The sequence below is a fragment of the Clostridium sp. 1001271st1 H5 genome, from assembly GCF_005845215.1.
GTDB lineage: Bacteria > Bacillota > Clostridia > Lachnospirales > Lachnospiraceae > Enterocloster.
Map to the genome: position 1 here is coordinate 1 of NZ_SPHO01000033.1, position 43,765 is coordinate 43,765.

Annotated in this window: 39 protein-coding genes and 1 pseudogene; 5 read left to right on the top strand and 35 right to left on the bottom strand. The window is 50.1% G+C overall.

What is annotated here, in order from left to right; translation table 11 throughout:
* Positions 1-261 precede the first annotated feature (261 nt).
* A complete protein-coding gene (locus FGS84_RS28390; RefSeq protein WP_138311552.1) occupies positions 262-1,272 on the top strand; it encodes a LacI family DNA-binding transcriptional regulator in 1,011 nt (336 codons plus the stop codon).
* Positions 1,273-1,291: 19 nt separating this feature from the next.
* Here the strand turns inward: FGS84_RS28390 and FGS84_RS28395 are convergent, their stop codons facing one another.
* The 15 genes from FGS84_RS28395 to iolN form a co-directional block, all read right to left on the bottom strand.
* The gene (locus tag FGS84_RS28395; protein WP_138311553.1) at positions 1,292-2,380 is read right to left on the bottom strand and encodes a type I phosphomannose isomerase catalytic subunit; all 1,089 of its coding nucleotides are present in this window, start codon (positions 2,378-2,380) and stop codon (positions 1,292-1,294) included.
* Between the two features lie 85 nt (positions 2,381-2,465).
* The gene (locus FGS84_RS28400; protein WP_138311554.1) at positions 2,466-3,485 is read right to left on the bottom strand and encodes a TRAP transporter substrate-binding protein; all 1,020 of its coding nucleotides are present in this window, start codon (positions 3,483-3,485) and stop codon (positions 2,466-2,468) included.
* Positions 3,486-3,523: 38 nt separating this feature from the next.
* Positions 3,524-4,753, bottom strand: a complete 1,230-nt coding sequence (locus tag FGS84_RS28405; protein ID WP_138311555.1) for a response regulator — start codon at positions 4,751-4,753, stop codon at positions 3,524-3,526.
* Between the two features lie 12 nt (positions 4,754-4,765).
* Positions 4,766-6,220 (bottom strand): histidine kinase, encoded by a 1,455-nt coding sequence (locus FGS84_RS28410; RefSeq protein ID WP_243130103.1) that lies wholly within the window; start codon positions 6,218-6,220, stop codon positions 4,766-4,768.
* A 183-nt stretch (positions 6,221-6,403) separates the two neighbouring features.
* Positions 6,404-6,679 (bottom strand): hypothetical protein, encoded by a 276-nt coding sequence (locus tag FGS84_RS28415; RefSeq protein WP_243130104.1) that lies wholly within the window; start codon positions 6,677-6,679, stop codon positions 6,404-6,406.
* Positions 6,680-6,948: 269 nt separating this feature from the next.
* Positions 6,949-7,773, bottom strand: coding sequence for a class II fructose-bisphosphate aldolase (locus FGS84_RS28420; protein ID WP_138311557.1), 825 nt, complete (start codon positions 7,771-7,773; stop codon positions 6,949-6,951).
* Positions 7,767-8,804 carry a 5-dehydro-2-deoxygluconokinase gene (iolC, locus tag FGS84_RS28425; protein WP_138311558.1) on the bottom strand — a complete coding sequence of 346 codons (1,038 nt, stop codon included), beginning with the start codon at positions 8,802-8,804 and terminating at the stop codon, positions 7,767-7,769. Before iolC ends, FGS84_RS28420 begins: the two co-directional genes overlap by 7 nt.
* A 30-nt stretch (positions 8,805-8,834) precedes the next feature.
* Positions 8,835-10,613: an adenine deaminase C-terminal domain-containing protein gene (locus tag FGS84_RS28430; RefSeq protein WP_138311559.1), complete on the bottom strand. Its 1,779-nt coding sequence runs from the start codon at positions 10,611-10,613 to the stop codon at positions 8,835-8,837.
* Entirely contained in the window at positions 10,610-12,142 is a 1,533-nt protein-coding gene (locus tag FGS84_RS28435; protein WP_138311560.1) for a sugar ABC transporter ATP-binding protein, read from the bottom strand. Before FGS84_RS28435 ends, FGS84_RS28430 begins: the two co-directional genes overlap by 4 nt.
* A gap of 162 nt (positions 12,143-12,304) precedes the next feature.
* Positions 12,305-13,372 (bottom strand): sugar ABC transporter substrate-binding protein, encoded by a 1,068-nt coding sequence (locus FGS84_RS28440; protein WP_138311561.1) that lies wholly within the window; start codon positions 13,370-13,372, stop codon positions 12,305-12,307.
* 21 nt (positions 13,373-13,393) lie between these two features.
* Positions 13,394-14,401, bottom strand: a complete 1,008-nt coding sequence (locus FGS84_RS28445; RefSeq protein WP_138311562.1) for an ABC transporter permease — start codon at positions 14,399-14,401, stop codon at positions 13,394-13,396.
* Positions 14,398-15,387 (bottom strand): ABC transporter permease, encoded by a 990-nt coding sequence (locus tag FGS84_RS28450; RefSeq protein WP_171042732.1) that lies wholly within the window; start codon positions 15,385-15,387, stop codon positions 14,398-14,400. The genes FGS84_RS28445 and FGS84_RS28450 overlap by 4 nt, the downstream gene beginning before the upstream one ends.
* 30 nt (positions 15,388-15,417) lie before the next feature.
* Positions 15,418-16,257, bottom strand: a complete 840-nt coding sequence (locus FGS84_RS28455) for a sugar phosphate isomerase/epimerase family protein (RefSeq protein ID WP_138311564.1) — start codon at positions 16,255-16,257, stop codon at positions 15,418-15,420.
* A complete protein-coding gene (locus FGS84_RS28460) occupies positions 16,244-17,101 on the bottom strand; it encodes a sugar phosphate isomerase/epimerase family protein (RefSeq protein ID WP_138311565.1) in 858 nt (285 codons plus the stop codon). Before FGS84_RS28460 ends, FGS84_RS28455 begins: the two co-directional genes overlap by 14 nt.
* 13 nt (positions 17,102-17,114) lie before the next feature.
* Positions 17,115-18,233, bottom strand: a complete 1,119-nt coding sequence (iolN, locus tag FGS84_RS28465) for a 3-dehydro-scyllo-inosose hydrolase (protein WP_138311566.1) — start codon at positions 18,231-18,233, stop codon at positions 17,115-17,117.
* 278 nt (positions 18,234-18,511) lie between these two features.
* On the opposite strand from iolN, the gene FGS84_RS28470 reads away from it, so the two are divergent.
* Complete coding sequence (locus tag FGS84_RS28470) at positions 18,512-20,062, top strand: PucR family transcriptional regulator (RefSeq protein ID WP_138311567.1); 1,551 nt, start codon at positions 18,512-18,514, stop codon at positions 20,060-20,062.
* Between the two features lie 78 nt (positions 20,063-20,140).
* Here the strand turns inward: FGS84_RS28470 and FGS84_RS28475 are convergent, their stop codons facing one another.
* The 16 genes from FGS84_RS28475 to FGS84_RS28550 all read right to left on the bottom strand — a co-directional run bounded on the left by FGS84_RS28475 (position 20,141) and on the right by FGS84_RS28550 (position 39,005).
* Positions 20,141-21,736 (bottom strand): hypothetical protein, encoded by a 1,596-nt coding sequence (locus tag FGS84_RS28475; protein WP_138311568.1) that lies wholly within the window; start codon positions 21,734-21,736, stop codon positions 20,141-20,143.
* A 252-nt stretch (positions 21,737-21,988) separates the two neighbouring features.
* A complete protein-coding gene (locus FGS84_RS28480; protein ID WP_138311569.1) occupies positions 21,989-23,641 on the bottom strand; it encodes a D-alanyl-D-alanine carboxypeptidase family protein in 1,653 nt (550 codons plus the stop codon).
* 291 nt (positions 23,642-23,932) lie between these two features.
* Complete coding sequence (locus FGS84_RS28485) at positions 23,933-24,967, bottom strand: NUDIX domain-containing protein (RefSeq protein ID WP_138311570.1); 1,035 nt, start codon at positions 24,965-24,967, stop codon at positions 23,933-23,935.
* Between the two features lie 103 nt (positions 24,968-25,070).
* Positions 25,071-26,525: an IMP dehydrogenase gene (guaB, locus tag FGS84_RS28490; RefSeq protein WP_027643718.1), complete on the bottom strand. Its 1,455-nt coding sequence runs from the start codon at positions 26,523-26,525 to the stop codon at positions 25,071-25,073.
* 280 nt (positions 26,526-26,805) lie between these two features.
* A complete protein-coding gene (locus FGS84_RS28495) occupies positions 26,806-27,723 on the bottom strand; it encodes an AEC family transporter (RefSeq protein ID WP_138311571.1) in 918 nt (305 codons plus the stop codon).
* A 1-nt stretch (position 27,724) separates the two neighbouring features.
* A complete protein-coding gene (locus FGS84_RS28500; protein WP_138311588.1) occupies positions 27,725-29,119 on the bottom strand; it encodes an FAD-binding oxidoreductase in 1,395 nt (464 codons plus the stop codon).
* Positions 29,119-30,309: an electron transfer flavoprotein subunit alpha gene (locus FGS84_RS28505; RefSeq protein ID WP_138311572.1), complete on the bottom strand. Its 1,191-nt coding sequence runs from the start codon at positions 30,307-30,309 to the stop codon at positions 29,119-29,121. Before FGS84_RS28505 ends, FGS84_RS28500 begins: the two co-directional genes overlap by 1 nt.
* 26 nt (positions 30,310-30,335) lie before the next feature.
* Entirely contained in the window at positions 30,336-31,124 is a 789-nt protein-coding gene (locus FGS84_RS28510; RefSeq protein WP_138311573.1) for an electron transfer flavoprotein subunit beta/FixA family protein, read from the bottom strand.
* Between the two features lie 95 nt (positions 31,125-31,219).
* Positions 31,220-32,131, bottom strand: a complete 912-nt coding sequence (locus tag FGS84_RS28515) for a dihydrodipicolinate synthase family protein (protein WP_138311574.1) — start codon at positions 32,129-32,131, stop codon at positions 31,220-31,222.
* Positions 32,132-32,348: 217 nt separating this feature from the next.
* Positions 32,349-33,059, bottom strand: coding sequence for an ABC transporter ATP-binding protein (locus FGS84_RS28520; protein ID WP_138311575.1), 711 nt, complete (start codon positions 33,057-33,059; stop codon positions 32,349-32,351).
* A gap of 14 nt (positions 33,060-33,073) precedes the next feature.
* Positions 33,074-33,856, bottom strand: coding sequence for an ABC transporter ATP-binding protein (locus tag FGS84_RS28525; protein ID WP_330640788.1), 783 nt, complete (start codon positions 33,854-33,856; stop codon positions 33,074-33,076).
* A 4-nt stretch (positions 33,857-33,860) separates the two neighbouring features.
* Complete coding sequence (locus FGS84_RS28530) at positions 33,861-34,847, bottom strand: branched-chain amino acid ABC transporter permease (RefSeq protein ID WP_138311577.1); 987 nt, start codon at positions 34,845-34,847, stop codon at positions 33,861-33,863.
* A 15-nt stretch (positions 34,848-34,862) separates the two neighbouring features.
* A complete protein-coding gene (locus FGS84_RS28535) occupies positions 34,863-35,732 on the bottom strand; it encodes a branched-chain amino acid ABC transporter permease (RefSeq protein ID WP_330640787.1) in 870 nt (289 codons plus the stop codon).
* A 77-nt stretch (positions 35,733-35,809) separates the two neighbouring features.
* On the bottom strand, positions 35,810-37,015 hold the full coding sequence (locus FGS84_RS28540; RefSeq protein ID WP_138311578.1) for an ABC transporter substrate-binding protein: 1,206 nt from the start codon (positions 37,013-37,015) through the stop codon (positions 35,810-35,812).
* A 39-nt stretch (positions 37,016-37,054) separates the two neighbouring features.
* Positions 37,055-38,134, bottom strand: a complete 1,080-nt coding sequence (locus FGS84_RS28545; RefSeq protein ID WP_138311579.1) for an iron-containing alcohol dehydrogenase — start codon at positions 38,132-38,134, stop codon at positions 37,055-37,057.
* Between the two features lie 220 nt (positions 38,135-38,354).
* The gene (locus FGS84_RS28550) at positions 38,355-39,005 is read right to left on the bottom strand and encodes a GntR family transcriptional regulator (RefSeq protein WP_138311580.1); all 651 of its coding nucleotides are present in this window, start codon (positions 39,003-39,005) and stop codon (positions 38,355-38,357) included.
* Positions 39,006-39,242: 237 nt separating this feature from the next.
* Here FGS84_RS28550 and FGS84_RS28555 point away from each other — a divergent pair, with 237 nt between their 5' ends.
* Complete coding sequence (locus FGS84_RS28555; protein ID WP_138311581.1) at positions 39,243-39,488, top strand: polya polymerase; 246 nt, start codon at positions 39,243-39,245, stop codon at positions 39,486-39,488.
* Positions 39,489-39,592: 104 nt separating this feature from the next.
* On the opposite strand, the gene FGS84_RS28560 is transcribed toward FGS84_RS28555, so the two are convergent.
* On the bottom strand, positions 39,593-40,090 hold the full coding sequence (locus FGS84_RS28560; protein ID WP_138311582.1) for a DUF6106 family protein: 498 nt from the start codon (positions 40,088-40,090) through the stop codon (positions 39,593-39,595).
* A 47-nt stretch (positions 40,091-40,137) separates the two neighbouring features.
* Complete coding sequence (locus FGS84_RS28565) at positions 40,138-40,590, bottom strand: iron dependent repressor, metal binding and dimerization domain protein (RefSeq protein WP_138311583.1); 453 nt, start codon at positions 40,588-40,590, stop codon at positions 40,138-40,140.
* A 74-nt stretch (positions 40,591-40,664) separates the two neighbouring features.
* On the opposite strand from FGS84_RS28565, the gene FGS84_RS28570 reads away from it, so the two are divergent.
* Both FGS84_RS28570 and FGS84_RS28575 read left to right on the top strand, forming a co-directional pair.
* Positions 40,665-40,952: a FeoA family protein gene (locus tag FGS84_RS28570; RefSeq protein ID WP_138311584.1), complete on the top strand. Its 288-nt coding sequence runs from the start codon at positions 40,665-40,667 to the stop codon at positions 40,950-40,952.
* Positions 40,953-41,046: 94 nt separating this feature from the next.
* A pseudogene (locus FGS84_RS28575) lies at positions 41,047-42,468 on the top strand (ferrous iron transporter B); the annotation flags it as partial.
* Between the two features lie 239 nt (positions 42,469-42,707).
* Here FGS84_RS28575 and FGS84_RS28580 read toward each other — a convergent pair.
* On the bottom strand, positions 42,708-42,917 hold the full coding sequence (locus tag FGS84_RS28580; protein WP_138311586.1) for a hypothetical protein: 210 nt from the start codon (positions 42,915-42,917) through the stop codon (positions 42,708-42,710).
* 218 nt (positions 42,918-43,135) lie between these two features.
* A complete protein-coding gene (locus FGS84_RS28585; protein WP_138311587.1) occupies positions 43,136-43,531 on the bottom strand; it encodes a type II toxin-antitoxin system PemK/MazF family toxin in 396 nt (131 codons plus the stop codon).
* Between the last annotated feature and the right edge of the window lie 234 nt (positions 43,532-43,765).

The following is a 43,765-nucleotide window of genomic DNA, read 5'->3' on the forward strand; positions in this document are numbered from 1 at the left end:
GGTTCTAACCCATGGCTTAGCACCATTTTTTTAGTTCAACTCCGAAAGACAGGTAGTATAAACGTTTACATATTTTCCATCAAGCATTTTTTGCAAAAAAGTTTAACAGATTTTTAACGCCATTTTTATGCAATCTTCACAATTTAAGAATTTTCAAAAAAGTTTATGGTTTTTTCCGCTTTCATTTTGACATTGTTTCAAGAAACCTTTACAATATCTGTGTATGCATTTATAGAGAATCACAGGGAGGTGGACCGGAATATGGTAACAATCAAGGACGTGGCAAAAAAAAGCGGCTATTCCGTCTGCACGGTATCCCGCGCCCTTTCCGGCAAAGGATATTTAAAAGAAGAGACCAAACAGAAAATACTGGAGACAGTTGCAGAACTGGGATACCGCCCCAATACCCTGGCTGTCAACTTAAAAACAGGACGCCGCCAGACCCTGGCCCTGGTCCTCCCGTCCCTGACCAATATCTACTACACAAAACTGGAACAGTACCTGGAGTCCTGCGCAGCAGAAAAGGGCTATATCATTTACCTGAACAATACGGAATACAGTCTGGAAAAAGAAAAACAGATTCTGGAAAATCTAATCGGGATGGACATTGCCGGCGTCATCATTACTCCTGTCACCAGCCAGCATGACCACATCATGAAACTGGCTGAATACAACATCCCTTATGTATATTTAAACCGTTCCTTTGAGGACGACCTGGAACACTGTCTCCGCCTGGACAATAAAAAAGCCGCCTATGAGGCGGTCTCCTATATGATTAAGCTGGGGCATAAAAGCATCGGCGGTATCTTCCAGAGCTTTGACAACCGTACCTACCAGGACCGGTATGACGGCATGGCCCTTGCCCTTAAGGAACACGGCCTGGACTGCAGCCCGGGCCGCATGCTCTTTGACATCAATCCGGAAGACATGGGCACCACCCCCGGCCGAATCCTGCAGCTGCTCCAAAAGCCGGACCGCCCCGGGGCGATTTTTGCCTGCAACGACATGACCGCCTTCAATATCTACCGGGCCTGTTATATCCTTGGGCTGCGGATTCCCGACCACCTGTCTGTATTTGGCTATGACGACTGTATCATGGCCAACTTTGTAACGCCGCCCCTGTCAACGGTCAGCGTCCCGGTCCGCAGGCTGGCCGGAATTGCCATTGATTTTATCCATGGTTATCTGCAATCCGGTGTCCTGGCAGAGCTTCCGGTGCTGAAAGCCTCCCTGGTCATCCGGAATTCCGTGCGGAACCTGAACCTGGATTAAACCATATTTGAAACACCCTTTAGAGTGCATCCATATCCTTTCCCGGATACACCATCACCAGCTGTACACTGCCCTTTGGCAGGATTTGGTACGCCTCTGTCCCGGCAGCTATCAGGAAGCTGTCCCCTGCCTTCAGGCTGAGCACCTGGCCGTCCTGTTCCATGGTGCAGCTTCCGCCGCATACCACCCCCAGGGTAAATTTATGGTTATGCCCCACAACAGCAGGCCCGGTCACCTCCAGCTTCTCCACAAAGAAGCAGGAGGTCAGCTTTTCATCCACCAGCCCCACCCGCCGATAGGCATCTGTTTCCTCCAATATCCGAGGCTCTATCCTGCACTTTTTCATGATTTCTTCTTTGGAATACTCTGTATAATCAAAAATATCCAGACAAAAGTCCAGCCCCCGTCCCATGAACCTGCCTTCCTCCGGCACAACGATTCCCTCACGCTCAAACTCGCACCGGACCACCAAATCAGACGGCTCCATGATTTCCAGCATGGTGATTCCCTCGCCTATGGCATGGGGCATTCCGCCCGGAATATACCAGACCTCCCCCACCTGCACCGGAATCTTCTCAAAACAGCCGTCCATCCGGGCCTTATCCTGCTGCTCCACGATTTCCCTCCAGGCATCCCTTCCCGGTGTGTGCTGGAATCCCAGGCGGATATAGGGGCTGACGCCGTCCCTTACGTGGAGAATGTAATAGCATTCAAGCTTCCCATAGGGCATTCCCATCACTTCATTGGCAAACCGTGTGGTGGGATGGGCCTGTACGTGAAGCCGCATGGCTGAGTCCAGAATCTTGAGAAGGAAGCTGAGACGCCAGCTCCCGTCCCTGCCAACGCCCGAACCCAGATAGAATTCCCGGTTCTCATCTATCAGGTCCCGCAGGAACCTGGGCCCATCTTCCGTCTGCACCGCAGCCAGCCCCTCATGTGCAATGGGCTCCATTCCCGGATTGGAGGCTTCCACCATGGAACCCACCCATTCCTCGGGCATATTGTTATCCGCCCACTGGTCCTTACCATGGAGGCGGTCAATTCCCGCTCCCCCTGTATAATTTCTTCGCACCCGGTTTTCGGGCAGTTTCATAAGTCCTGCTGTCATTGCGCCTTCCTCCTGTCATGATATATGTGTCTTGATTTGCCTGCATTACTGCATCTGCCGGATTTTTTGTCTTACCGCATCTGTCTCACTGCATCTGCCGGATTTTTTCAATCAGGTCCAGATATTCTCCGCCGTATTTCCGGTATACCGGCTCCATGGCCCGGCTCCAGGCGTCCGGGTCCTGGGGTTCCAGAATCGTAACGCCCTCCTTCTCCAGAGCCTCATATGCCTTCCGGTCCGCTTCCTCTATGGCTGTCCGGTTATATTCCTGGGTTTCTTCTGCCGCCTGTACCAGAGCGTCCTGATATTCCTTCTTCAGGTTTTTCCAGGTGATTTTGCTTACCAGTATCACCCCCGGCGTATAGGTATGGCTGTCCTTTACATAATAAGGGGCAACTTTATAAAATTTATTATAATAATAGCTTACCGGCGGGTTCTCGGCTCCGTCAATGGTCCCTGACTCCAGGGCCGTATAGAGCTCTGCATAGGCTATGGGCACTGCCACGGCCCCCAGTGCTTCCACGGTATCGCCCATCATGGACGCCACCTGCACCCGGATTTTCAGTCCCTTCATATCCTCCAGCCTACGCACCGGCCGTTCTGTGGTAAAGAAGTTTCTGGCCCCTTCGTCCATGTAGGCCAGCCCAATCATACCGGTACAGTCCTGGATATTATTAAGTATTTCCCTTCCCAAATCACTGCTGCATACATTCCAGAAATGCTCCCTGTCCCGGAAAACATAGGGCAGCACCAGGGCAGACATCATGGGATTTCCGCAATCCACCAGGGACATGCTGTTGCCGCGGTACAAATCCAATGCCCCCATTTCCATGGACTGGTAACAGCGGGCATCGTCCCCCAGCTGGCCGGAAGGATAGATTTCAACCATCACCTTGCCGCCGGTCAGTTCATTGACCCTGTCAGCAAAAAACTGGGCCGACTCTGTCAGCACATGGCCTTCCGGGTTCACCTCTCCGTAACAGAGCACTATCTCCGGTTCATTGTCCGCTCCCGCTGCCCCCCTGTTTCTTAAAACTCCATAACCACCTGCCAGACCTGCAATCAGCACTGCGGCCGCGGCACCTATTATTAACTGTCTTTTCAACCTATTCCTCCTGACCCGGACCCATGGCTTCCTCAGTGTCATTCCTTCTGAATCCTCATCTCAGAAAAGTACTCCACATGATATTTTAAATTATCCCCGTTAAAATTAAGCTGTCCCAGCTTTTCAAAACGCATGGCTGCCTCTGAGGTCTTAACCCTTATTCCCGGCATCCGGTTGATTCCCCGGATGATAGTCATCAGGCTGCGGCCGAAATTCAGCTTCACCGACACATCCTGATATCCTAAAAGAGTTTCCAGCTCCTCTATCATCTCCGTAAAAAGGACACTGCTCTGGTCCTGGTCCTCCCCGGACAGGGACTGGATAATCCGGTCCTCCAGACCGCAGATTCGTTTCATGCCTTCCGTCATATTGTCAAAGGCAAGCCCGGCCTCCTCCGCAGAATATTCCCTGATAAAAGATGCAGCCTCCTCATATGCCCCGGCCAGTTGTTCCATTCCCTCATAGGCTCCGCTGACACCGCAGGCAACCGGAATCTTCCGCTCCTCTGCCAGGTAATCCCTGGCCCTGGTAATGCAGCCGGTCAGCTCCGTGAATGCATCCTGCTGCGGTGAATAAAGGCAGATAATCATCTGGTCCATCCAGATACTGTTAAGTACAGTCACCCCTGCCATGTGGAAATAGTTTTTAAGCACCTCCTGTGAAAACCCTCCCATGCTGACCAGGGCCGGACTGGAAATCAGCACCACCTTAAACCACCCGGGTCCCACTCCCCACATGGCAAATTCCTTTTCCAGCTTTTCCCTGTCCCTGCGTCCAAAAAACAAATTCCACAGCAAGTCCTTCTCCAAATCCCTGTAAAAATCAAAGGCAGCCTTTCCATCATCCACCAGATAATTGGAATAGGACAGCATGGACAGGGTATCCTCCCGTTCCCTAACCCGGGCAATGACCTTATCCAGTGTCTCCCGCAGCTCCGAATCCAGGTAGGGCTTAAGGAGATAATCCGTCACCCCCAGTTTGATTGCCTGTTTGGCAAAGGAGAAATCACTGTAAGCGGAAATCAGCACAATCTGGATATCCGGATGCCTTTTGCGCACCTCCTCCGCTGTCTTAAGTCCGTTCATTCTGGGCATCTTGATGTCCAAAAGCACAATCTGGGGCTTGCACTCCTCCAGTTTTTCCATTAAATCCATACCGTCTACTGCCTTGTAGACAATCTCCAGCAGACCGGGATAGCTCTCCTTTATGACCTTCTCCAGATAATTCCGCTCGTACTGCTCGTCATCTGCCAATATTACACGCAACATAACTGTATCCTCCTAATGCCTGTCTGATTTATAAAGCTTCAGCGTAATCCTCGTAACGCCCTCTGTCCGCCCAATGTGCAGCACATCATCTTTCCGATAAAACAATTTTAACCGTTCCCTCACATTTTTCAGGCCAATGGAGGTTTTGGGAATGGGCGTTTCCCGGCAGGCGGGACGATTGCTTTCCCGGGTCCGGCCTCCGGCTTCCGGCTGGTCCAGGTTCATAAGCAGTCCTCCGGTTTCCGGCTGTTCCCGGTCCTCCGGAAATCCCACGCCGTTGTCCGCCACCACCACCTCAATATAATCCGGCTTCTCAGTAATCAGTATATCCACCCTGCCCCCGCTGACCCTGTCCTTCAGCCCGTGCTGGATACTGTTCTCCACCAGAGGCTGGATTGTCAGCGGCGGAATCATTACATCCTCGCCCATAAATGACTTGCGCACATCCAGACAGAAGGTCACTCTCCCCTTTAAATGCAGCTTCTGTATATACAGGTATGACTGAAGCAGTTCAATCTCAGCATCCAGCGGAATGGAAACCGTATTGATTTCAATGCTGCTGCGCAGGATTTTGGAAATGGCTTTGACCAGCTGGATGGATGTGTCCCTCTCTCCCAGCTGGATACTCCGGATTACCAGACTCAGTGTATTAAACAGGAAATGGGGATTCATCTGCATCTGCAGCTCCCGGATTTTTGCCTCGGCCAGCCGTTCCTTCATCTGGTGCGTCTCCTGTAATTCCGTAATCATGGTCCTGATTTGCCGTTTCATCTGGTCAAATGTGGCGGAAACCTGGTTCAGCTCCATAAAAGGCGTTTCCTCAATATCCGCTGCCTCCAGGTTGTTGTTCATGATTTCCCTTGCAGCATCCGTCAGCCGTTTGATGGAATTCAGGATACTGGTGCTCATCTGATGGTTCAGCACCATTCCAAAGAGGCTGGCTGTCATGAAAAACACAATCAGAATACTGTTAGTGATTCTCAGCGTCCTGCTGTGGCTGGCAAATGCAGTATTTAAATACTCCAGGTACTGGCTCATCAACTGGTTGAGACACCGCTCAATCTCCAAATCCACTTCGTCCAAATCAGCCATCAGACTGGGATAGTAATCCCCGTCAGGCCGGATGTAGGACTCCGCCATCTCCCGCCTGTACTCAGCCACCTGTCCCACAATCCGGTACATCATCTTACATTTCCGGTCATTCTGCATCTTTTCATCCAGGCCCCGCAGCTGGCTGTCAAACAGCTGGCATTCGTCATAATACTGCTTCAGCGTCCCCTCGTCATGGCTTTTGCTGTACAGCTTAAAATAGGTCTGCCTCCGGTTATTGACAGCCAGCAGCCCGTTCACCTGCTGGTAATCCTGTAAAAGCCCGTTGTACCGGCGGGATGACCCCACGTTCACCAGGGCATTGGATGCTATGAAGATAAAGGCCACCAGCAGCAGAATCAGGTGGTTTCTTGTCATTTCTTTTCGTATGGATTTCATAAATCTCTTCTCACTTTTCTGCGGGGATGTTTACTTGGGGGATTTTTCTTCTGAGGTTATTCTACAACGGCAGGGGAAGAAAAACAAGTCAGACTGAGTCTGACTTGTTGGCTGAAAGTAACGTTGGCTAACTTGTTGGCGGGTAAGATATCCTGCTTCATACTATTTTATCTTAGCAAGCTCCTTATACTCATGTACTGCCGCCACATCAATGTATACCGCCGGCCGTTCTGTCACTTTAACATTGCCCTGTCCATCCTGGCTTTCCACTGTCTGGGGCTCCTTCAGCCTGGTAATGCCGAGAATACGTACCGAACCGTCCCGCCACGGAATGGTTTCCTTTAATCCTTTATAATCCTCGGGACAGGCAGGGTGACGGGCTCGGATTCCTCTCTGTTCAAAAACGTGATTCCTGAATATGCATCTGAAACGGCCCATCCTGCTGCTCCTGGGGAACGTCGAACAGGCATCTCCCTGGGGGGCCGGGTCCGCCTCCGATAATACGATTCATGCACGGGTAGCCCTTCAAACTATTCTATATTGATTGTCTTGATGCCGGGTATGTATATCTGAATGGTATAACGTTAAAAAACTACAGCAACCCAACCGGAAGGACGGACAGGTTATGGTAAAACCACCTGTCCGTCCTCCCGGTTGGGCTTTCTATCATATTATTGCTTTCCCATACATTCGCCGTGATATCCGAATCAAATCAGTCTCAGCTTTTGTGCTGCCTTTTCTTCCACAGCTTCCATGCATGGCCCAAACAGCTTAATTCTGTCGTATTCCTCCGGATTATCCAGAATCTGTCTTCTCAGTTCCCGCCCAAAGGCCAGACGCAGCGTTGTACCCAGATTAATTTTTCCCGCGCCGCAGCGGACCAGCTTTCCCAAATCCTGGTCCGGCACTCCTGTTGCCCCATGAATCACCAGGGGCACCTTTACAAGGGTATGGATTGCCTTTAAACGTTGAAATTGCAGTGCAGCTTCCTGAGCCACCATACGGTGTACGGTGCCTACAGCAACCGCAAGCGCATCCACCGGAGCGGCCCTGTAAAAAGCTTCTGCTTCTTCCGGCTCAGTATATCGCGGTTTAAAGACAAGGGACGGGTCACTGTATCCCACTGCCCCAATCTCAGCCTCAACGCTTACCCCGGCAGGGCCTGCCATATCCAGGACCTTGCAGGTCAGCTCTGCATTTTTCTCAAATGTCAGTTGGGAACCGTCAAACATAACAGACGTAAATCCATGGGCAATCGCCTCCTGTATGGTTCCAAGCTCTGTTGCATGGTCCAGATGAACACATACAGGCACTTCTGCTTCCTGTGCCACATGGCGCAGTATACATGCCAGAACCGGAATCCCCATATGTGCCACAGCGTCCTTATTGGCCATCAGGGCCACTGGCCGTCCCTGCTTTTCAGCTGCATGGACTACAGCAGCAGCATCCTCATACCCGAACACGTTAAAAGCGGCCAGCCCTCTTCCTCCGCGCTCTGCCATCTGCAGAGCATATGCAAGTGTACTTAGCATCCTCTGTCCCCGCTTTCCCTTCTGGAAACAATCTCTCCATACCGCTGTTTTTCTTTATGTATAAAGGCTTCCAGCTGCTCCCTGTCAGGCATGAAACTGCTGCAGCCGTGACTGGCCACAAGCATGGCCGCTGATGCGCTGCCCCGTTCCAGGCATTCATTGACCGGAAAACCTTCCAGTAATGCGCATAAAAAGCTGCTGGCATAACCATCTCCGCCGCCAAAGCCTTTCACCGCCTTGACTGGAAACGGCTGCACGTGATAGCTTTCCCCTTCTCCGGTGTAGGCGTCAGATCCCTGCCTGCCATGTTTGATTACCACAATTTTGGCATTCTCCCCCAGCCACCGGTCTGCTGTCTGCCTGTCCTCCATGCCGGGAGCCAGGACCGCATCCATAATATCATATTCCTCCCGGCTTCCCATAATGATATCCGACATTCTGCCCATCAGCGTATAATAGACAGATATCTCCTCCGCATCCTTCCAGGTGTATCCCCTGTAATCAATGTCAAAAACCACCACAGTCCCCGCCTTGCGGGCCAGCAGCGCAGCCTTGAGGGCGGCTTCCCTGGAAGGACTGGCTGCCAGTGCGGTTCCGCTGATTACAATCATCCCCGCGCTCTGCACATACTCCTTATCCACCTGTTGGGCGGTAAGGGCCAAATCCGCCGCATGATTCCGGTACATAACCAGGCTGGACTCTTCCGGGGAAGGTACCTGCGTAAATGCCAGGGGCATGGACTCACCGTGCTGTGCCGTAAAAATATGGGAGACATCCACCTTTTCCTGTTCCAGAAAGTCCTTGCAGCAGGTTCCCATTACATCATTGGACACGCATCCCAGGAAACCAACTTTTTTCCCCAGCCGGGCAGCACCCACCGCTATGTTTGCAGGCGAGCCACCCACATATCTTTTAAATGAACTGCATTCAGACCAGGGTTTACAATACTCCTCCGGATTAAAATCAATGGCAATGCGGCCAAGGGCAATCATGTCAAGAGGCCTGTCCCTGTCAAATGAAACAATACTCATAATACACACACCTTTTCTTCTGTCCCATTTTTATGGGAACAAATCAATAAGTTCTTCTCCCTTTACCGATACCTGGGCCAGACCATAGGTACTGAGTTTGTAGGAAGGAAACTGGGTAGGATAAACCATGAATGCCATCTTATGGAAAACACTGTCCACCACGCATCCGATTGCCTCCGCCGCAGCATTGACTGCTTTCATTCCCGCAATCACCTCCTGGTACGGAGCAGGCGATACAATGCCTGCAATGGAGAGTTCCAGGGATGCCAGTACCTTGCCTCCTGACACTACCACAAAACCTCCATTGTGTTCAATCAGATAGTTGGCGGCAATGCGCATGTCCTCATCATTGCTTCCGATAATATTCAGGTTCTCTATGCAGGGGGCGTAGGATTCTGCAATTGCTCCGTTGCGTATACCAAAGCCTTTCACAAAGCCGATTCCCTTCCTGCCCGATTGCTGGTGCCGGTCCATTGTAAAAATCTTAGCTATATCGCGTTCAGGGTCAGCTTCAATAAAGCCGTCACGCGACTCCATCTCCTCCACCAGGGGGTCTGTAATCAGAGGATCCCCATTCATTCCGATAACGCGCACCCTTACACATCCCTCATAAGGCGCCCTTACACGGAAATCGTCCGGGGTAAGGGGCTTCAGGTTCATGGAATGCATGAATTCATCCGGATACCTGGGGGCTGAGATTTCTCTGCAATAGCTTCCATTCATAACCAGCATTTCACCATCCACAATCACGCTCTCCACATGTACCTGTTCCAAATTGTCCAGAAGCAGGATATCGGCGCACTTGCCCGGAGCAATACTTCCTATATCGTCCTCCAGCCGGAAAAACCGGGCGACATTCAGTGAACCGGCACGTATGGCCAGAGCCGGTGAAACGCCGCACGCAATGGCGCTGCGTACCTTTGCATCCATATATCCGATATCATTCACACGGCTGGGGTCTATCTCATCGGATGCATACCCAAAATCTCCTATAAGTTCGAACTTCCCCCCCAAATCCGGCAGCACCTTTCCCAGTTCCTGTCCAACAGAGCCTTCCCTCAGATGTTCCGCAATTCCCAGGCGGGCTTTTTCGTTGGCTTCATCCGCCGCCACAGTCTCATGGTCGCTCACATGATTGGCAAAGCTCAGGCCCGCCTGGAGCAGTGTTCCACGCACGCCGGAAGCATGGCCTACCAACACCTTTTTAAGTTTCTGCGCTTCATGCACGATTCGCAGAAGACTCTCATTCTTCCCTGCCACACGGGCCAGGTTAAGCTCATTCACACCATAACAATCATCCCAGTGAAGGGCCTCTATGGCCATCTCCTCCGTGAATGTGCCAAGGTTTTCAAAAGATTCATTCTGATGAAATGCAGGCAGCGGAATCACAAACATTGGCTTCACCCCTGTATTCTTAAGCTCATCCAGGAAAAAACGGATTCCCTTCAGGGACTTTATAATTCCGATTTCAAAAAATCCTGTAGCCACTGCCGTTCCGCCATGCATCAATGCAACCTTTCCAAATTCCGTCATGCTCATATGCGTACCGGCAATATGGAGATGTCCGTCAATAAGACCAGGAGCAAGGTATCTGCCGGAGGCATCAATCTTCTTTGTCTCCGGACCTATGGTGTGGGATACATCCCCCACATAGGCAATCCTTCCATGCCGGACGGCCACGTCCGCCGGATATATCTCCAGAGTATACACGTTTACCAGTGTTCCTCCCAGTATTACGGTGTCAGCCTTTTCCTCGCCCCAGGCAGTATTCAGAATACTTAGTTTTTGTTCAAATGTACAATCCTTCATACCACACCTCCAATGGCCGCCTGTTCCTTCACAGGTTTGCCCATAATTGAATTAATAATGTTGCGTTCATTGATGGCCTCACCCTCCAGATGTGCGCAGATTTCACCCTCCCGGATACAGAGCAGACGGTTGGATACACCTATGATTTCAGGCATCTCAGAGGAAATCAGTATGACTGCCATTCCCTGTTCTGCCAGCTGCGCAATAAACCGGTGGATATCTGCCTTGGCACCTATATCAATACCGCGTGTAGGTTCATCCAGAATCAATAAATCAGGTTGGATTGCCAGCCACTTTCCGAGAACTATCTTTTGCTGGTTACCGCCCGAAAGCTGTACTGTGAGCTGCTCCGGACTGGCTGCATTAATCTTAAGGGCCTTTTTATATTCATCATAAATGCGGTAGCTCTGGGAAAAATCCACAAATCCCCTTCGCTTCATCCATGGCAGCTTTGCCAGAATCATGTTCTTCCGGCAGCTCTCCCCCAGTACCAGTCCCTGTTCCTTTCTGTTTTCCGGCACAAATGCCATCCTGTGGCGTACTGCGTCCCGGCTGTTGCGCACCCGGATTTTCCTGCCTTTATAATAAATCTCACCGCTGTCAGGCCTGGTTATGCCGAAGATACTCTCCATCAACTCAGTCCGCCCGGCCCCAACCAGACCGTAAAAACCTACGATTTCCCCTCTGCGCACAGAAAAACTGATGTCCTGGTACTGTCCTTTTCGGGTCAGATGTTCTACCCGGAGCAGCTCCTCCCCTGCTTCAGCCGTATTCTTCACATAATAATTGCTCATTACACGGCCAATCATTCCCTGGATAATATCATCAATGGTACAGTCCGCCGTGTTGAATTCCCCTGAATTTTTCCCGTCCCTCAGCACAACGGCGCGGTCACAAATTTCCATGATTTCATCCATTTTATGTGATATATAGACAATGGCCGTTCCTTTTTTCTTCATATACCGGATGTTCTCAAAAAACACATTCTTTTCCCTGTCAGTCAGGGAGGATGTGGGTTCATCTAAAATCAGAATACGCGCACCAAGGGCAATCCCCCGTGCAATCTCCACCATCTGCCTCTGAGCGATTGGCAGCGCCCCTATATTCGTCCTCGGGTCAATCTCACATTTTAATTCCGCCAGCACGCAGGCTGCATCGGACCGGAGTTTTTTCCAGTCCACCCCTCCCTTGGTTCTCATGGGCAGACTCCCCAGATAAATATTCTCTGCCACGGATAAATCTGTTACCAGAGACAATTCCTGAAATACCATAACCACACCTGCCTGCTTTGCCTCAATCGGATGTTTAAAGCAGACGCTTTTGCCATCGTAATGGATTTCCCCCTCATCCGGCTGATACAAACCGGCCAGAACCTTCATCAACGTGGATTTCCCCGCACCGTTTTCCCCGCACAGAGCCAGCACCTCCCCAGGCTTCAGGTTTAAATCCACATGGTCAAGGGCCTTGACACCCGGAAAACTTTTGCATATATTCTTCATTTGAAGTATATACCCATTCTCGGCTTCCATCCCGTCACCTCCTTGTTATGAGCACTTGGCGCCTGTCCTTTAGGCGCCTACGTGCGATACATGTCACTGGCACTTAGCGAGGTCTTTTCGAGCTTAGTGCAGTGGCTCGTTATGAGCACTTAGCGTCTGTCTGCCAGACGCTGAGTGCGATACATATTTTGTTTAATTCCAGATTTCAAATCCCGCATCCGCAATGACTTGTTTCACATTCTCAGAAGTACAGGGATATAAATCATAGCGGGTAACTGCGTCTACAGCCTCACCCTTAGCCAGCTTGATGGCTGTATCCAGAACTGTGACTGCGTCCGGGAACGGTGACTGCAGTACGCTTCCGCTGATGATTCCCTCCTCAATATATTTAACACTTTCCTCATTTCCAATAAAGGCGCAGGCAATGATGGGGATATCCATATTGGCTGCCTGCAGAGCATTATAGGCTCCTATTGCAATATTGTCATCCGCTGCATACAGCGCGTCAATCTGGTCACCATATTTTAAAATCATTTTCTCCATCTGCTGCTGGGCCTTCTCCCGGTTCCAATCCGCATTCTGCGTCTCCAGAATCTTGATATTCGCGGGAATACTTTCCTCAAATCCGTTCTGCCTCCAGGTAGATACATCGTATCCAGGAGTACCGGTGAGCTGGACTACATTACAGCCGTCCGGGAACATTCCTGCCAGCATGTCGGCACACATGACAGCCTCCTCGTAATGGTCAGGTCCAACAAATGCACTCAGATATTCATCTCCGCTGGCATCAATGGGATTGTTGGTGCACATGATGGGAATCCCTGCTTCCTTAGCTTCCTGCAGCCCCGGAATAATGGAAAGGGAATCGCAGGCCCACACGATAATTACATCTGACTTCTGCTGAATCAGGTCCTGAATTTGGCTAATCTGTGTGTTCACATCTCCTGCAGCATCCAGCACGGTCAATTCCACATTCCCCACCTCTGCGGCATATTCCCTCAGACATTCATCACATTTTGTCTGGTAATCATCGATTCCAATGTTGTTTGCCACCATTCCAATGCGATATACGTCCCCCTCTGCAGCGGCGGCTGTCTGTACTGATTCCCCGGTCTGTGCGGCCTGGGCTGCTGTCGTATCTGCGGCGGCAGAAGTCTGTGAAGCTGTCTGTGCGGTTCCTCCGCCTGCACATGCAGTCATTCCTAAAAGTGTTGCTGTTGCAGTAAACAATGCAAAAAATTTTTTTGTTCCTTTCATCATTGTAACCCCTTCCTTTATTTATTATTTTTTCTCTTTTTCAGTAGCATGTTTATCATCAGAATTATGTTTATCCGGTATATTGTATGCGGGCTTTTCCCGCAGTACCTTATCCATATACAGAACCAGAATAAGAATGATACCGAATACTAATGTGTTATAGTAAGAAGACAGCTTTAGCAGATTCATGATGTTGTCGATAAAGCCCAGCACCAGCACCCCGCCGAATGTATACAGCATGTTCCCGTAACCGCCTGAAAGTTTAGTTCCTCCCAGCACAACAGCTGCAATGGCCAGCATATGGGCATCCGGCCAGCCCAGTGTGGGAGATGCGGAGTTGAACTTAGAGGCATACATTATGCCTGCCACGACCGCGCAAAGGGAACAGACTGCGAAATTGATGATAACGGTCCGGTCCACATTGATGCCTGCATTCTTTGCAGAATTCATGTTTCCGCCTGCGGCATATGTATTGCGTCCATGACGCGAATACCGCAAAACCGCCTGGCCCGCCGCCACAAATATCAGACACAGCCACACCGGATATGACAACCCCAGGAAACTGTTCCGGCTGAGTTCGTAAAAGCCTTTTGAAGTATTCCGAATCGTCTGCTCCGTATAAATGAACGTAAGGCCCCGCCACAGTGTCATTCCCGCCATTGTCACAATAAAAGCATTAATTTTCAGCTTAGTAACCATCAGCCCGTTAAGAGTCCCCACAGCCAGACCAAGGAGAAGCATCAGCACAATGGCTGCAAACAACCCCACAGACGGTGTAATCCCCACCAAAAGGCAGGATGCAAGCCCCATCAGTGTCCCGGCGGACAGGTCAAAATATCCATTGAGTATCAGGAATGTCATGCCCACAGCCATAACGCCCTTTGCCGCATTCTGGCCTAAGATATTGATAAAATTTTCCAGGGAGAAGAAGTTTCCCACAAAAAGCGAAGCTGACAGGAACACCCCCAGAAAAATGGGGATTATCGTGTTGCTGCGCATTACAGCCGTAATCCTTCCCGCAATTCTCTTCATGCGTTCTTCCCTCCCTTCATGTTGGTCCGAATACGTTTGGATCGGATGTCAATATAGACCACTATAAGAATAATCAGTCCGTTCGCCACCCACTGCATGGAATATGGAAGGCTCATCATCACAAAACCATTATCCAGAACTCCTAATATCAGAATTCCAATCACTGCCTTTACAGCGCTGCCGCTCCCTCCTGACAGGCTGGCGCCTCCCAGGATAACACCCGCAATGACGTTCATCTCGTAACCTTCCCCAATGGCATTCTGCGCGGAACCGATGCGGGATGCCAAAAGGATACCGGCCAAAGCTGTCATCATTCCGGAAAGTATAAATGTAATGAGCACGATTTTCTTATCATCGACACCGGAGAACCGGCTGGCCACCTGATTGCCGCCCACGCTCATAAGCTGATTCCCGAAAACAGTGCACTTTAACAGTATTTCAAATAAAATCATACAGACAAAACAGATAACTACCACTGTGGGTATAAAGCCTATGAATCCCCGTCCCAGGGACAAAAACCACATTCCGTCCGCATTTTTAAGGGTACTGTTTTTTCCTCCTGAGACAAAATAGGTCAGCGCCTGGACAATTCCCATCATTCCCAGTGTCACTATCATTGAGTTCAGGCGCACATATCCCACCAGAAACCCGGAAATCAGCCCAAAGGCAATGCCGGCCAGCAAGACCAGCGCCATTGCCGGCACAGGCCCCACAGTGTTAAACAGCTGTATCATAAGAACCGTGGAAAAGGACAGAATGGAACCCACCGACAAATCAAAATTACCTCCGATGATTACAAGCGTCATGGCGCAGGCCATGATGCCCATGATTGCGCCCTGGCGCAGAATCAGGATAAAGTTATTAACCTGGAAAAACATTGGGGCGGCAATTGAAAATACGGCTACAACCGCAATAAGGGCAAAATAAATTCCCTGCTTTTTTATAAAGGCTGCGGCATTCTTTCCTCTGAATTGTTTATTGTCCATAATCAACCCCCTTTTCATCAGGACAAGCTCTTAATCCACAGCAGCCTTCAAATTCTTTAAATCCTCCTTTACCAGGGACAGCTGGTCCAGTTCACAGCAGGCCCTCAAAGGAAGCTGGTCGTAATAGTTTTCAAGAATCATCCATCCTTCATATCCTTTCCCCAAAAGAAAATCCAGCTGGTCCTTTACATGGGCATCACCGGCAAACAAAGGCGAACCGCTGAGATGTCCTCCATTGTCATACATCCCGGTTCCGTCCTTTACATGAATCTGAGGATAGATATGTCCCCATAACGCCCGAAGTGTTTCCATCTGGTCGATTTTCCCCCAATAGCGGTAATTCTGTACGTCATAAAATACGGTGTGATTGGGCATGTCTACCATCTGCAATAGCTTCAGATGGCTGGCCGCATCAATGCAGGATTCGCTGGTAATGTCAATCCCGTAGGCCTGGGCCTTCCTACAGCAAAAACGAAGTCCCTCCGCTGCATTTTCATAATCCTCCTCTGTCTTTGGCTCGTTATCCAGAAACAGAGGCACCATAATCATTCCAATCCCCATGGCATGGGCTGTTTCCACCGCCAGTTCCATCTGTTCATAGGAAATCTTTCCAATATCGCTGTTTCTGCCCTTTATGAAATAATTCACATTAATGTCGTTCAGCACCAGGGACGGAAACTGAATTCCATACTTCCCGCCTTCCTCCAGATATGCCTGCTGAATCTGTTTCTGCGCCAGGGGATATCCTCTCTCATAGCTGCCAAGCTCCAGCTGAAGTCCATCTAATCCAGCCTCTTTTGCAAGCCGTACGCCATACCAGCCGTTGCCCGGCATTCCCCACTGTGTGGCTCCGTATTTAAATTTTCCCATTGTTATCTTCCTTTCTCTTCACTCCATCAATCTCTTCCAGCAGAGTACGGATATAGGCCAGCCCCTTCTCCGCGGCCTCCAGTTCCGTTGGTTTCGGCAGGCATTCCATACTAATCCATCCATTGTATCTGATTTGACTCAGGCTCTTAAGGACGGACCGGAAATCAATCCGGCCATGTCCGGGATACCAGCGAGTGTTGTCTGCCAGATGAAAATGCCCCAGCCTGCTCCCGCTCTCCCTAATGGCCTCAAACATATCTGCTTCCTCAATATTCATATGGAATGTATCCAGATGCATCTTCACACAGTCCAAATCCAGTGCCTCTAAAAATACGGATGTTTCTCGGACCGTGTTGAAATAATTATTTTCATAACGGTTTATCACTTCCAGAACCAGAGAACAGTTCTTCTGTTCAATGTAATTTCCCAATTCCAGCATGGAATAACGCAGGCGGGTTACAACCTCGCTTTTCTCCCCGCCAGACGGCACATTCCCCCGCAGACTGCCCAGAATCACACAGCAGCCAAAGTGGTCCGCCAGGTCGAGACATCCCTTAACCCTCTCAATAGCCTGACGGCGTCCAGTCTCATTTTTATCAGCAAGGGAAAGACCGTCCACCCTGGCGGCTAAACCTGTTCCGATTGCAGCCACCTTGATTCCTGTGGTTTCATTTTGTCTGAAAAGCGCCTGGGTATCTATTTCCGAGGCGTCCCTGATATGCAGCTCCACCCCATCGTACCCTAATTTCTTTGCAAGGGAAAAGGATTGGTCCAGTCTGCCGCGGAAAAGCACCGGTTCCTGCATGGCTGCATTTTCCGAAGCACAAAATGCGACTTGTAACATAGTCTTCCTCCCATCAGTCTGTAAAAATACCGCGCCTCGGTAATTCGTGTACACTCTTCCAGCCTTCACTCAGGGGTTCCTTCAGGCAGTCCTTAATTTCCTCATAGGGACGGAGTGAAAACTTCTCCGGTGCAGGTACTGTGCCTGCGGGATATTTGGACAGGATATCCTCTACCATCATGGTAAGATATTCACAGATAGCTGCAATAGGGCGCTTAGCCTTACGCGGATTACCACGGGATGGAACCCCTACCACGCCTTCCGGTGTACCGAACCGTTCAATCACACGGTGGCCTTCTGCCTCGCTCCACTTATTTGGCCGGTGAAAACTGTCAACAGAACCGTCATAGTAGCCGTCGTCCAAAAATCCCATGCTCTTTGCCTGTGCATCCTGCACATAACTCATATCCACCATATCCTTGAACATTAGAAGGGCGACTGATGTCTCCGACTCATCCGCATGCACAAATGGCGTTGTCACAAAATCAGGACGTTTGTCCCCAATTGGATAAAAGAATTCCCGCACTGCACGGTGCCATTCCACTACCGTCACAAAGGCCGGCAGCTGATAGCGTTTGAAGAATTCCTGGACAGCTGCTTCCAGCATCCAGTCCATTCCATGGTTGTTGACAAATATAATTTTGCGGAAGCCGTCATCCCAAAGCCCCAGCATCACGTCAATCAGTGTTTCTTCCACCACGGTCTGACTGGCCACAATGGTTCCGGGCATTCCCAGATGGTGATACGGATGTCCGCCATAGTTAAGAGGCGGCAGGGCCAGGGCCACTTCATGTCCCAGCTTGGCCGTATAACGCCGCACGCCTTCGCATATGCCGCTGCACATGAATGTGTCCAGGCCGGAATTATTGTGCATTCCATGGTTTTCCGTACACCCTAAGGGTACCAGCACAATATCATTTTTGCGGCGCTTTTCAATTACCTTTGCCCTTGGTGTGGTCTGTATATAACACCCTGCCTTGCCAATTTCCGGTTCGCTGGGAATCTCATATTTCTGAAGGATTTCGTCAATCTCCTCCTCACTCGCATCCCAAATACGCTTTTTCATTCTTCCTACAGCCGAATCCTCAAAAAAAATGTTAGGATACTCTGTTGTCAGGTACTTATCATACATTATTGCAGTCTCCCTTCCTCATTGTATGTTCTGCTCTTTGCAGGTTCTGTATTTGTATCTCAACTATAGCACCGGGGTACTGTAATCCACAATGTACGATGGTCAAAAGCGCCTGCCTTGTTTTTGGAAAATTGCCCAATTTTTCAAAAAAATCCCCCCTCCTTTTTATAATCCATTACTCAATTCTTGGTTGCAAGACCAATTTTTTTCTCCTATAATATAGATATTGTTCCACACGGCACACATGATACAATGTAAGTAAAAAGGAGTCCCCATTTATGGATGTCACACTGAATATGATACTGGATTATATTGCAAAAGAAGAGGTAATCACCCTGGACCACATCCATACCCATGTGGGATTCTCTGATATCCGGGTGTATTATCCCGGTATACATGCCAATCCCTCCTATCTGTACTACCATGAGTCTCCTGCCTTCCAGCCGCCGGACGCATTCGAGGCCTGCTGCTTTGTCCATCCCATCAGGGAAACCCAGGAAGCCTCGGCTCATCATCACAAATGTATTCTGTGTCTGTGCGAGGGCGGAAAATTACTGGAATTGCTGCAGGATTGTTTTCTGACCTACCGCAGCTGGTATGTGGATATGAACCGGAAAATCTTAGAAGGAGGAAGCCTCCAGGAACTGATTGACATCAGCCAGAAAATCATTACCAATCCCATTGTTATAGACGACGCTGGATTCCGGATTCTGGCCTTTAACCAGGAACGCATGTCCCAATTGGACGATTATGAATCCACCTTCCAGGTAACCCACCGTTACCACTCAGCTTCCTATGTGGCCTCCATTACTTCCAATCCTATATTTCTGCGGAACCTGAAAAACAGGCACAAACCCTTTATCCACCACTATGACTTTCTGCCGCATCCAAGTATTTATGCGCCCATATTCTTTCAGGAAAAACTGATTGGCTTTCTCACCATCATCGGCCACTACATGGACCTGACTCAGGGTATGCTGGATTTCGCAGGTATTTTAGTGGAACTTCTGTCACGGGCAATGGGGTATTCAGGCGTGACTCCTTACCGCAACAGCCCAGAAGATAACATTCTCCTGCGCCTTATTAAGGGAGAGGGATATGATGCCCAGATTGATGCTGTCTTTCTGGAAAAGGCAGGCGTCACTCCGGACAATCTCTACTATATTGCACTCCTGCGTTTTGTACCTCATCTGGATGTCCTCATAAGCATCCAGCAAAGGCTTATCCAGGCTTTGGAACATCTTCTGAAAAGTAAGGTCCTGGCAGATAATGACACCATTCTGATACTGGTACAGGATAAGCGGGTTCCCTATGCCCAGTTTTCCGGTATAATAGACGAATTCAGCAGAGCAAATGGATTTGTAGTGGGATTGAGCCTTCCCTTCCGCGGAGTGGAAAACGCTTCCTACTTTTACCGCCAGGCTGCCTGCTGCCTGACATGGTGCCAGTCAAAAGACTTTCCCGGGACACGATGCTTCTTCTACGGCCGCTTTGTGCTCTATGATGTCCTGTCCCATTTCGGTACGTCTGCTGAACTGGCTGCCATCAAACACCCTGCCCTGGCTATACTGGAATCCCATGACCAGAATAAAGTAGGTGAATTAAAAAAGACAATGGAGGTTTTTCTTGACTGCGGCAACGATGTGCTGAAGGCGGCCCGTCAGCTAAACATACATAAAAACTCCCTGTACTACCGCCTGGCCAAAATTTCAGAAATGACAGGAATTGATTTTGACAACAGCGCTGTCTGTTCCCACTTATGCCTCTCCCTATCCATTGAAAGGATGCAGGAAATTTCCACGTCATCCACTGTGTTGGAGATTACATAAAATGATTTCAATAAAGCAGGCCATTACTAAAAAATCCCTTGAGAGCCCGGTAAGCTCCCAAGGGATTTCGTTTTATATTCAGTTCTCTCCTGCAATCTCCGTCACATAAGGCTGATTCCAGTAAAACGCCGCACCATGGAATTTCAGCGTTACCTCTGTGTCGCCTTCATCGTAAAAGACCCGGAAACCGCTGAGGTTTCCCTTCTCATCAAAGTCATACCTCTCATTTTCCCATCCGCTCCACCTTAATTTTCTCTGGCAAATCAGGCCCCTCAGCGCCAGGTCCTTATCCTCATCCACCGCCTTCACATCGATGTAAACTGCCAGTCTCTCTGTCGTCTTAAGATTCCCCTTCACATCCTCTGTCTCTTGTATCTGGGGCTCCTTCATCCTGGTAATGCCAAGGATTCGCACAGAACCGTCTTCCCACGGAATATCCAGGTTCAATTCTTCATAATCCTCCGGTATAGGCAGCGTGACAGGCTGGGATTCCACTCTGTTTAAAAACGTGACTCCGGGTATATGAATCTGAAAAGGCCCATTCTGCTCCTCCTTGGGTACGCCGAACAGGCATCTGATACGCCGTCCATATTGTTTTATATCGGACAGCCGGTAATGTCCCAGATTATCCCAATAGGGATTGGCCGTCAGCTCCCTGATTGAATATTGTTTCCCGTTGCCGGATATGGTGGGCATATCAATCTCCTGACGCATGGGATTGTAGCCAATGATGACAGACCGCTCACGGTCCTCGTTGTACACATACCAGGATATCAGGATTCCCTCATCTACCCGCTCACCCATGCTGATAATGGAAGTACCGTCATGGGTGTCCAGACTCCCCTGTTCCTGTTGCGCTAATTCTTCCAAAGTCCCATATTCAGGCACACGCTTCAGGCCAAATTCCAGCGGTTTTTCAAAATCAAGAACCTGCAGCGCGTAACCGGACAAATTATCTCCTGATTCAGGAGCAGATGGCAGCTCAAACCTTGCTTCGATGATATAACGCCGGCGGCCATATGCCTCAATGTAAGCAGGATAACTATAATACCCTGACTCCAGGGGCTTAATTCCAGCTTCCGGAATACCGGGACCTGTAAGGAACAGCCCTTGCCCTGATTTCCATAACTCATCCTGGTATTTCTCAGAAACAACCATACTTCCGTCACTTAATGTATGATACAGACCATCCGCAGGAGGCTCCCCGCCTGCCGGGATTTTCTGTAGTTCCGAATCATCATCCAGAACCATGCTTACAAGCAGTTCCTGCTTTTGATGGAGGGCGGATGTCAGGGATATTGTCTTTTCTTTTTGGGGCATTTTTGATACAATCACAGTATCCAGTTCGTAAATCGGATATTCCGATTGGATAATTCCGTATTTTCCGGCAAACTGATACGGCAGAGCGGAAACCAGGCCTTCTTCTGCTTCCGGCTCCCGTACCGCCTCCTGTACCGGCTCCGTTCCACTCCCCGGTCCATGCCCCTTCTCTGTCCCATGCTTATTCTCTGAACCACGCTCGCGCTCCGGCTCATGGGTCAGCTCCGTGCTGATACCTGGCTCCGGTGAAGCCTCCGGCGTTCCACCGGCTGGTTTTCCGCTTGTCCGGCAGCCGGACAGCAAAACACACAGCAGGCCTGCTGTCATAAAAACAGCTGCAGTATTTTTCTTCATGGCAGTCCTCCTCTCTCCAACATAATCCACATACATTTACCTATTTTTATCTTTGCAGAACATCTGCCTGCATTCCCATGTTATTCCTCTGTTTCAGCCTTTATATCCGGACCACCGTGTCATAGGGCGGCCGGAACAATATGATACCAATGTATTTATTATACCGGAATACGGTATAAAAGAAAAGGCGCAAAGTATACTACTTCACACCTTTCCGTTCTAAATTTCATCTTCAGCAAATCCCGGCATTGCTTACTGCACCCAGGCCCCGCTCTCATCCACCCGCGACCCGTCCGGTGTTGTGGTGTTGGTCAGCATAGCACCGTCCGCACCCAGATAAAACCACTGTCCGTTTTCTTCAACCTTCTCCCACTGGTTCTTGGCCATGGCTCCATTGGAGCGCAGGAAATACCATTTTCCATCTACCTGACGCCAGCCCTTGGCCATATATGTGTTGGAATCAATCCAGTAAGAAACACCGTCTGCCGTAATCCATTCATTAGCAGCCTTGGCCCCATTGTCCTTTACATAGTACCATCCGCTGCTGTCCTGGACCCATCCCCTGGCTGAGGTTGTTCCCGGACCGGCATTTCCTGTACCGGAAGAACCGCCCGGCGTACCTGTGCCGTTTGAACTGCTTGTGTTATCTGCATTTCCTGCACTTCCCCCGCTTAAAGCACCTGCCTTCACCAGTTCATATCCGTAATCGAACAAGGCCTTGGTATCCGTATAATGGGTTGACTTGCTCTTCATGATAACGGCAATCAGTCTGACCCCGTCCTTCTCCACTGCGGTCACCAGGGTATTTCCCGCTTTGGATGTATAACCGGTCTTTCCTCCAATGACCCCCGGATAATATCTGGCATCGTTGGGATTCAGCATCTTGTGGCCCATTGTCACGGTCAGGCCGGAAGGATTCTTTATGGTAGCAGGCAGTGCGTATGTACGTGTGGACGCCACTGTCTTTACCACATCATTCTGGAATGCCGCCCTTGCAATCAGCGCCATATCATGGGGCGTGGTGTAATGATTGGAATCATTGAGACCATGTGGATTGGTAAAATGTGTATTGGTGCATCCTAAGGCCGCTGCCTTGGCGTTCATCATGTCCGCAAACTTAGCATTGCTGCCGGCCACATGCTCCGCAAGGGCATTTCCCACCTCATTGGCTGATTTGAGGAGCAGGGCGTAAAGACACTGCCGTACAGTCATCACATCTCCTGCCGTCATATTGATGGACACGGCACCCGATTCCAGGTTGGTGGTGGCTGTTGCTGAAAATGTGACCTTGTCATCCAGATTACAGTTCTCCGCCACCAGCAGTGCTGTCATCAGCTTGGTGATACTGGCGGGATAGAACTGCTTGTCTCCATTCTTGTAATACAGGACGGTTCCCGTGGCAGCATCCATTAGTACAGCTCCCTCTGATGCTATCTCCGGCTTCTGCACGGAAGCAGCCGCTGTCTGGTCAAAGGTTCCGGCAGCAGAGCCTGCTGTCTCTCCTCCCGGCGATACTGCTCCCCCGCTGTTTCCGCCGGCTGTCTGTCCTGCCGGCGGATTACCGGATGGGGACGGACTGCCGGATGGGGATGGGCTGCCGGATGGGGATGGGCTGCCGGTTGAAGACGGACTCCCGGTTGAAGACGGACTCCCGGAAGTAGACGGACTCCCGGAAGTAGACGGTCCGTCTGATGAAATGACCGCCCCACCACTGCCGGATTCCGGGCCTGGCCCATGGGACGATACAGTCCCCTGGCCGGAGGTCTGGTCCCCTGACTGGAAGGAAGATACCTGGCTTTCCTCCAAAGGCGTGATGGTTGCTGGATTAGCTGACGCTGCCGTACTCATAAGCAGGGTACAGCTGGTACATATACATAAAAATGATTTCCATTTCCTAAGTCTCATAATATCTCTCCCATATTGCAGGCACTCATTTTTTGTGAACAAAACTAGAGATATTATATCATACTTCCAGGTTACAAAAAACATCTATTTCTGACGATAAACTTACGATAAATATATTTTTTCTTTAATTGCGCAGACAAGTATTTTTTCTTACCATCCCCCTTCCTCTATACTGCTATACCATTTGCTGCCGTTCCTTATGCTGTCTTTCCATATCCCCCCCCCCCCCCCAGGCCAGAATGCATTCCGGAAATGCCCCAAAGCATTCCATCAACACCCCCTGGTTCACTGTCATCCCCGCTGTTTCCCGCTCAGATACCGTTCAAGCATTTCAAGCTCATCCAGGTAAATGCAGTTGGGTATCCTGTGATGTCTTACCGCCTCAATGCACTCGCCAAGCTCCATCCACATGACGCTCTCCACCTCTTCTTTTTGAAGCATGAGATGTTCTGCATCCACTGGTTTCCTGTACACATATACGGCGCTGACCTCGCTGTCCTTAAACATCCTTCCGTAAAATATCTCTTCCATATATCCCTTGTGGCAGCCTGCAAACTCCAGGTCCTCCTCCCCAGCCTCAATTCCCAGCTCCTCCTTCAGTTCCCTGACAGCGGACGGCAGGAAATCATCTCCGGCCTGGACATGGCCTGCTGAAGAAATATCATAACAGCCCGGATAGGAATCCTTGCACTGGCTCCGCTTCTGCAGCAGAAGGTCGTATATTTTATCCTCATTCTCCCTTACAATCCATATATGGGCCGTTCCGTGAGGGACCCCGTCCATATGGACCAGGCTCCGTTCCCGGACCACTCCTGTCCTCTTCCCGTCCTCATCCAGCACATCGAACAGCTCCATCTGTTTCCCGTTCAGGGCGGCCTCCGTCAGACGGTCCCCTTTATATGCCAGTTTCAGTGAAAAGAAGGGTACCTCCTCATTCAACAGCTTAAAAAAGATTTTATCCCCCTCCCACAGATTCAGGGACAGCACGTCCTCCTTCTTCACCCACTCCAGCGCTCCCTCGCTGCAGGCTGTCATGTTTCCCTCATATTTGTCCGCAGTGTACAGACACATGTATTCTGTCTCCCAGCCCTCTGCAATGAATGTAACCAGTCCCCTGAACCGCCAGGAGGTAAGGGTAAGGCCGGTTTCTTCCTTCACCTCCCTGAGCAGACAGTCCTCCGGGCTCTCATCCCCTTCGAAATGCCCGCCAACCCCAATCCATTTATCCTTATTCACATCGTTCTTCTTGCTGATTCTGTGGAGCATCAGATACGCCCCCTCATGTTCGATATAACACAGTGTGGTTAATCTGCTTTTTTGTTCCATTTCCCCGTCCTCCCGTTCCCATATAAAATACCCGCCGGAGTTCTTCCGACGGGTATCATTATAAACCAATTCTTCCTGCGCTTCAATCACCAGGCACTCTTTCCTATTCCTCAATGGAATAGTTGGGAGCCTCCTTGGTAATGTGGATATCATGAGGATGGCTCTCCTTTAAGGATGCAGCGGAAATCTTAATGAACTGCGCTGTCTCCTGAAGGGTGGTGATATCCTGGGCGCCGCAGTAGCCCATACCGGAACGCAGGCCGCCTAAGAGCTGGAATACAGTATCCTCCACCATTCCCTTGTAAGCCACGCGTCCCTCCACGCCTTCGGGAACCAGCTTCTTTGCGTCTGTCTGGAAATAGCGGTCCTTGCTTCCGTTTTCCATGGCGGCAATGGAACCCATGCCGCGGTATACCTTATATTTACGTCCCTGGTACAGCTCAAAGGTACCCGGGCTCTCATCGCATCCCGCAAAGATGCTTCCCATCATACATACGCTGCCGCCTGCGGCAATGGCTTTTGTCACATCGCCGGAGTACTTGATTCCTCCGTCGGCAATAATGGGCACGCCGTACTCCTTGGCAACGCTGTAGCAGTTCATCACAGCCGTAATCTGCGGTACGCCGATGCCTGCCACCACGCGGGTGGTACAGATGGAACCAGGTCCGATACCCACCTTGACGGAATCAGCCCCGGCCTCAATCAATGCCCTGGTAGCTTCTGCCGTGGCCACATTTCCGGCCACCACCTGAAGGTCCGGATACGCCTCCTTAATCATCTTCACGCAGCGGATAACATTGGCTGAATGGCCATGGGCTGAATCCAGGACCACCACGTCCACCTTTGCCTCCACCAGCGCGCCTACGCGGTCCAGCACATTGGCGGTGATGCCTACGGCAGCGCCGCACAAAAGGCGTCCCTGTTCGTCCTTTGCGGACAATGGGTACTTAATCTGCTTCTCAATGTCCTTGATGGTAATAAGGCCTTTCAGGTTGAACTCGTCATCCACGATTGGCAGCTTCTCCACCCTTGCCTTGGCCAGGATGGCCTTTGCTTCCTTTAATGTAACGCCCTCCCTGGCAGTAACCAGATTCTTGGTGGTCATGCACTCCTTGATGGGGCGGTCAAAGTCTTCCTCAAACTTCAGGTCACGGTTGGTAATGATGCCCACCAGCTTTTTGCCCTCTGTAATGGGCACACCGGATATGCGGAATTTTGCCATCAGGTCATTGGCATCCTTAAGGGTGTGCTCCGGCGAAAGGAAAAATGGGTCTGTGATGACACCATTCTCAGAACGCTTTACCCGGTCCACTTCCTCTGCCTGGGCTTCAATGGACATATTCTTATGAATAATACCGATACCTCCCTGCCTGGCCATGGCAATGGCCATACGGTGCTCTGTAACCGTATCCATGCCGGCGCTCATCAGCGGGATGTTCAGTTTAATCTTTTTGGTCAAATGTGTGGTCAGGTCTACCTGGTTGGGAATCACTTCTGAAAATGCCGGTACCAGAAGCACATCATCAAAGGTTATGCCTTCGCCGATAATTGTACCCATTATAAATTTCCTCTCTTTCTGCGTGTTTGGTTTGATATGTTTGTCAGAATATTGATAGTCCGCGAACGGTCCGTTTCTTATTAGTATCTTATACTAGCAAATTTTATCTGGCTTGTCAAACCAAAACAGGGAGAAATATTCATTGATTTTACTAATAGGGTTCCATCAGCCGTCCTAATATCCCCCCGCAGCACTGTCCCGGGAACAGCAACTCCGGGAACACCGCCGCCAGGAGCAGCACCGCCAGAAGCACTCCCCGGGAACACCGCCCCCGGGAACATCACAGCCAGGTAGCCAGCCACACCATAAGAGGCACCGTAACAATGGACAATATGGTGGTCATGGCAAAGACCTGGGACGCATACACCTCATCCCGCCCGTACTGCAGGGAAAACAGGATGCCGATGGCGGCCGCAGGACAGGAGGCAGCCAGTACCCCTGTCATCCTCACCACCTCAGGCAGGAAAAGGAAACGGCTGGCCAGGATGAACAGGACCGGTATGAGTACCAGCCTGTACAGGGACAGCCGGAACACCTTGGGAGCCCTGATGACTCCTGCCAAATCCGTTCCCGCCATGGACACCCCGGCCACCAGCATGGCCAGAGGCGTATTCATATCCGCCAGCATTTCCATGGGCCTTAGCACCACATAGGGAAGCTTCCATCTCATAATAAACAGGGACAGGCCGATCATGACACCGGCAATGCCGGGGGACACCAGGCGTTTCCATGAAAAACAGTAATCACTGCTGTTCATGATATATACACCATGGCTGTACACCAGAAGGTTGAAGATAGCCGCAAAGGCATTGATGTAAAATACCCCCTCCTGGCCAAAGACACCGTATGCCAGCGGAATCCCTATGAATCCGCAGTTGGGGTACATACACGAAAACCGGGCCACCACGTAATCGTAATCCCTGCTCTTTCTGACAATCCAGGTGGGAACCAAAATGGAGATAGCAAAGCTGACAATTCCCAAAAGGAGGGAACCATACAGTCCCCTGACTGTGTCTGCCGTAAATTTCGTCTGAAAGGAGGAAATAATCAGGGCAGGCGTCACCACCTTCAGTATGACCGCGGACAGAGTCTTGCTCTTTTCATGGTCAATGACTCCGAAACGGCTGCACAGAATACCTGCGGATATGATGACAAACATTACTGCAATCTGTCTCAGGGTAGTACAGGCCAGCTCCATATCAGATAACCTTATCCGGGTTCAGAACCAGATTGGGGTCAAAGGCCTTTTTAATCCGCCTCATCAGGCCAATCTGCACATCCCCCAGCTGTTCATTCAGATACGCCCTCTTGGCATATCCGATGCCGTGCTCCCCTGACACTGCTCCCCCATACTCCCTGGCCTTTGCGTACATCATCTCAAATCCAAGGCCCAGCTTTTCCTTCCATTCATCCTCTGCCAGTTCATCCCTGCAGAGATACACGTGGAGGTTTCCGTCGCCTGCATGGCCAAAGCTTGGAATCCGCAGATTCAGTTTTCTTGCAACTTCATGGGTGAATTTGATAAAATCCGCCACCCGGTCCCTGGGCACCACCACATCGCACTCATCCATCTGGGTGGTGGAAGCCTTGATTGCTTCCAGAAATGCTCCTCTGGCGTTCCACACACTCTGTTTTCGCTCCTCCGTATCCACGATGAACACGTCCACTGCCCCATGGTCCAGACATAGGTCTGCCACCTCCCGGTATTCCGCCTGCACCTGCTCTGCATTTCTTCCGTCAAATGTAAGCAGGATATAGGCATCATTTCTGGTATCCGGGAACCGTTTGCCCAGGTATTCCTCTGCAAACAGAATGGTCCCCCGTTCCATGAACTCAATGGCTGTTGCCTGTATCTGCGCCTCCACAATCACCGGCACCATCTCAATGGCCTGCTCCATATCCGGAAACGGCACAAGCAGGCTCACTGTCTTACCCGGAAGCGGAACCAGCTTAAGCACGGCCTGGGTGATGATGCCCAGCGTGCCCTCGGAGCCAATCATCAGGTTCAGCAGACTGTAGCCGGAACTGTTCTTTACTGTTTTTCCGCCGAACTCCACCACCTGGCCGGTGGGAAGCACCACTGTCAGCGCCCGCACGTAGTCCCTTGTGACACCGTATTTTACAGCCCGCATCCCTCCTGCGTTGGTGCTTATATTGCCTCCAATGGTTGCTGATTTCTCCCCCGGGTCCGGCGGATAAAAAAGCCCGTTTTCCTCTACATACTGGGCCAGGTCCATTAATAGCACACCCGGTTCCACTGTCACTGTAAGGTTCTTCCGGTCCAGCTCCAGGATATGGTTCATCTGCGTTGTCTCCAGCATAATGCCGCCGTGGATGGCCACAGCCGCCCCCACCAGGCCGGTGCCGGAGCCTCTGGTCACCACGGGAATTCCCTGTCCATTGGCGTAAGCCATGATATCCGAAACCTCCCTGGTGGACAATACCCGTACAAGGGCCTCGGGAGCACACTCCACGCCTCCCAGCTCGTCGTGGCTGTAATCCTCGCTTATATCCGGGCCGGTCAGGACCCGTTCATCCTCTGTCACCCTTTTTAAATAAGCGATGTCCTGTTCATCCAGTTTCCTGTATCCCATCATACACCCTCCTTAACCGTCTTAAGCAGCCGTGGAAGAATCTCATACCAGTCCCCCACAAAGCCGATGTTTGCAATATCAAAAATCGGGGCTTTCCTGTCCTTATTAATGGCAATGATGCAGTCAGCTCCCCTCATTCCCGCTGCAAACTGTACGGACCCGGATATGCCCACGGTAATGATGAGCTTTGGCTTCACGGTCCTGCCGCTGAGGCCAATCTGACGCCTGGGGTCAAACCAGCCGCATTCAATCAGGGGCCTGGTGCAGGCTGTCTGGGCATCCAGGGCAGAGGCCAGTTCCCTTATCATCTCCAAATCTGCCTGGCTTTTCACACCCCTTCCGGCAGCCACAATCACCTCTGCCTCGGATATGTCAATCTCCTTTGGCTTGTGTATGATTTCCTCCACCCTGATTCTCCGGTCAATCATGTCATCCGTCACCTCCATGGACTGGATGACGCCCGTTGGTTCCTCCGTCACAGAGGGAGCAGAGAAAATTTTATACCGCACCGTACAGAACTGGGGCCGGTTCCTGGGAGTCACAATCTGGGCCATAATATTTCCCCCAAAGGCCGGGCGAATCTGCACCAGGTCCGTGTTTTCCTTCATTTCCAGAACCGTACAGTCTGCTGTGAGTCCGGTACGAAACCGCGCCGCCACCCTGGGCGCCAGGGAACGTCCTGCATTGGTGGCTCCCACCAGAATGGACGAGGGCCTGATTCTGGTTATGAAATCAGCAAATACATTGGCATATGTAAGGACGGAAAAATGCTCCAGCTCCTTCCTGTCATACACAAAGACCCGGTCCACGCCGTATGCCAGCAGTTCTTTTGCCTTTGCTCCCACATCATGCCCCATAAAAAGCGCATACACCGGATGCCCTGTGACCGCTGCCAGTTCCCTGGCCTTTCCAATCAGCTCCAGCGTCACCGGATGGATGTCCTTTCCGTTGTATTCCACGTACACGGCAACCGCCCGCCATTCATCCTTATTCATTTCCTGTTCCCGGGACTCCAGATATTCCACCGCCCCGGCGGGACCCTTTTTCACACACAGCCTGCACATTCTGCAGCCGGAGTCAATCTCCACCCTTCCGTCCTTACAGCTGATGGCGCCAAAGGGGCATATGTCAATGAGCTGCCGGATTCCCTCTTCATCCAGCCGTTCCTGATGAATCTTCAGTTCAGCCACAATCCTCTCTCCTTTCTGTCCTACAACTATATAAACTTTGCCTCTTTCAGCACATGGTACATCTTATCAGCCAGCTCACCGGGGATACCGTCGAATATTTCCCTGTACTCACGTTTCTCAGGCGGGAATATGCGCTCCACCTGGGTGGGCGAACCGGACAATCCGTAGTGGTTTTCATCCCGGTCCTCCAGGTCCGGCAGGGTAAATTCCCTCAGATAACCCTCCGGCAGCTCCTTTTCCCGTTTGTAGGAGGGAAGCCTTGGCGTATTCACATCCTTATCCAGTGTAATCAGACACGGCAAATCCATGGTCTGTATCTGTTCATATCCGTCCATATTTATGCGCACCCGTATCCATCCCGGCCCTGTTTCCCTGATTTCCAGCACATTGGAAGCATGGGGTATTCCCAGCCACTGGGCAACCTCCGGCCCCACCTGCGCCGTGTCCCCGTCTGTGGTCTGTTTGCCGCAGAGAATCAGGTCATACTCCCCCATTCTGCGTATGCCCTGGGATAAGGTATAGCTGGTAGCCACCACGTCCGCGCCCGCGAATTTCCTGTCGCTGATAAGGCCCGCGCGGTCAGCCCCCATGCACATGCATTCCTTTAATGCCTCCTTTGCCTGTCCCGGCCCCATGGTGATGACATCCACTGTGCCTCCCTGCTGCTCCTTCATCTCCAGGGCAGATTCCATTGCATAAAGGTCGTACGGATTTAACTTTGACTGGGTCCCGTCCCGCTTCAGTACTCCGGTCACCGGGTCCACTTCCACATTGGCGGTGTCCGGCACCTGCTTAACGCAAACAATACATTTCATAAATCCCTCTCCTTAAAAAATCGGTGCATGTATCACCTGTTTCCAATACATGCACCGATATCATAAATGACCGTACCCTATTACATTTTCGTCAATTACTCCATGTCTGCAAGTAATTTCTCGATTTTCTTCTTGTTGGCGTCATCCAGCTCGCCAAGCGGCTTGCGCGGCAGACCTACATCCAGGCCCTGTGCCTGTAATGTATACTTGCAGATTTCCTGCCAGTGGGGAACTCCGTTGACCTTATCATAGAAGAAGTAATCTATGTATGGCTGGATGTTGTTCTGGGCTGCAATGGCTGCGTCCACGTCCTTTGCAAAGCAGGCATCCTGGAGTCTGCGGCACTGCTTCGGAAGCACGGCCGGGAATCCTGACAGCCAGCCGTCCGCTCCGGCCAGGAGGCCTTCCATGGCAGCGTAGTCATGTCCGTAGAATACAGTCAGGTCATCCTTGCAGTGGAACTTCAGTTCATGTACCCTGTTGGGGTCGCCGTGGGCTGCCTTGATGCACTGTATGGTTCCGTCATCCACCAGCTCCTTGACCTCCTGCACGCTCAGCTCGTAGCCGGCAAACCATGGATTGTTGTAAACCATGATTTCAATATCCAGCGCATCCCTTAAATCCCTGAAATGCTGCATAACTGCCTTTTTATGCGGATTCAGGTAGAATGGAAGGATAACCATGACACAGTCGGCGCCGTGGTCCTGTGCGAACTTGCTCATCTTAATGGTATTTAAGGTATCGTATCTGCCGGTACCGCATACCAGAGGAACCTGGCCGCCTAAGAAACCGGATACGTGCTCGATGATTTCCCTCTGCTCTTCCATATTCATGGCAATGTTCTCACCGGTGCTTCCGCAGATGGAGATGGACTGTGCGCCATTGTCCAGCAGCCAGGTCAGGTACTTCTCCATACCCTTCTTGTTGTAAGTCTGGTCTGCATTCCAGATGGTCATGGATGCCGGGCAGATACCGTAAGGTTTCTTGATTGTGTCTTTTACTTTCATAGCTTTCTCCCTTTCCCCCAAGTTACACTTGGAATAAAAAATTTGTTTTGTGTTAATATGTAATATTAAATTAAAAATAAAAAATTAAATATTTTTAATTATTATTTTGCCTGATTCTAAATTAGCACATCTTTCGTTCAATGTCAACAAAAAAATTAAATATTTTTTATTTTCTTGTTCACCTTCCACAACAGCAGGATAAAGGCAGCACACCCCTTTATCCGCCCAGATAGGATTTTTTAATGGTATCGCTTCTGGCCAGCTCTTCGCTGGAGGCTGTAATCACCATGCGTCCGTTTTCCAGCACGTAACAGCGGCTGGACACCTCCAGGGCCATGAAGGCGTTCTGCTCCACAATCAGGATTGGCAGATGCTTCTCCTTATTGATTCTTAAAAAAATATCAAACATATCGTCCACAATCACGGGAGCCAGTCCCAGGGACGGTTCGTCACACATCAGAAGCTTGGGGTCCCCCATCAGTCCCCTGGCTATGGCTAACATCTGCTGTTCGCCGCCGCTCAGCGACCCTGCTTTCTGCCCCCTTCTCTCCTTAAGGCGCGGAAATAAGTCATACATCTCCTCAATCTTTGCATTCATTTCCTTTTTGGAGCGCTTTATGCTGTAGCTTCCCATCTCCAGGTTTTCCAGAACTGTCATGTTGGAAAAAATTTCTCTTCCTTCCGGAATCTGCACCACCCCGGTTCTGGTTATGCTGTGTGTGGGCAGGTTGGTTATATCCTGACCGTTAAACTCCACATTGCCCTTTTTTACCTTCACCCAGCCCACAATACAGTTCATGAGCGTGGTCTTTCCAGCGCCGTTTGACCCGATGATGGAAATAATTTCGTCATCGCCTATTTCAAGGGAAATATCATGCAATGCACAGACATCGCCGTAATAAGCGTCAATCCCATTGACTTTTAACATAAGAATCCCTCCGATTATCTGGAATCCTGCTCCACATACCGGCTGCCCAGGTATGCGCGGATAACCTCTTCATTGCTCTGTACTTCCTTTGGCGTGCCCTCTGCTATCATGCGCCCGAAGCTCAGCACTGTTATGTAGTCGCTGATTTTCATGACCACATCCATGTTGTGCTCAATCATGAAGAACGAGTACCCGTCCTCATATGCTTTATAGATAACCTCTACCAGTTCGGCGCGCTCCGACGGATTAAGGCCGGCCGCAGGCTCATCCAGCAGAATCAGTTTAGGGTCATTCATCATGGCCCTTCCAATCTCCGATATCTTCTGACGCCCATAGGGCAGATTCTTCATCAGGGAGCCTCTCAGGTCATACATACCGATGCGCTTCAGAACCTCCTCGGCCTTTTCCTTAAGCCTCATTTCCTCCGCCCGGGCGCCTCTGATATCAAAGATTCCACGCATCATGCCCATGGGCGCCTGCTGGTGTCCCCCCACCATTACATTCTCCAGCAGGGTCATGGTCGGAAATACCTTTATATTCTGGAAGGTTCTGCCGATTCCCTGCCTGGCAATATCGTGGGTGGTCATGCCGGTAATGTCTTTTCCCGCAAATTCCACCTTGCCTGATGTCAGGGGCAGTACTCCTGTAATCAGGTTTACGGTGGTGGTCTTGCCTGCTCCGTTTGGTCCAATCAGGGCGTGGATGGTGTGCTCCTTCATGTCGATGCTGACATTGTCAACCGCCACAAGGCCCTGGAATTTTTTTGTGATTTCCGTCACTTTCAACAGACTTGCCATTCTCTTATTCACCGCCTTCTGCATAGCTCTTTCCGCTGATTCTCTGATACATCTTCATGAACAGACCTGTTGCCGCGCTCACCCAGCCGTCCGGGAAGAAAATCGCTCCCAGCAGAATGATGGAACAGAATACAATTTGATAGTAATTGCCCAGAAAACGCAGCATTTCCGGAAGAATGGTGACAATGGCAGAACCAAAGATGGTTCCCACCACGGACCCCAGTCCTCCCACCATCAGCATGACCACATAGTTGGTGGACAGGTCCAGATTAAAGGTGGATGGATTGATGTAACCCATATAGTGGGCATACATGGCTCCTGCCACGGTGCCGAATATGGAGGCCACGGTAAACGCCTTAATCTTGCAGGACGCAATGTCCACGCCGCTCATCTCCACTGCCTCCACATTGTCCCGCAGGGATTTGAAAATTCTCCCCCACTTGGAGTAAGCAATGCGCCAGGCAATAAAAAAGGCAATGGCGGTAAATACCAGAAACAGGTAATACATTTCCTTCTGGCTTTGAATCTGGAAACTTCCAATATTATAGGGCCTTATATTGCGGATACCCTGGGTGCCTCCTGTGAATTTCGGCGTATTGGAAATCAGCAGACGCACCACCTCCCCGAATCCAATGGTGGTCAGGGACAGGTACACACCCCTGACTCTCAGGCTGGGATATCCCAGTCCCCTGCCGATGAGGATTCCCATGATTACCGCCACAATCAGACCCAGCCAGGGCGTCAGATTCGTGTATCTGGTAAACAGGGCCGAGGAATAGGCTCCCAGCGCAAAGATTCCCGCTGTGCCCAGATTCATCTGACCGGTCAGGCCAGTGATGAAATTCAGGCCTAAAACCACGATGATATTGATGAGTACGCGGTTAAGGACCATCATATAGTAATCATTTTTAATGAACAGCGGCAGAAAAGCGCCAATCACAAGGGCTCCAACAGCAAAATGCAGTGATTTAAGTTTCAGTTTCATCTTCATCTTCCCTTACTCCTTTCACGCTTTCTTGCCTAAGAATCCGCTGGGATGTACCAGCAGGAATATGATTAACAGGACAAATGACACAATATCTTTGTATACAGCCGGAAGAACCACCACCGCCAGGTTTTCCACCACGCCGATGAACAGACCGCCCAGGATGGCGCCCGGCAGATATCCGAATCCTCCGATGACTCCGGCTGAAAAGCCTTTAAGGCCTATGCTGGCCGCCATGGTGGTGGATATGTTGAACAAGGGTATGATTAACATTCCTATAACGCTGCATATGATGGCGCTGACCGCTGTTGTCACGCAGATATTCTGGGCCACATTGATGCCCATCAGGGCAGCTGCCTTCTTATTCTGGGCCACACAGCGCATGGCCTTGCCTATTTTCGTAAAATTCATAAACAGCTGAAGGGCTGCCACCACCAGGATAGCCACCACGCATATGATGACATTGGCCTTTGTGACCATAAGCGTACCAATCTTAATGGTTCCGCTGAGCCAGTTCTCTATGGTAAAGGGAACGGGACCATATATAAGGCGGATGGCCTCTGCCAGAATCCGGCCCAGCATCATGGTTCCCATGACGGCAAAGATATTGGAACGCATGTGCCGCAGCGGATTAAAGATGCCGGAAGCGATTACAGAGCCCAGGATTCCCATGAGCATGAAAGTCAGCACAATGGCCAGTGGCTTGTTCATGTTGAACTTGATGATGAAGGTGGCGGCAAAAATATACGCCCCTACGGTGATGATTTTATCATGGCTGAAGTTAAGCAGTCCTGTGGAATTCCATATCAGGGTATACTCGATGGCAACCAGGGCATAGATGAATCCCATGGCAATACCGCTTATCAGTAGCTGAAGTATAGTGCCCATCATTTACCTCCTTTTCGTCATGACAGGGACCGGATTTGGATTCAGGCCAGGTCCGGCCCCTGTCCTCTATCAGTCAGAAACTATTCCACAGAAACAGCCTTGATGAACTTCGGAACCTTGTTCTCAATCTGTGCCACATTGATGTTGTGGACCAAGTCATTGTTCTCATCGCAGGTAATGACTCCCACCGGCACATTTAAATCCTTAAGTCCCTTGACCGCTTCCATAACAGCCTTGCGGTCCGTTGTCCCTGCTGCTTTGATTCCCTCCAGAAGGGCCACTGCACCGCCGTAATAGGATGCTGCGTATAATTCCGGTTCAATCTCATACTTTTTCTCAAAATTTTCCTTAAAGGAAACAAGGGTTGGGTCGTCGCTGGTGGACACATAATCCGTCACTCCGTACCATCCTTCTATGTACTCTGCCTTGCACATGTCAATTACCTGCTGCATGGTAACGCCCGGAGACGACACTACCTTTACATCCAGTCCCAGCTCGTATATCTGACGTGCATGAATGGCCAGCTCGGCGTCGTGAGTCCATATAATAACCGTGTCCACGCCTGCATCCTTCATCTTCATGACCTGAGGCGTAAAGTCCTTGTCTCCCGTGTTATGTCCTTCTTCCACATACTCCATTCCGTTGTCCGCGCAGTACTGCTTGATAACACCCTCTGCGCCTGTTCCAAAGTCGTCATTGTTAAAGAACAGTCCCAGCTTCTTGCAGCCAAGCTCCTTTGCGTAGGCTGCCGCTGCCTCTGCGAAAATACTGTCGGAAGCCCTGCAGCGGAACAGATAATCATTGTCCAGGGTACTGATTTGCGGTGTGGTTCCGCCTGTGAAGGTGGCCACCCCTGCCTGCTTTACCACTGCTTCAACTGCCAGTGCATTGGTGCTTCTGTGGGGACCAACAATACCCACCACGCCTTCGCCAATCAGCTTATTGGCACAGGTCACGGCCATGTCCTGGAGTGTCTGGTCATCCACAATGGTCAGCTCTATCTGCTTTCCATTGATTCCTCCGGCTGCATTGTACTCATCCACAGCCATCTGCACTCCCTGGTTCATGCGCTCCCCGTTCAGCGGATTATCCCCTGTCATCATGGAAATAAGGCCAATCTTAATGACATCGCCCTCATCCGCAGAAGCCTCCCCGCCGGAACCTGCCTGGGTATCCCCTGCCTGGGAACCTGCGCTGCCGGAAGACGCCCCCTGCTGTCCTCCGCACGCTGCCAGTGACAAAGCCAAGCTTACACTTAACGCAATTGCTGCCCATTTCTTTAACATAATACCTTCTCCTTTACTTTTTATTTTTACTTTTTTTAGTTACATAATATACTTAAAGCCATCCCGGATTTGTTCCAGAAGTTCCATGTCATCGGGAATCGTTACCCGGTGCACATATGCAATCAGCTCCTCCAGTCCCTCTTCCGGCACCCCCGCTTCCCTTATGCTGACAGGTATCCCTGCCTCCCTGAGAAATGCCTTCAGTTCTTCAATTTCTTCCTCCGGTCTTCCGTTGACAGCCAGCTGGAGGGGCAGGGCCATGGCGACGATTTCCCCGTGAAGATAGTTTTTTCTCACGTCCTTGTGCATATAGCAGACCGCGTCATAAAAATTATGTGCAACAGCCAGCTGCTTGCCTCCTGTGGACAGGTCCGATACCATGCCTGTCAGCATGATATTCATGTTCACCATGTCGTCTATGAGCATGCTGTCCTTCTTGTCATCGAAATCCTTAAGGGCCTGTCTGGTATCCCTCATATATTTACTGTAGGTGAAATCCGCAATCTTTGTGGCTATCTCCGAGGTGGCAATCATGCCTTCGTCCTTCAGGTGGGACATGGTGAAGCTGAATTCCGGTTTCTTCGCCATGGCGTCCACAATGCCCGACACAAAATAACGCCTTGGACAATCATTGACCACCAAATCCATGTCCACGATAACCCCGCTGATTTCATGGTTCAGGAAACCGCTGTGGTCCACATTCCCGTCCTCGCCGTATACCACATACAGCACAGCGTAAGCCGCACATGTGGCTGCGGATGTGGGTATGGTAAAGATGCTGGCGCCTGCCATGTCTCCGGCTGCCTTGGCAATGTCTATGATGCGGCCGCCCCCGATTCCTGCCACAATTTCAGCCCCTGATTCCCTGACCCTGGCAGCCACCTCCCCGAAACTCTTCTCAGTGGAAGGTCCCTCAAATATCTCCCACTGGAATGTAATTCCGGCCTGCCTCAGACTTTCCTCCAGCACCTGGCAGGTCTTCCCCCTCACCACCTGGTCCCCATACAGCAGGTAAGCCTTCTTACCGAAACATACCATCTCCTCTCCCGCGCGCTTAAGTGCGCCGTGGCACTGGATATAACGTCCAGCTCCTACCTGAATGTGTTTACCTTCAAACATCTTTGTCCTCTCCTTTTAACGCAATTTTTAATTTGTTATGGCAAAATAATAAATTAAAAATTAAAATTTTTTATTTGAGAGTACACTTTATCAAACTAAGTGCCGGGCAGCCCATGAACGCATGATATAAATGCATGAAACATGGATTGCCTGATTCTTAGCTTAACCGCAAGCTTTATAATTCGATTATTGTTTTAATTACATCCGTTACTGCTTCTTCTTACTGCTTCTGGTTGGTGATGATGTAAAATATGTTGTTTATATGGCCGGCAATCATCTGCTCAGACTGCTCCACATCCTTATTCCTTAAATATTCCAACAGCTTATAATGGTCATCCACCGTGGAACGGAAATTCCTGTTTCGCAGCGGCAGCACAAGGTAATTGGCCACCAGGAACTGTCCCTGTATCCTCTTATACAGCTCCGATAAGTACTCATTCCTTGCCCCGGATACCAGGACCCGGTGAAATCTCAGGTCTGTCTTGGACAGTTCCAGGAAATCCCCCTTATCCAGATACTCCTCACACTTTTTGGCGCAAATCTCCAACTGGTCAATCAATGAGGATGGGTCTCCGGCCTCAGAAAGGAAATGCTCAATGGCATGCTTTTCAATCATCAGCCTTACATCGCAGATATTCTTAATCTGGTTCTGGTCAAAGGTGGGGACCACCACACGCCCGTTGCTGAGCTTTTCCAGGACTCCGTCATTGACCAAAAGCTTCACCGCCTGAACCACCGGCGTCCTGCTGACTTCATACTTCTCGCATAAAACGTCAAGTGAGATAGCGTCATCCATCTTGTATTCACCGAGGATAAAACTATCAATAATCTGGTCATAGATAATCTTATCTAAATTCTTTTTTACCCTCATCTCAACAGCTCCTTTGCTCGTACTATCATTATAAAGGATAAAATGAAATAATGCAATATTAAATTTTTAATTTTTAATTTATTTTTGTGGCTAATACACATCCGCCCCCTGTTTATTTCGTTTATGTTTAGTCAATTTGCGAATTGTTATCTTTATTTCCCATTGATATACTGGTTATATTCTATAAACAAAGTGCTGCGCTGCGCAGTACAAGCCAACAGAACGGAGGGTTCTTGTATGAAACTGGAAAATATCTCAGATGTAAAAGCATTTTTTGAAGCAGTGGACCAGTGTAAGGGAAAAATCGAGCTGGTATCCCAGGAAGGCGACCGGATTAACCTTAAGTCAAAGCTGACCCAATATCTCTCCATTGCCAATATGTGTTCCAACGGATACATCAAGGAGCTGGAGTTAGTGGTGCATGAAAAGGAGGACATGGACCGTCTGATTGAATTCATGCTGAGCGGCGAAAACCTGAAATAGGGCACACAATAGGGCACACAATGGCCAAACATAATACGGGCCGCCGGGGCAGCTGATTTGCTGTCCCCGACGGCCCGTTTTCTCCCAGCCAGACGTATATGACATTACATCACAAGCTTGCGCGGAAATGTCCTGCGCATGGCTCCTATCATTCTCTCATTGGGTTCAAACAGTACCTTGAAATGGTCCGGTCCCTTCTGATATATGAGGGCATACACCTTGGCATCCCGCATGCCTGATGAAAAATCCTTTATCTTCATGCCCTGCTTCTCATAATCCTTAAGCACAAAGGAATCAGCCGGAGCCACAATCTGGATGTCGTCCTTCTCACAGTCAAATATCTTTTTTCTCTTTGCCTTTCCCAAGATACGGTCCACCGACAGGCCGCCTTCCGCAAACAGATATTCAAATTCCACGCTCAGGTTCAGAAACACAAAATAGGTGGCCGCACCTGCTATGGTCATGACAATTACGCCAAACACGGTCTGAAGTGCGGAAAGCACGGAGAAAATACAGACCGCAATCATTAAAATCTTTACAGGAACAGCATATGCCGGAGATTTTCTCTTCACAAGCCACTCTACATAGTTATCATCGTTCATAATGTCTCTCCTTTTATCATTTTGCATATTACACATTATACAATACTTTATCCCATATTTCCAGTAATATCATTCTTATGCCGCAGGAAAGAGAGGGTCTGCTCCATATTTTCCACAGTCCTGTGATTGATGAAATGCTCAATTTTCTCCACCAGCTCCAGTTCATCCTCCGTGTGGTTAAGGGCGCAGAAAAAGTCCTGAAGCACCTGGTGCCGGTGCAGAAGGTATCTGCCCTCCTGGTATCCCTTATCCGTCATCATGATGGAGCCGTACTTTTTAAAATCAATATACCCGGCTTTTCTCAGATTATCCAGCATCTTTGAGGCGGATGAGGGTCTTACATGAAGGCTGGCAGCCAGGGAGCTGACACGGATGGGTTCCCCCTCTTCCTCCATTCTGCACACCATCTCCAGATAATCCTCCATGGATGAGGTCATTTCCTCGGAACCGGAGCGCTCATATCCTTTCATGGTATAGAATCCATCTTTTTCAGTAACCAAAGTGTCCCTCCTGCAATACTATATGAGTAAGAAAAAGTTTCCCTATCCTAAATCTATTGCGAGGTATTGTAATTATGAAAGAATTTCTAAGTTTGAACGATATAAAACCCGGGAACCGGGCGCGGGTAAAAGAGCTTACTTCCACAGGCAGCATCCGCAGACGTCTCCTGGATATCGGCCTGGTGGAAAACACGGAGGTGGAATGCCTGGGGCAAAGCCCTCTGGGCGACCCATGCGCCTACCTGATCCGGGGTGCTGTCATCGCCATCCGGTCAGAGGACTGCCGCGGGATTCTGGTCCAGCCCTGCACTGGCTTCAGCCAACAGGAAGCAATGGAGGGCTGCACCAGCACCAGCCTGTGAGCCGCCCCCAAAAACTGCGGATTTAAGAAACATCATCTGATTCCGGTCAGATGCAGAATTGCCTAATATAAAAAAAGAAAAAAGGAGTATTAAAATGGGTCTGACCAAACAATCCGTCGGAATGGGAGCTGTGGATTCCGGACTGGAGATAAAAAAACAGACACCTGACGATAAAATAATCGCCATAGCAGGCAACCCCAACGTAGGTAAAAGCACCCTTTTCAACAATCTCACAGGAATGAACCAGCATACCGGGAACTGGCCGGGAAAAACCGTGACCAATGCCCAGGGCTACTGTAAGACAAAGGAACACAGCTATGTGCTGGTGGACATTCCCGGCACCTATTCCCTTATGGCCCACTCCGCCGAGGAGGAAGTGGCCCGCAACTTCATCTGTTTTGGCGGAAGCGACGGGGTTGTGGTTGTATGTGACGCCACCTGTCTGGAGCGCAACTTAAACCTGGTGCTGCAGACCATGGAAATATCGGACCGCGTCCTGGTATGTGTAAACCTGATGGATGAAGCTGTCCGCAAGAATATTACCATCGACCTGAAGGGACTGTCTGAAAAGCTGGGCGTACCGGTGGCCGGCACAATTGCCAGAAAAAAGCGCAGCCTTGACCAGCTGATGAAACAGCTGGATGACCTGGTGGAAGGTACCCGGACCGCCTCCCCCTATCAGGTGGAGTACTCTCCTATCATTGAACAGGCCATTGCCATGGCGGAGCCTGCTGTAAAGGACAGGGTGGAGGGAAAGGTCAATTCCCGCTGGCTTACCTTAAAGCTCCTGGACAGTGACCCGTCCCTCATGAAGGAATTAAGGGAATATCTGGGTGAGGACATACTGGATGTACCCGAGGTAAACCTTGCCCTGTCGCAGGCCAGAGAACATCTGGTCAAATACGGCATTACCAATGAAATCCTGAAAGACCGCATTGTGGCTGCCCTGGTGGCGTCAGCGGAAAAAATATGCCGTGATACGGTCCAGTTCCACAAAAGCGGCTACAACGAAGGGGACCGGAAACTGGATAAGATTCTGACCAGCCGGTTCACAGGCTATCCTGTCATGATAGGCATGCTGGCCGTGGTATTCTGGCTGACCATCACAGGAGCCAATTACCCCTCCCAGATGCTGGCGGACGCCCTGTTCCGTCTCCAGGACCAGCTCACCAAAGCCTTCATGGCCATGGGCGCGCCCCAATGGCTTCACGGTCTGCTGATACTGGGCGTTTACCGTGTCCTGGCCTGGGTTGTCTCGGTCATGCTGCCGCCTATGGCTATCTTCTTCCCCCTGTTTACCCTGCTGGAGGATTCGGGTTACCTTCCCAGGATTGCCTATAATCTGGATAAACCCTTTAAGAGCTGCCATGCCTGCGGCAAACAGGCTTTGACCATGTGTATGGGATTCGGGTGCAACGCGGCGGGCATCGTGGGCTGCCGTATCATTGATTCCCCCAGGGAACGGCTCATCGCCATGATAACCAATAACTTTGTGCCCTGCAACGGAAGGTTTCCGCCACCATACAAAGGGAAACAAAATTGTTCCTCGGCGCTGACAATGAAGAAACAGCCGAATTAACTGTACCAATATATGGCTTTGGTGATTGGGCTTTAAAACTGAAGGCCTATCGTAAAGAGAACCATGCCACACAACAGGAGCTTGCACAGCTTATGGGCGTAAAACTTCTTACTCTTCGCAGCTGGGAACAAAAGCAAGCAAAGCCGCCTTACAATATATGGCGGCTTCACAAACACTTATTTGATGATTCCATCAAACTCACGTGATTTTAGGTTATCCAGTATTTTATCAATGACGGCTATTTTTTCATCGGTCGTTAGATTAGAACTGTTTAGCCTGCGTTCCACCACCTCTAAATGGAACTCATTAATTTTATCGGAAAGTGCGTGAAAATCCATTTTGTCAGGAAAATGGACAATAACCTTCTGAACGCAGTTCCTTTTCACTCACGCTCTCCCTTCGATAAATACCAGTCACTTTATGTTATGAAAATATCGGTATGTCCTATTACATCTTATGAAGCTGTTCCAATCTGGCACAGCTTCATTTTTAAGCTATAAGCAAATTATATTTGAGTCCTCCTTCAATAAAGGGTCATATTTAATCGTGCCATATAAAGTCAAAACCATGCCGTTTTATATTAAGATGATTTTTTTCATTTGATTTACATTATTACCATACTCTGTTTTTCTCTTTCCTCCAGGAATATCCGGTCAAATTCCGGTTCCACATCCAAACTGATTTTCAAAGATATATTAACTGCTCTCATATCCCTGCTATCCAGGTGGCCTATGTACTCCTTCAATCTCGATTTATCAATAGTACGGACCTGCTCCAGCAGAATCATCGAATTTTTCTGCAAACCATATTTCGTGCTGATTGCCACATGGGTTGGCAATGGATGCTTGTCCATCCGGCTTGTGATAGCAGCAACAATGACGGTGGGACTGTAACGGTTCCCAACATTATTTTGGATGATAAGTACCGGGCGTACCCCTCCCTGTTCACATCCTACTACCGGGCTTAAATCTGCATAATACATATCACCTCTATACATCATCCATACCCCCTTTCTTCTGCTTTTTCCCTTATGATGTTTGTGACCTAATCTACTCCGTACTCTCTTCCTCCCTGCTCAATGCCACATCCATGCAGCCGATTTAAACCGGCGGCTGCATGGTCTGGCATTGAAATCACCTTCTTTCCAACTTTGTTTGTTGCTTCTATTCGACACTACTTCCCGAAGCTTGTCCAGACATTGCATCTGGACAGGGCAGCCAACCCGTCTGCCTGC

What these genes read in the sequence shown, in the direction of transcription:
- FGS84_RS28545 (WP_138311579.1), bottom strand. Translation starts at nt 38,134, where the DNA reads ATGTTTGAAGGTAAACACATTCAGGTAGGAGCTGGACGTTATATCCAG.
- FGS84_RS28430 (WP_138311559.1), bottom strand. Translation starts at nt 10,613, where the DNA reads ATGAAGGATTGTACATTTGAACAAAAACTAAGTATTCTGAATACTGCC.
- FGS84_RS28450 (WP_171042732.1), bottom strand. Translation starts at nt 15,387, where the DNA reads ATGGACAATAAACAATTCAGAGGAAAGAATGCCGCAGCCTTTATAAAA.
- FGS84_RS28470 (WP_138311567.1), top strand. Translation starts at nt 18,512, where the DNA reads ATGGATGTCACACTGAATATGATACTGGATTATATTGCAAAAGAAGAG.
- FGS84_RS28495 (WP_138311571.1), bottom strand. Translation starts at nt 27,723, where the DNA reads ATGGAGCTGGCCTGTACTACCCTGAGACAGATTGCAGTAATGTTTGTC.
- FGS84_RS28520 (WP_138311575.1), bottom strand. Translation starts at nt 33,059, where the DNA reads ATGTTAAAAGTCAATGGGATTGACGCTTATTACGGCGATGTCTGTGCA.
- FGS84_RS28460 (WP_138311565.1), bottom strand. Translation starts at nt 17,101, where the DNA reads ATGTTACAAGTCGCATTTTGTGCTTCGGAAAATGCAGCCATGCAGGAA.
- FGS84_RS28530 (WP_138311577.1), bottom strand. Translation starts at nt 34,847, where the DNA reads ATGAAGATGAAACTGAAACTTAAATCACTGCATTTTGCTGTTGGAGCC.
- FGS84_RS28390 (WP_138311552.1), top strand. Translation starts at nt 262, where the DNA reads ATGGTAACAATCAAGGACGTGGCAAAAAAAAGCGGCTATTCCGTCTGC.
- FGS84_RS28570 (WP_138311584.1), top strand. Translation starts at nt 40,665, where the DNA reads ATGAAAGAATTTCTAAGTTTGAACGATATAAAACCCGGGAACCGGGCG.
- FGS84_RS28475 (WP_138311568.1), bottom strand. Translation starts at nt 21,736, where the DNA reads ATGAAGAAAAATACTGCAGCTGTTTTTATGACAGCAGGCCTGCTGTGT.
- FGS84_RS28510 (WP_138311573.1), bottom strand. Translation starts at nt 31,124, where the DNA reads ATGAAATGTATTGTTTGCGTTAAGCAGGTGCCGGACACCGCCAATGTG.
- FGS84_RS28435 (WP_138311560.1), bottom strand. Translation starts at nt 12,142, where the DNA reads ATGGAAGCCGAGAATGGGTATATACTTCAAATGAAGAATATATGCAAA.
- FGS84_RS28550 (WP_138311580.1), bottom strand. Translation starts at nt 39,005, where the DNA reads ATGAGGGTAAAAAAGAATTTAGATAAGATTATCTATGACCAGATTATT.
- FGS84_RS28535 (WP_330640787.1), bottom strand. Translation starts at nt 35,732, where the DNA reads ATGATGGGCACTATACTTCAGCTACTGATAAGCGGTATTGCCATGGGA.
- FGS84_RS28415 (WP_243130104.1), bottom strand. Translation starts at nt 6,679, where the DNA reads ATGGGCCGTTTCAGATGCATATTCAGGAATCACGTTTTTGAACAGAGA.
- FGS84_RS28395 (WP_138311553.1), bottom strand. Translation starts at nt 2,380, where the DNA reads ATGACAGCAGGACTTATGAAACTGCCCGAAAACCGGGTGCGAAGAAAT.
- guaB (WP_027643718.1), bottom strand. Translation starts at nt 26,525, where the DNA reads ATGGGTACAATTATCGGCGAAGGCATAACCTTTGATGATGTGCTTCTG.
- FGS84_RS28405 (WP_138311555.1), bottom strand. Translation starts at nt 4,753, where the DNA reads ATGTTGCGTGTAATATTGGCAGATGACGAGCAGTACGAGCGGAATTAT.
- FGS84_RS28555 (WP_138311581.1), top strand. Translation starts at nt 39,243, where the DNA reads ATGAAACTGGAAAATATCTCAGATGTAAAAGCATTTTTTGAAGCAGTG.
- FGS84_RS28515 (WP_138311574.1), bottom strand. Translation starts at nt 32,131, where the DNA reads ATGAAAGTAAAAGACACAATCAAGAAACCTTACGGTATCTGCCCGGCA.
- FGS84_RS28455 (WP_138311564.1), bottom strand. Translation starts at nt 16,257, where the DNA reads ATGGGAAAATTTAAATACGGAGCCACACAGTGGGGAATGCCGGGCAAC.
- iolC (WP_138311558.1), bottom strand. Translation starts at nt 8,804, where the DNA reads ATGAGTATTGTTTCATTTGACAGGGACAGGCCTCTTGACATGATTGCC.
- FGS84_RS28410 (WP_243130103.1), bottom strand. Translation starts at nt 6,220, where the DNA reads ATGACAAGAAACCACCTGATTCTGCTGCTGGTGGCCTTTATCTTCATA.
- FGS84_RS28525 (WP_330640788.1), bottom strand. Translation starts at nt 33,856, where the DNA reads ATGGCAAGTCTGTTGAAAGTGACGGAAATCACAAAAAAATTCCAGGGC.
- FGS84_RS28440 (WP_138311561.1), bottom strand. Translation starts at nt 13,372, where the DNA reads ATGATGAAAGGAACAAAAAAATTTTTTGCATTGTTTACTGCAACAGCA.
- FGS84_RS28560 (WP_138311582.1), bottom strand. Translation starts at nt 40,090, where the DNA reads ATGAACGATGATAACTATGTAGAGTGGCTTGTGAAGAGAAAATCTCCG.
- FGS84_RS28540 (WP_138311578.1), bottom strand. Translation starts at nt 37,015, where the DNA reads ATGTTAAAGAAATGGGCAGCAATTGCGTTAAGTGTAAGCTTGGCTTTG.
- FGS84_RS28480 (WP_138311569.1), bottom strand. Translation starts at nt 23,641, where the DNA reads ATGAGACTTAGGAAATGGAAATCATTTTTATGTATATGTACCAGCTGT.
- FGS84_RS28500 (WP_138311588.1), bottom strand. Translation starts at nt 29,119, where the DNA reads ATGGGATACAGGAAACTGGATGAACAGGACATCGCTTATTTAAAAAGG.
- FGS84_RS28445 (WP_138311562.1), bottom strand. Translation starts at nt 14,401, where the DNA reads ATGAAGAGAATTGCGGGAAGGATTACGGCTGTAATGCGCAGCAACACG.
- FGS84_RS28420 (WP_138311557.1), bottom strand. Translation starts at nt 7,773, where the DNA reads ATGCTAAGTACACTTGCATATGCTCTGCAGATGGCAGAGCGCGGAGGA.
- FGS84_RS28485 (WP_138311570.1), bottom strand. Translation starts at nt 24,967, where the DNA reads ATGGAACAAAAAAGCAGATTAACCACACTGTGTTATATCGAACATGAG.
- iolN (WP_138311566.1), bottom strand. Translation starts at nt 18,233, where the DNA reads ATGTATGATAAGTACCTGACAACAGAGTATCCTAACATTTTTTTTGAG.
- FGS84_RS28585 (WP_138311587.1), bottom strand. Translation starts at nt 43,531, where the DNA reads ATGATGTATAGAGGTGATATGTATTATGCAGATTTAAGCCCGGTAGTA.